Source organism: Streptomyces guryensis (assembly GCF_021261325.1).
GTDB classification, from domain to species: Bacteria; Actinomycetota; Actinomycetes; order Streptomycetales; family Streptomycetaceae; genus Streptomyces; species Streptomyces guryensis.
Window position 1 is genome coordinate 1 of the sequence record NZ_JAJSBI010000010.1, and the last position, 56,603, is coordinate 56,603.

A 56,603-nucleotide genomic window follows, 5' to 3' on the forward strand; every position below is an offset into this window, starting at 1 on the left:
TGGGGTAAGGCTCCCAGTAGACGACTGGGTTGATAGGCCGGATCTGGAAGCACCGCAAGGTGTGGAGGTGACCGGTACTAATAGGCCGAGGGCTTGTCCTCAGTTGCTCGCGTCCACTGTGTTGGTTCTGAAACCACGAACGGCCCCGCGTCCGGTCACGGCGTGGTGCGGCAGGAGTTCGACAGTTTCATAGTGTTTCGGTGGTTATAGCGTGAGGGAAACGCCCGGTTACATTCCGAACCCGGAAGCTAAGCCTTACAGCGCCGATGGTACTGCAGGGGGGACCCTGTGGGAGAGTAGGACGCCGCCGAACAAAAATTGAGAAAACCCCCGTGCCATTCGGCACGGGGGTTTTCTGCGTTTAGGCTCATAGTTATGCGCTATGACCTCGTGATCTTCGACAATGACGGTGTCCTCGTCGACAGCGAACCCATCTCCAACCGGCTCCTGGCCGCCTATCTCACCGAGTTGGGGCACCCGACCTCCTACGAGGACTCCCTTCGCGACTACATGGGTTCTGCCATGCACCGGATCCACGACCTGATCCAGGAGAGGACCGGCCAGAAGCTTCCGGATGACTTCGATGACGTCTTCCATGCGCGTGTCTTCGCGGCGTTCGAGCGGGAGTTGGAGCCGGTTGCCGGAGCCGCCGGTGTGGTGGAGAAGCTGGCTGCTGACGGGGTGCCGTACTGTGTCGCGTCCTCCGGGAGTCATGAGCGGATTCGGGTGGGGCATCGGAAGACCGGGCTGGACCGCTGGTTCGATGACGGGCGGATCTTCAGTTCGCGGGATGTGGGGCGGGGGAAGCCGGCACCGGACCTGTTCCTTTACGCGGCCGAGCGGATGGGAGTCACGCCGGAGCGTTGTGTGGTCGTCGAGGACAGTCCGTTGGGGGTGCAGGCGGCTGTGGCGGCCAGGATGGATGTGTACGGGTTCACCGCGATGACGCCAGCCGGGCGGCTTGCCGGGGCAACGCAACTCTTCAGGGACCTCGGTGAGTTGGCTGACCTGCTCGTATGACGTCGGCATCGGTGGGCGGCTGACAATTGTCATGCAGAGCTCCGGACGATCGTTTCTACTGGAGACCGGGTGCCGGACGCGAAGCTGAGGGCATGACGACGAACACGGTGTCCCAGGGCCAGAGCAGCAACCAGACTCCCAGCGCGCTCGACAACCTCCGCCCGCTGATCGTGGATGTGGCGGTCCCCCTCGGTTCGTACTACCTCTTCAAGGACGCCTTCGGGATGGGCACCTTCGCGGCGCTCGCCTGGAGCAGCGTCGTCCCCGCGGTGCGGACCGTCTGGAGCGTGGTGAAGGAGCACAGGACGAACGGCCTGGCGGGGCTGATCCTCGTCGTCAACGTGGTCTCCCTGCTGCTGAGCTTCGTCTCAGGCGACCCGCGGCTGATGCTCGCCAAGGACGGCGCGGTCAGCAGCACCGTCGGCATCGGCATCCTGGTCTCGGTGGCTCTCGGCCGGCCGATGATGACCGCCGGGATGAAGCCCTTCCTGGTGAAGGGCGACCCCAAGAAGGAAGCCGCATGGCAGCGGCTGGCGTCGGGCCGGGCGGCGGCCTCGGCCGACTTCCTGCGCAAGGAGCGGACGTTCTCCTTGGTCTGGGGTGTGGCACTGCTCGCCGAGTGTGTGGCCCGGGTCGTAGGGGCGTACACCGTCCCGGTGGACACCATGGTCTGGCTCGGCGGGGTCGTCATGGCCGGCGTGATGGTGCTGACCTTCCTCGTCAGCGGTGGGCTGGCCGCCGGGCCGATGGAGGAGATGCTCCGTGCCGAGGCGGAGGCCGAGGAAGCGGCCACTCGGAACGCGGTCGCCGTCGCCGCCTGACCGAGAAAGTGAAGCTGAGGGAAATTCATCTTTGGCTTGATCTACCCACAGGTAGCCCGGGGCCCTACGCTCGCCGCCATGACAGATGTGCTGCGGCGCGGTAGGGCCTCTTTGGCGTTCAGCTTTCTCGCTCAGGGCGCCACCTTTGCCCTTCTGGTGACCCGCATCCCGGCCATTCAGGACCGGTACGGGGTCTCCGACGCGCTGTTGCCCCTCTTCCTGGCCGCCGTGCCGATCCTGGCCGGCGTGGGGAGTGTGACGACCGAGCAACTGGTGAAGCGGATACGCCCCGGTCTGCTGCTGCGGTGCCTGCAGCCCGTGGTGCTGCTGGCGCTCCTCGGCGTCGGGTCCGGGGAGAACCTGGCCGAGCTGGGGATCGCGCTGGGTGCCTTCGGGCTGGCGGTGGGCGGGCTCGACGCCTCGATGAACATGCTCGGGGTGAGCCTGCAGCGGGCGTACGGGCGCAGCATCATGCTCAGTTTCCATGCCGCGTTCAGCCTGGGCGGGATCGTGGGGGCCTCGCTGGCCTGGGTGGGGGCACACTGGCATCTGGCGCTGTGGGTGTCGTATCTGCCGGTCGTCGCGGTGCTGTTGCCGGCCACGCTGATCGGGAGTCGGTGGTACGTCGACGGGGGTGCCTCCGTCGACGTACCGGAAGAGGCGGACGGCCGAGCGCAGGGGCAGTCCGTCGTCTTCAAGCTGCTGTTGCCGCTGTGTCTCGTGATGACCTTCGCGTACATCGGGGACTCGACCGTCTCCAACTGGAGCGCGAAGTATCTGAAGGACGTGCTCGGGAGCTCGGAGCAGCTGTCGACCGTTCCCTACAACGTCTACATGGTGACCACGCTGCTGGGGCGGTCGCTCGGGGACCTCGGGGTGCGGCGCTTCGGGGCCGTGGCGGTGGTGCGGCTGGGGGCGCTGGTGGCGGCGCTGGGGTTCGCGGTGGTGGCCCTCGCGCCGGGGGCGTGGGTGGGGATGCTCGGGTTCACGCTGCTGGGGCTGGGGCTGTGTGTGCTGGTTCCGCAGACCTTTGCGGCGGCCGGACGGTTGTTCCCGCATGCGTCGGATGCGGCCGTCGCGCGGCTGAATGTGTTCAACTACGTCGGCTTTCTGATCGGCTCGCCGCTGGTGGGTGCGCTGGGGGATGCGTGGAGCTACCGCGGGGCCATGGTCGTCCCGATGGTGTTGGTGCTGGTGACCGTGGTCTACGCCAGGTCGTTCGCTCCTCAACCGGACCGATACGGTGGCGGGCATGAGCGGCCGCGCACAGCTGATGTGGGACGAGGCAGTAACGGGCTATGACTTCGGTCCGGACCATCCGATGGATCCGGTCCGGCTCGCCCTGACCAGGCGTCTTGTCGATGCCTTCGGGCTCGAGAAGCAGGTCGAGGTGGTGGCTGCGAAGCCTGCCGGGGAGTCGACCCTGCGGCTCGTCCACCGGGAGGACTACGTCGACGCGGTGAAGGCGGCTTCGGCGGATCCGGAGGCGGCGGACGGGGCGTACGGGCTGGGCACGATGGACGATCCCGCCTTCGCCGGGATGCACGAGGTGTCCGCGCTGATCGCGGGGCAGTCGGTGGGGGCCGCGGAGGCGGTGTGGCGCGGGGATGCGCTGCACGCGGTGAATTTCGCCGGGGGGCTGCATCATGCGATGCCGGGGAGTGCGTCGGGGTTCTGTATCTACAACGACGCCTCGCTGGCGATCGCCCGGCTGCTGGAGCTGGGCGCCGAGCGGGTCGCATACGTCGACGTGGACGTGCATCACGGAGACGGTGTGCAGGCTGCCTTCTGGGAGGACCCGCGGGTGCTGACGATCTCGCTGCACGAGCATCCCCGTACGTTGTTTCCGCAGACCGGGTGGCCGGAGGAGACGGGGGCCGACGCCGCTGAGGGGTCGGCCGTCAATGTGGCGCTGCCCGCCGGGACGGGGGACGCCGGGTGGCTGCGGGCCTTCCATGCCGTCGTACCGGAACTGATCGCCGATTTCCGGCCGCAGGTGCTGGTGACGCAGCACGGGGCCGATACGCACTTCGAGGATCCGCTGGCGCACCTGGCGGTGTCGCTGGATGCGCAGCGGGCTGTGCAGGTCGCCTGCCATTCGCTTGCGCACGAGTACGCCGGTGGGAAGTGGGTTGCGCTGGGTGGTGGCGGTTATGCGGTGGTCGAGGTCGTGCCGCGGTCGTGGACGCATCTCGTGGGGATCGCGGCGGGGCGGGAGATTGCGCCGGAGGCCGTGATCCCGGAGGGGTGGCGGCAGGAGGTGTTCGCGCGGACGCGGCAGTTGGCGCCGGCGCGGATGACTGATGGGCGGTGGCCGGTGTCGTACCCCTCCTGGGAGGCGGGGTACGACCCTGCGGACCGGTTGGATCAGGCTGTGCTGGCTACTCGGCGAGCTGTGTTTCCGCTGCGGGGGTTGCTGGCGTAGGGGTGCCGGGGGCGGGCGCAGAGGGCCGCCCCCGGGCGTCGTGTCAGCTGCAGTGGCCCGAGTCGCCGGCCGAGGCGGTGCCGATGGTGCCGCCCCATGCGACGCAGTAGCCACGGGCGTTGACGTAGACGGGGCCGGCGTAGCTCGTGTACTGGCCGGAGTCCACGGCGGTCCGCTCGCCACTGTCGATGGCCTTGAGGGTGACCTCCATGTGGGTTTTGGCGCCCGTGGTGTTGCGGATGGTCACGGCGCAGTTCTTGCCGGTCGACTCGTTCCAGGTCAGGAACACCTTGCCGGAGTTGCCGACCGGGGTGGAGTCGATGACCTTGTAGCCGGTGCCGCAGGCACCGTTGTACGAGGCGGCTGCCGCCTTGGTGGTGGTGGCCGCCGAGGCCGGAGCGGTGGCGGCGACCGTGCCGCCGAGCGCCAGCACGGTGAGTGCGGCGGCGGTCGTGGCGCGACGGGACAGGTTCATGGTGTTCCCCCTGGTGATGTGTTGGTCGATTTGGTTGGGACGGTTGGTCGTTGCCGTCCACGCATGGTGAGACCAGGGAGCCCCCACGACGGTTGTGGGCCGTTGTGTCGCTGTTCTGTCACCAGTGTCACGGGAGCTGTTACGCCAACTGTGCGGTGTTTGCGCGTTCGTATGCCCCTCCCCGTTCCCGTCCGACACCATCGAGGTGTGTTGAGCACCGGAGCCCTGCGGGCCCATCTCCTGGCCGCCCGTCTCGCCGGGCCCGTGGCCACCTCCCGGGAGGAGAGCCTGCGCAGCTATCGGTTGTTCGCCGCCCGTGACCCGCGCGTGCTGATCGGACTCGATCCAGAATGGACGTGGCGGCAGCGGGATTTGATCGAGCTGATGGCGGACAAATGCGGTGTTTCGGCCGATCCGCAGTATGTCTCCGGCCATGATGTGATCGATCCGGAGCGGACTCTGACCGCTCTGGATGCCTTCGCGGACCGTCTCGCCGCGGCCGCCGAGCGCAGCGCCCCGGTGCTCCTCGGTACCGGTCACCCGCACCGGCTGCTCGGCTTCTACGCTGCCTTGGCGGACGCGCTGTCGGCGGCGGGATGTACCGTCCTCACACCTGCGCATGGTCACTGTGTCGACATAACGACCCGGTTCGGTCTACGCACGTACAACCTTGGCTACGTACAAGGAGTCGCGCTGGTGCGGGAACCCGGCGCGGCTCGCCCCGGTTGTGCGACCGGCGTACACACGCATTCACCGCTCCCGGTTCGTACCGCGCTGGCTGCGGCGGCCGAGGCCGGCGGGCCGCTTCCCGAGCTGGTCGTCGGGGACCACGGTTGGGTCTGCGGGGCAGGTCAGCTGGGGTTCGAGGCCATTGGGCTCGCCGATACGGACGACCCCGCGCTCTTCGTGGGGGAGGCTGAGGGGTCCGTGTCCGTCGTCGTTCCACTTGATGACGCTGTGCGGTCTGATTACTACCGGCCGCTTACCCGCTACGTACTCAATCGAGCGTGTCTGTCACAGTAGGCCAGTGATGGGCATGCGATGGGTGCACCTCTTCCCCACTCGCATCACCCGCCCCTACATTGGGGAGTGAGCACGCAGCGACGAAGAGTCACCGGAAGGGGAAGCCGGTGGCCGTCGAGTGCGGAAGGTTCAGGTGTGTCATGGCTGCTGAGCAGAGGCCTCTGAGCGAGGTTCAGTTCCTTACCGTGGCGGAGGTCGCCTCGGTGATGCGAGTGTCGAAGATGACCGTGTACCGCTTGGTGCACAGCGGTCATCTGCCCGCGATCAGGGTGGGGCGGTCCTTCCGCGTCCCCGAGAACGCGGTTCACGAGTACCTCCGCGAGAGCTACGTGGGGGTGGAAACCGCCTGACGGCGACCGCTCCGGGGGGATCCTCAGGGCACTTCGGGATCTCCCCCGGCACCTCGATTACGACCTCAGCGCTCGGGCGGGTAGGCTGGCCCCTTGTAGGTCGTATGGGCCCATGGCGCCCAGCACCGAGTGATGAGAAGTGAGCGAGGGTAGTCGTGGGCTCTGTTATCAAGAAGCGGCGCAAGCGGATGGCCAAGAAGAAGCACCGCAAGCTGCTCAAGCGCACGCGCGTTCAGCGTCGCAACAAGAAGTAGGCGACGCTCCAGGAGCGTGTTCTGTGGCCCCCCACCGCAACCGGTGGGGGGTCACATGCGTTTGGAGTTCACAGAAGATCCCAGAAGCGCACGGGACCTCGCACAAGGCCCGTGCGTACGCACGTGTTTCACATGGCCTGGTCTGTTCGTATGCCTGTGGATGCCGTCACTTCGTGCATTGGGTGGTCATCACAGCGCAACATCGACCCGCTAGGTTGGCCGCACACGGGGAACGCGGCAGGCTACGAGTACCGGATGGGCTGGAAGGAAGGCGCAGATCTTGGGCAAGGTCGTGCTCGTGACCGGAGTGGCCCGCAGGCTTGGGGGCCGGTTCGTACGACGGATCCAGCGTGACCCGCAGGTGGACCGGGTCGTCGCCGTGGACGCGGTCCCACCCGAGCACCACCTGGGCGGTGCCGACTTCATCCAGGCCGACATCCGGCAGCCCACCATCGCGCGCGTACTCGCCGAGACGGGCGCCGACACGGTCGTGCACATGGATGTGAGCGCGACCGGGCTCGGCAGTGGCAGCCGGACCGCGATCAAGGAAACCAACGTCATCGGCACGATGCAGCTGCTCGGCGCCTGCCAGAAGTCGCCGACCGTGAAGCGGCTCGTCGTGAAGTCCAGCACGAACGTGTACGGGTCCGCGCCCCGCGATCCCGCGGTGTTCACCGAGACGACCCCTCCCAAGTCGCTGCCCAGCGGCGGCTTCGCCAAGGACACCGTCGAGGTCGAGGGGTATGTACGGGGCTTCGCGCGGCGGCGGCCGGATGTGGCCGTGTGTGTGCTGCGGTTCGCGAACATCCTGGGGCCCACGGCCGACACGCCGCTCGCGTCCTACTTCGCACTGCCGGTCCTGCCGACCGTGTTCGGGTACGACCCGCGGCTTCAGTTCGTCCACGAGGACGACGTGATCGAGGTCCTGCGGATCGCCTCGCACGAGCCGGAGCGGGGCACGCTCAACAGCGGCACCTTCAACATCGCCGGCGACGGAGTCCTGCTGCTGTCGCAGTGCTCGCGGCGGCTGGGGCGGCCGACCGTGCCCCTGCTGCTGCCTGCCGTCACCTGGGCGGGCTCCCTGGTGCGTACGCTGGGCATGACGGACTTCTCGCCCGAACAGATCCGGCTGCTGACCCACGGGCGGGTCGTGGCGACGGACCAGATGCGCGAGACGCTCGGATTCAAGCCGAAGTACACGACAGCGGAGACGTTCGCGGACTTCGCGCGCAGCCGGGGACCCGGACTCCTGCCCCCGGAGGCCCTTTCAGGGGCCGTCGACCGGATCGCCGCGCTGCCCGTCCTGGGCGGCGGCCACCCCCCGACGCAGAGCGCGAACTGAGGAGCGCATCAACGATGGCGGATGCCAAGGTCATTCCGTTCGACGACGACCGGTCCCGCGGAAGTGCCGTCCAGCGGCCGCCGCGGCGCCGGAGCGCGGGGAGCCGACGCAAGACCACGGAACCCGCGCTGGTCGGAGAGGTCCAGCCCCTGCCCAGCAGGGCGCGCACGCAGGATGATGTTCCTGTGACGCATGAGGAACAGCCGCCCCAGCGGCCGCAGAACGACGGGGGCCTGGAGCGGCGCGTCGCGAGCGGCCTGAACTTCCTGCGCCGCCGCCTCACCGGCGACTACGAGGTCGACGACTTCGGCTACGACGAGGAGTTGACCGACCAGGTCCTGATGTCCCTGCTGCGGCCGGTGTACGAGAAGTACTTCCGGGTCGAGGTGAAGGGCATCGAGAACATCCCGTCGGACGGCGGCGCGCTGATCGTCGCCAACCACTCCGGGACGCTTCCGCTGGACGGCCTGATGATGCAGGTCGCCGTGCATGACAACCACCCCGCGGGCCGCCATCTGCGGCTGCTCGCGGCGGACCTGGTCTTCATGCTGCCCGTGGTCAACGAGCTGGCCCGCAAACTCGGTCACACCCTGGCCTGCGCGGAGGACGCGGAACGGCTGCTGGGTCAGGGCGAGCTGGTCGGGGTCATGCCGGAGGGCTTCAAAGGCATCGGCAAGCCCTTCGGCGAGCGCTACAAGCTCCAGCGCTTCGGCCGCGGGGGCTTCGTCTCCACGGCGCTGCGCCACGGCACCCCGATCATCCCGTGCTCGATCGTCGGGGCCGAGGAGATCTACCCGATGATCGGCAACGCGAAGACGCTGGCCCGCCTGCTCGGGTTCCCGTACTTTCCGCTGACGCCGACGTTCCCGTGGCTCGGTCCGCTGGGGGCGGTGCCGTTGCCGACGAAGTGGACGATTCAGTTCGGCGAGCCGATTCCGACGGAGGGCTATCCGCCGGAGGCCGCTGAGGACCCGATGCTGATGTTCAACCTGACGGACCAGGTGCGGGAGCAGATCCAGCACACGCTGTACAAGCTGTTGGTGCAGCGGCGGTCCGTGTTCTTCTGACGCGGTGCCCTCCTGCCCGATTCCGGGGTGTGGAGCCGTCGGGCGGAGTCCTGTGCGGCTGTCGGAAGCCTGCGAAGCAGCGCGAGGGCAGCGGATAGGAGGGGCCAAGCTGCTGGTGCAGCGGCGGTCCGTGTTCTTCTGAGGCGGCTTCGGGGCTGGGAGCCGTGAGTCCCTTCGTACGACGACGGGGGCGCCCCTCGGGAGAAGGGCGCCCCCACTGCCGTACGGGCGGACTACTGGTTTGTTTCGCCGCCTTCGATGCCGAGGCCGGGGAGCAGGCCCGGGAGGAGTGGCGGGATCGTCACGTCCGGTTCGGTGGTCGGGGACTTGCTGGTGGACGGGGAAGCGCTGCCGCTGTCCTTGGGCGGGTCGAGCAGGCCGCCGGTGCTGCCGCCGAGCAGGCCCTCGCCGGTGGAGCCGGTCGACTGGCTGGGGCTGCTGGAGTGGCTCTTGCCGGAGGAGCCGCTGCCTGTGCCTGACCCTTTGGATCCCCGGCCGGAGCCGGAGGCGCCCTTGGACGCCGCGCCCGAGCCGTGGTGCTTGCCGTTGCCGCCCCCGTGGGCCGGGGACGGGGGCAGCAGGGACTGCAGCGGGGCGACCTCTTCGTCTATGGCGGCGAACACCGACGACACCTGGCTGCTGACGTCCCCGAGCTGGACCGGGAGCCTCTGGCGGAGGGCGCCCCAGACCTCGCGGTGCGAGCGGGAGAACGCGGACAGGGCCTGGATGGGGCCCAGGGACCCGGGGTCGCGCTCATACGCCTCGTGCAGCAGCCGGTGGCCCTCGGACGCGTCGCGCGTCATGCCCGACAGGGTGCGACGGATCTCGCCGACGGACTCGTGGTCGAGGTGGCCACCGTTGCGGCCGCGCTCCATCAGGCGGCGGGCCTCGGCCAGCCGGGTGGAGGCCTGATCGAGGTAGGCCACTCCGCGCTCGTCGTCCCCGTCGGACAGGTAGTTGAGCTTGAAGTCCTCGATGCCGCGTTTGAGTCCGTAGAGCGAGTCGCCGGGCAGGGCGTCCGAGCTGGCGGCGGCGACTCCGCCGAAGGCGCCCGCCGCGACGCCGACGCTGAGCCCGCCCGCGGCCAGGCCCTTGGTCAGCCGTGACCGTGGTCGCAGCTTGCCCAGTGGGCTCGCCCGGTGTCCGCCGCGGGAGCGCTGCTCGGGCAGCGCGGTGTCCGCCGCCCCGCCCCCGGCGCCCTGCTGCACCATGGCCTCGAACGCGGCCACCAGCTGTGCCCGTTGGACGACCTTGACCTCAGGGTCCAGCTTCGGTCTGGGCAGTTCGCCGAGACCATCCGCGAGGGCCAACAGACGGCCCTGCTCGGTCTGTTCCGCAGCAGCCGGGGCCGGGGTCGGTCCTTCGGACTGCTCGGCCGCCGTGCCCTGGTCCGGCTGCTCCTCCAGGGCCTGGGCGAAGGCGTTCGCCCGCCGGTGTGCCGATACGTTCGCGATCACTGGCGGCACCTCCTCTCGTGATGACGGTCGACTCCCCAGGGGGTCCTGAGGGTTGCACGCTCTGACCACATCCACACGATCGAGTGATCGGAGACGGCCAGGGAGTGACCACAGGGAGCCTGCATCCCGCACAACGAGTGTCTCGGCACTTGGGTTACGGACGACGGATGATCGGATCGGGAAGTCAACGGACTTTCACTGACAGCTAGTTGGGCATCACTGAGCGTGTACCGGGTGTGTTCTGTCCGGGCCCGGTGGGTGCCGGGTGTGTTCAGTGCGGTCCGTGCTCCCGGGCTCTCCGCGCTTTCAGGGGTGTCCGGGGTGCCCGGGGTTTCGTGGGTTGCGCGCCTTCGGTGCGTTCCGTCAGCGGGCGTCGTCCGGGAGGAGGCGGGCCAGGGTGCGTACCGCTCGGTACTGGAGGGTCTTGATGGCGCCCTCGTTCTTGCCCATCACGCGGGCGGTCTCGGCGACGGAGAGGCCCTGGAGGAAGCGGAGCGTGACGCACTCCTGCTGCTGGGGGTTGAGGCGTCGTACGGCGTCGAGCAGGGCGGCGTTGGAGAGGGACTCCAGGACGGAGTCCTCGGGGGAGCGCTCGACCTCGTTGGCGTCGAGCATCTCGCCGGTGGTCACCTCGAGGCGGAAGCGGCTCGACTTGAAGTGGTCGGCCACGAGGTTGCGCGCGATCGTGACCAGCCAGGCGCCGAAGTCGCGGCCCTGCCAGGTGAAGGTGCCGATGCGGCGCAGGGCGCGCAGGAACGTCTCGCTGGTGAGGTCCTCGGCGGTGGCTTTGCCGCCGACGCGGTAGTAGATGTACCGGTACACGGTGTCGCTGTACTGGTCGTAGAGACGGCCGAAGGCGTCGGCCTCGCCGGCCTGGGCGCGTTCGACGAGGTCCATCATCCGGGCGCTGTCGCTGTCCGCGGCAGGGCGGCGGGTGGTGGTGGTGCCGGCGGCGCGGCTGCGTCTGCCGACGGCGGCGGTGCTGCCGTCGGCGAGGGCGTAGCACGGGCCGACGGGGGTGCTGGTTACGGCTAGGGCGGGGACGGCGTACGCGGTGGGGACGAAGCCGCGCAACAGGTCTTGGACCGTTGCGCGCAGCGTAGCCAGGCCCGAGGCGTCAACCCCGACGTGTGGGTACACGGGACTCCCAGAGGCAGAGCTTCCATCACGTGCAGTGCGGGACCTTTCACCCGTCGTAGCGACGGAGGGGTACCGGTTTGCGTCTGAGGAGAATAACGCTTCGTGCAGGCGCTGCTACACCCAGTTGCTCAAATCATCGATTACGTCGCTTCTGTAACCGATTGGCGGCCTATCAAGTGTCCTAGCCTGACTGGTTGTTGATCGGAATGGGTCGGGTTTCGAGTGGGAACGGGGCGTGTTGTGGCCGTGTGCAGCCAATGCGACTGGACAGGGGGTGTGGGGGTAGGTCCGTGGGGATTGGCGTGTTCGGGGCGAGGTTGGTTGCGGTGTGATCAGAGGTGGTGCGGATGTTGGTGTTTTCTCGCCCCCGCCGCCCCTACCCGTCCCGTCCCCAGGGGCTGCCGCCCCTTCGACCCCGGCGGGGACCGCGTCCCCTGCACCCCTCGTGGGGCTCCGCCCCTGCGCTCCGGTTGGGCCCCGCACCCCGTCGGGGCCCCGCACCCCGTCGGGGCCCCGCACCCCGTCGGGGCTCCGCCCCGGGCCCCGTTCGGCCTGAACGGCCTCGTCCTCGAACGCCGGACGGGCCGGAGTGTGCGCACCCGCGCTCAGGGGCCGGTCGCGTGGGTGGGCGGGGGATTGAGATGGCGGCGTCGGCCTCGGACGCCGGACGGGCTGGAAGATACGTGCCGGAGCCCAAGGGGCCTGCCTCCGCGGGTGGGTGGGGTATCGGGGTGGCGGCGTCGGCTTGAGCGCCGGACGGGCTGGAGACGACGGTCAGCGATCAGGGGCTGTGGTCCGGCGGGTGGGTGGGGTATCGGGGTGGCGGCGTCGGGCTTGAGCGCCCGATGGGCTCGGAGGCTACGGTCAGTGATCAGGGGCTGTGGTCCGGTGGGTGATTGGGGGAGCGGGTAGCGGCGTCGGGCTTCGAGGCCAGACGGGCTGGGGAGGGGGCGCGAGCGCCGGAGGGGTGGGGGGGCGTTCGGCGGTGGCGGGGTGCGGTTTCTGCGCCTCCGGCCCACGACGCAGCGGTGTTTGGCCCCGGGGCGGCCCGCAACGCGCCCTTGTTCGGGGCCGACTTGCTTGCAGGCAGGGTTATTTGCTGGCGGGCCGGCTCGGGCGCACGGTTCCTCGCTCGCGGAGCGGGATGCGGCTCACGGGCGTTGGCTCGCGGAGCGGCTTGGGGCGGGCCGGTGTTGGCTCGCGGACCGGCTTGGGGCGGCCGGGACTGGCTCGCGGAGCGGGATGCGGCTCACGGGTGTTGGCTCGCGGAGTGGCTTGGGGCGGGCCGGTGTTGGCTCGCGGAGCGGCTTGGGGCGGGCCGGTGTTCTCTTCCCTCGGACTGACTTGCGGCGCAGGGTGTTTGGTGCCGGATCGGCTTGCGGGGTGCCGGTGGTTGTTCTCGGGGCTGCTCGCGGTGTGCTGGTGATTCGCGGTGGGTCGGCTTGGGGTGCGCCGGTGGTTGTCCTCGGGGCTGCTCGCGGTACGTCCTTGATTCGCCCTCGGGGCTGCTCGCGGTACGTCCTTGATTCGCCCTCGGGGTGGCTTGGGAGTGTCCGGGGCTGCTCTCGGGGCGGATCGCGGCGTGTCCGTAGTTGCTCTCGGGGCGGATCGCGGCGTGCCGGTGGTTGTTCTTTGGCGGCTTGGCGGTGCTAGCGGCGGCGTTTGTGGAGAGCGATTGCTGCTGCAGTGCCGCCTGCCACCGCGCCTACGCCTGCTGCTGCGGGGATGCCCACCTTGGCTGCCTTGCGGCCCGTGCGGTAGTCGCGTAGGCGCCAGTCCAGGTGGCGGGCGTGTTTGCGGAGCTTGGTGTCGGGGTTGATCGCGTAGGGGTGGCCCACCAGGGAGAGCATGGGGATGTCGTTGTGGGAGTCGCTGTACGCGGCGCAGCGGGAGAGGTCGAGGCCCTCGGCGGAGGCGAGCGCGCGGACCGCTTCCGCCTTGGCGGGGCCGTGGAGGGGTTCACCGACGAGTTTGCCGGTGTAGACGCCGTCGACGGACTCGGCCACCGTGCCCAGGGCGCCGGTGAGGCCGAGGCGGCGGGCGATCACCGTGGCGATCTCGACCGGGGCCGCCGTGACCAGCCACACCTTCTGGCCCGCGTCCAGGTGGGCCTGCGCGAGTGCGCGAGTGCCCGGCCAGATGCGCTCGGCCATGTACTCGTCGTAGATCTCCTCGCCGATGGACTGGAGTTCCGCGACGCGATGGCCCTTCACGATGGAGAGGGCCGAGTCGCGGGCCTCCTGCATGTGTTCCGGGTCCTCGACGCCGGCCAGCCGGAACCACGCCTGCTGCCAGGCGAACTTGGCGAGGTCGCGGGTCTCGAAGAACTTCCGCTTGTACAGGCCCCGCCCGAAGTGGAAGAGGGCGGCACCTTGCATCACGGTGTTGTCGAGGTCGAAGAAGGCTGCTGCCTTGTCGTCGCCGAGCACCGGGAACTCCGGTTCCTCCGGGGGGACGTCCTGCGAGGACTTGCGCGCTGCCTCTGCCGAGGCCTCGCCTGCCAACACGCTCCGCGCCGTGGCGGAGCGCCTACGGGGAGTGAGCCATCCGAGAGCGGCCATGTCCGTGAGCATAGCCAGTTTGTTCGGTGCCTCCAGACGCCAGAGGTTGGAAGGCTGTGAACTCTCCGCGACCGTGTCGTTAAAGAACTGATCCGATCCGCCCGCGCATTGCTGTTTGCACGGGTGTGCCGCCGCCGTGCGGGCGCGCGAGAATGGCTGACATGAGTCCCCTCTTCCGACGCAAGGCCCAGCAGGCACCTCAGGCTCCTCAGGACACTCAGGGTCGGAGCGTCACTCTCATTCGTAAGCCGGGGTGCCATCTGTGTGATGACGCACAGCTTGTGGTGGAGAAGGTGTGCGAAGAGGTGGGGGTGGAGTGGGAGGCGAAGGACATCTCCCTGGATCAGCAGCTCCATGACCAGTATTGGGAGCAGATTCCCGTCGTTCTCGTCGACGGCCGGCAGCACACCTTCTGGCGCGTGGACGAGCAGCGGTTGCGCAAGGCGCTGACCGAGTAGTCCAAGTCGTCCGGAACCTCGCCTAGGATCGACGGCGACTGGTCTCGGGGGCGGGGATCGTAAGAGGAGAGTGTGCGGTTTTGCCCCCACGAGATGAGAAGCGGTGGTGCTTGTGCGCCCCTTCCGCACCAGTGCGCCGGGGGCGCGTGACCCCGGTCACGTTGGCCGGGCAAATCGGACACCATCTTTGTGCACGCGTTCACAAAGACATAGCCTGCTGTCGACGGGGCGGTCTGGGTACGTGTGACCGCCTACAGCCCCGCTCTACCCGCAGGAGCACCGTGGCAACTGGCCGATCTCACCGACCGGCGACCCGTAGCCGAGGGATTCCCGAGGCCACCGTCGCCAGGCTTCCGCTGTACCTCCGCGCGCTGACCGGACTGTCGGAGCGCTCGGTACCCACGGTCTCGTCCGAGGAACTGGCGGCCGCCGCAGGGGTCAACTCCGCCAAGCTGCGCAAGGATTTCTCGTACCTGGGTTCGTACGGGACCCGCGGTGTCGGCTACGACGTCGAGTATCTCGTCTATCAGATCTCGCGTGAGCTGGGGCTCACCCAGGACTGGCCGGTTGTGATCGTCGGTATCGGTAACCTCGGCGCCGCTCTCGCCAACTACGGCGGGTTCGCCTCCCGCGGTTTCCGGGTGGCGGCCCTCATAGACGCCGATCCGGCGATGGCCGGGAAGCCCGTGGCCGGGATTCCCGTGCAGCACAGCGATGAGCTGGAGAAGATCATCGAGGACAACGGGGTGAGCATCGGCGTCATCGCCACCCCCGCCGGAGCCGCCCAGCAGGTCTGTGACCGGCTCGTGGCCGCCGGGGTCACCTCCATTCTGAACTTCGCGCCGACCGTGCTGTCCGTCCCGGACGGCGTCGACGTACGCAAGGTGGATCTCTCCATCGAGCTGCAGATCCTCGCCTTCCACGAGCAGCGCAAGGCCGGCGAGGAGGCCGAGGCCGCGGCGCACGACGGCTCGGGGCCCGTCGCCGCCACCCGCCGCGAGGCAGCCGAGCAGGGGCCCGACGGGGACGTACCCGCCGTGATGCCGGCATGAGTCTCCTCGTCGTCGGGCTGAGTCACCGCAGCGCCCCGGTCAGCGTCCTGGAGCGGGCCGCGCTGAACGCGGACGCCCAGATCAAGCTGCTGCAGGACACGGTCGCCGCGGAGCCCGCCGGCGAGGCCGCGGTGCTCGCGACCTGCAACCGCATCGAGCTGTACGCCGACGTCGACAAGTTCCACGCCGGTGTCGCAGAGCTGTCCACGCTGCTCGCCCAGCACAGCGGGGTGGGGCTGGACGAGCTCACGCCCTATCTGTACGTCCACTACGAGGACCGGGCCGTTCACCATCTGTTCTCGGTGGCCTGCGGGCTCGACTCCATGGTCGTGGGGGAAGGGCAGATCCTCGGACAGATCAAGGACTCGCTGGCCAAGGCGCAGGAGCTGCACAGCGCCGGACGGCTGCTGAACGATCTGTTCCAGCAGGCGCTGCGGGTCGGCAAGCGCGCCCACTCCGAGACCGGGATCGACCGGGCCGGGCAGTCGCTGGTCACCTTCGGGCTGGAGGAGCTGGCGTCCGGGGCGGATGTTCAGGGGTGGGCCCGGGGGAAGAAGGCTCTGGTCATCGGGGCCGGGTCGATGTCCTCGCTGGCCGCTGCCACGCTGGCGCGGGCCGGGGTCGACGAGATCGTGATCGCCAACCGTACGGACGAGCGTGCCGAGCGGCTCGCCGAGATCTTGAACGAGGGCGACGAGCTGGGCGTGCCGGCCCGCGCGGTGCCGATGGATGCAGTGTCGGGTGAGCTGACACGTGCCGATGTTGTGGTGTCTTGTACCGGAGCGACGGGGTTGGTCCTGTCGGCCGGCGTGGTTGCTGCGGCGGTGCAGGACCGTGTGCTTGATCGGCGGCCGGACGCTGGTGCCGGCCCGGCGGTGGCCGCGCAACCCGGCGCTGACGGGGTGCCGCCCGTCTTTGGGCCCGGTGCCGCCCTGGGCGGCAAGAATGCCCGCGGACTCACGGCGGAAGCCGATGCCCGCGCAGTGGCGGAGCCCGAGGAAGGGTGTCCGCTCGACCTGCCTGCCGTGCAGCAAGGCTTCTCCGTGATGGGGGAGGCTGCCGTTGCCGGGATGGATGCGGCGACCCTGGAGCAGCATGCCGTCTGGGTGGACAACGGGACCGTCGACCGGCGTGAGGGGGCCCGGCGGGCGCCCGAGGCCGATGCCGAGCTGATCACGGCGCTTGCCGCCACCGTCGCCACGGTCGGGCGGATTCCGGAGCGCCGTAAGCCCGAGCCGGTCGTCGAGGCTCCGCGTCCCGCGCCCGTCCTGTTCCTTCTCGACCTGGCGATGCCCCGCGACATCGACGCGGCCGTGCACCGGCTGGCCGGGGTGCGGCTCGTCGACATCGAGTCGCTCGCCGAGGTCTCCGCGGACGCTCCGATGGCGGCCGACGTCGACCAGGTGCGGCGGATCGTCGCGGACGAGGTCGCGGCCTTCGGGGCGGCGCTCAGAGCCGCGCACATCACCCCCACCGTCGTGGCCCTGCGGACCATGGCCGCCGATGTCGTCGCGAACGAGATCGCGCGGCTGGAGGGGCGGCTGCCCGGACTCGACGACAAGCACCGCAGCGAGATCACACAGACCGTCAAGCGCGTCGTCGACAAGCTGCTGCACGCGCCGACCGTACGGGTCAAGCAGCTCGCGGCCGAGCCCGGCGGCGCCGGGTACGCGGACGCGTTGCGCACCCTGTTCGACCTCGACCAGGAGGCGGTCGCCGCCGTCTCCCGGGCCGACGGCGCGGACGATGAACCTGAGAACAGCAAGAACCGAGGGCCGGCATGAGTAGCAAGGCATTGAGACTGGGGACGAGGCGAAGCAGACTCGCCATGGCCCAGTCCGGGCAGGTGGCGGACGCCGTGAGCCAGGTGACCGGACGGCCCGTCGAGCTCGTCGAGATCACCACGTACGGTGACAACTCCCGCGAGCAGCTCGCGCAGATCGGCGGCACGGGCGTGTTCGTCACGGCGCTGCGCGACGCGCTGCTGCGGGGTGAGGTCGACTTCGCGGTTCATTCGCTCAAGGACCTGCCCACCGCGCAGCCCGAGGAGCTGGCGCTCGCCGCCGTCCCGCTGCGCGAGGACCCGCGCGACGTGATCGTCGCCCGGGACGCGCTGAAGTTCACCGACCTGCCGCGCGGGGCGCGCATCGGTACGGGTTCACCGCGTCGCATGGCGCAGCTGAACGCGTACGCGCGCAGCCACGGGCTGGACATCGAGACGGTCCCGATACGGGGGAACGTGGATACCCGGATCGGGTACGTACGGGACGGTGAGCTGGACGCCGTCGTCCTCGCCGCCGCCGGCCTCAACCGGATAGGCCGTAGCGATGAAGTGACCGACTTCCTGTCGGTCGACACGGTTCTGCCCGCCCCCGGCCAGGGGGCACTGGCGATCGAGTGTGCCGCGGACAACGCGGAGCTGATCGCCGCGCTCGGAGAGCTCGACGACCCGTTCACACGGGTCGCCGTGACCGCCGAGCGGTCACTGCTCGCCGCCCTGGAGGCCGGCTGCAGCGCCCCTGTGGGCGCGCTGGCCGACCTGCTGGCCGACGGGCAGATTGTCAAGGAAATGCGCCTGCGGGGAGTGGTCGGTACCACCGACGGCTCCCGCACGGTGCAGTTGTCCACCACCGGTCCCGTGCCCGAGACGTACGACCAAGCAATGGCGCTCGGCCGTGAACTCGCTGCCGAGATGCTTGCCCAGGGCGCGGCCGGTCTGATGGGGGAGCGAGCACATTGAGCCCCACCACTCTTCCCGCCGGCCTTGAACACGGGCACGTCACCTTCCTCGGTGCCGGACCCGGGGATCCGGGACTGCTGACTCTGCGCGCCGTGGAGGCGCTGGCGAACGCGGACGTCCTCGTCGCCGAGCACGACGTGCTCGACGTGGTACGTCAGCACGCCAGACAAGGTGTCGCCGAAGTGCACACGGACGGGGGTCCTTCGTCGGACCCGCTTCCGGGCACGGGCACACCTCAGCTCGCGGTTGTTGACAGCTCGTCAACAACCGCTGGGGTCCCCGCGGTACGGGATGCCGCACATCTTGTCATGGAGGCCGCGCGGGGCGGCAGGCGGGTCGTCCGTGCGGTGTCCGGGGACCCTGGCCTGGACGCTTACGCCGCCGAGGAGATGCTCGCCTGCGCCGCCGCGGGTGTGCCCTTCGAGGTCGTGCCCGGTGTCGCCGCGGCCGTCGGCGTGCCCGCGTACGCCGGTGTTCCGCTGCGCGACGCCGAGGGCGCGGACGTCCGGTTCGTGGACGCCCGTACCGCCTCGGACCGGTGCTGGACGGAGGTGGGTGTCTCCGACGGGACGGTGGTCGTGTCGACGACGCTCGACTCGGTGGGCGCGGCCGCGGGCGAGCTGGTGTCGGCCGGCCGTAAGCCGGACACGCCGATCACCGTGACGGTCGCCGGTACGACCACCCGGCAGCGGACCTGGACGGCGACGCTGGGGAGCATCGCCCAGACGCTGAAGCAGGCCAAGGTGCTGCCCTCGCCCGAGGGCGGGCGGCCGGTGATAGCCGTGGTCGGTGAGCGTTCCGCCGCCGCCCAGCGCGACCGGCTGTCGTGGTTCGAGTCCAAGCCGCTGTTCGGCTGGAAGGTTCTCGTGCCGCGTACGAAGGAGCAGGCGGCGTCGCTCTCCGACCAACTGCGGTCCTACGGGGCCGTACCGCACGAGGTGCCGACCATCGCCGTCGAGCCGCCGCGGACGCCCCAGCAGATGGAGCGGGCCGTGAAGGGGCTCGTCACCGGGCGGTACGAGTGGATCGCGTTCACCTCGGTCAACGCGGTGAAGGCGGTCCGGGAGAAGTTCGAGGAGTACGGGCTCGATGCCCGGGCGTTCGCGGGGATCAAGGTTGCCGCGGTGGGGGAGCAGACCGCGAAGGCGCTCGTCGCCTTCGGTGTGAAGCCGGATCTGGTGCCGAGCGGGGAGCAGTCCGCTGCGGGGCTGCTCGAGGACTGGCCGCCGTACGACCCGGTGTTCGACCCGATCGACCGGGTGTTCCTGCCGCGTGCGGACATCGCCACGGAGACCCTTGTCGCCGGGCTGATCGAGCTCGGGTGGGAGGTCGACGACGTCACGGCCTATCGGACCGTTCGGGCCTCGCCGCCGCCGGCCGAGACGCGGGAGGCGATCAAGGGGGGTGGCTTCGATGCGGTGCTGTTCACTTCGTCGTCCACCGTGCGGAACCTGGTGGGTATTGCCGGGAAGCCGCACAACGTGACGGTGATCGCGTGTATCGGGCCGGCCACCGCGAAGACTGCCGAGGAGCATGGGCTGCGGGTGGATGTGATGGCTCCGGAGCCGTCCGTGCACAAGCTGACCGAGGCGCTTGCCGATTTCGGGCTGCGGCGTAGGGCTGCCGCCCTGGATGCCGGGGATCCTGTTACTCGGCCCAGTGAGCGGCGGCCGGGGGCTCGGCGGAGGCGGACGACGTAGTTGCGTGACCGGTGACCGGTGACCGGTGGCCGGGGTGGGGGTGGTTTCGCTCGCCCGCGCTTGCGGGGTGCCGCTGCGCCCACCCGTGCCGCCGGCCCCTGGCGGCACGACTGCCCGCAGCCACGTCTGAACGACTGCCCGCAGGCTACGCGGAAGTGGTGCTCACCGTGTGGCCGAAGCGCAGCAGGTTGTCCGGGTCGTAGTGGGACTTCGTTCTGCTCAGGCGGGTGTAGACCTCGTCCGTCCAGGCGCGCGCCCGGTCCTTCTCGTCGCCCGGGCTGCCGTGGAGGTTGACCAGGGTGTGGCCGGTGCTCCACGGGGACATGGTGTCGTGGAGGGCCGTGGTGGCTGTCTCCACGGCTGCCGCGGTGTCGGGGTCGGGGAGGACGCCGACCGTTTCCAGGAGGTAGCTGGCGTCGCGGGCGCAGATGGCGTCCTCGACGGGGGCGGGGCGGGAGAGTTCGCCGCCCATGTGGCGGAGTTCGATCAGCAGGAGCGGGAAGTCGGGGACGGCCGGGCCCGCCCGGTCCAGGAAGGCCGTCCGGGCGTCCGGGGGCAGGGACCTGAGCAGGGTGCAGGCCTCGCGCGCGGGCAGCGGGTCCTCCGGGTCCAGGTAGATGCGGTCCATGGCGGCGTACGGCATGTCCTCCACCGTGTCGATGGCGACCGGTGCGGCCTCGCGGATGGGGGCCAGGAGGTTCTCGCCCTCCTCGACGTCTCCGGTCCAGGCGAGGGCGACACGGGCCCAGAAGCCGCCGCGCAGGGGCTCGGGGATCTGCGGGATCGGCGGCAGGCGCAGGAGCGTGTAGGCGCTGCACATCTCGGTGGGCAGGGTCGTCGTCCAGTCGGTCCAGGTGTGCAGGACCGTCTCCGCGTGTTCGCCGCGGAAGTAGATGCCGCCGCCGAGGACGCTGGCGAGGGGGACCAGGTCGAAGGTCAGCTCGGTCACGACACCCAGGTTGCCCTTGCCGCCGCGCAGGGCCCAGAAGAGGTCCGGTTCGGTGTCGGCGGTCACCGTGCGCAGGGTGGCGTCGGGGGTGACGACCTGGACGGAGCGGACCCGGTCGGCCGCGTAGCCGTAGGTCCGGCCGAGGACGGGGAGGCCGCCGCCCAGGGTGTAGCCGACGACGCCGGCGTCAGAGGACGACCCGTTGAGCGGGGCGAGGCCGTGCGGGGCGGCCGCCTCCAGGACATGGCGCCACCTCGCGCCGGCGGCGACCGTCGCGGTGCGTTCGGCGGGGTCGATCGTCACGTCGGTCATGCGCGTGGTGCTGATGAGCATGCCGCCGTCGATGGGGAAGTTCGCGCCGTGGCCGGTGGCCTGGACCGCCACCGGGGTCCCGGTCGCCGCGGCCCAGCGCATCGCCGTCACGACGTCGTCCACGCCGGCCGCCCCGACCACGACGTCCGGATGGTGGAAGGCCGACAGATTGAAGCCGGTGACCTCGGCGACGTAGGCGTCGTCGCCGGGGCGGAGGACGGGGCCGTGGATCTCGGACAGGGCGAACCGGTCCGGGGTCTGGTGCGGGGTGTGGTGGGTGGCGGTCATGTCGTCCTCCTCCTTCGCGCGGACAGGCCTGCGCGGCGAGGGGACGGGGGCCCGGTCCTTGCGCCTTGCTGTCTTCAGGATGGCCCCGGGGGCTGCGGGCCGCATCGGGAGTGACGGCCGGCCGCGCAGGCCCGACATACCGTCGGCAAAGGTGCGCGTGAGCCGGGCGTAGCGTAGGGGGCATGACGAAGTACGGATCCTTCCCCGGCACGCGGCCGCGGCGGCTGCGGACCACCCCCGTCATGCGGCGCATGGTCGCCGAGACCCGGCTGCATCCGGCGGACTTCATCCTCCCGGCCTTCGTGCGCGAGGGCATCAGCGAGCCGGTGCCGATCGCCGCCATGCCCGGCGTCGTCCAGCACACGCGCGACAGCCTGAAGAAGGCGGCCGCCGAGGCGGTGGCCGCCGGGATCTCCGGCATCATGCTGTTCGGCGTGCCCGAGGAGGAGAAGAAGGACGCCCTCGGGACGCCGGGGACCGACCCGGACGGGATCCTGCAGGTCGCGATCCGTGATGTGCGGGCCGAGGTCGGGGACGATCTCCTCGTCATGTCCGACGTCTGTCTCGACGAGACCATCGATCACGGGCACTGCGGGGTGCTCGACGCGGAAGGGCGCGTCGACAACGACGCCACCCTTGAGCGGTACGCCGAGATGGCGCAGGTCCAGGCCGATGCGGGGGCCCATGTGCTGGGACCCAGCGGGATGATGGACGGGCAGATCGGGGTCATCCGTGACGCGCTCGACCAGATCGGGCGGGAGGACGTCGCGATCCTCGCCTATACGGCGAAGTACGCGTCCGCGTTCTACGGGCCGTTCCGGGAGGCCGTCGGCTCCTCCCTGAAGGGGGACCGGAAGACCTATCAGCAGGATCCCGCCAATGCGCGGGAGTCGCTGCGGGAGCTGGCGCTCGACCTCGAAGAGGGCGCCGACATGGTGATGGTGAAGCCGGCCGGACCGTATCTGGACATCCTCGCGCGGGTCGCCGACGCGGTCGACGTGCCGGTCGCCGCCTACCAGATCTCCGGCGAGTACTCGATGGTCGAGGCCGCCGCCGAGAAGGGCTGGATCGACCGCGACCGGGCGATCCTGGAGACGCTGACCGGCATCAAGCGGGCGGGCGCGCAGAACATCCTCACGTACTGGGCGACCGAAGTGGCGGAAAAGTTGCGCTGATTCGGGCTACGGATGGGGATACGTCAGGCCTCGAATCGGCCACCGACCTGCATCGGAATGCACTCGGTTCGGCAACGGAAGCAACTCGGATCCGTGAACTGATGCCTCCTGTCCTGGGGTTGCCCGCCGTTCCCCGTGATCAGCGGCGGGTCCGGGACCGATTCGCGGTGGATCTGTCCGAAAAGCGCTCAACCCTTGCGTCATACACACCGAATTGACGAGTTCTCGTCAGTGTCCTTACCTTCTCGCCTGGCCTGATCCGTTCCGGATGGTCCGAACGTCGATCCCTGGGGGACACACATGAGCTGGTTCATCGAGGCGCTGAAGAAGTACGCGGTGTTCAGCGGGCGCGCGCGCCGCAAGGAGTACTGGATGTTCGTGCTGTTCACGGCGATCATCTACGCGGTGCTGCTCGGCATCGGCCTCGCGATCAAGGCGCCGTTCATCGCCATCGTCTTCTACGTCGCGATCCTGCTGCCCAGCCTGGCCGTCGGCATTCGCCGTCTGCACGACACCGGCCGCTCCGGCTGGTGGCTCCTGTTCGGGATCGTCCCGCTCGTCGGCGGTATCACCCTGCTGGTCTTCACCTGCTCCGACAGCCAGCCGGGTGAGAACAAGTACGGCCCGAACCCGAAGGAAGCGGCTCCCGCCTTCGCCGGCTGATCACCGTGCACACGCCGGCTGATCACCGTGCACACGCCCGCTGATCACCGCGCATCGAGGCCGTCCGGTTGTTCCCGACCGGGCGGCCTCTTCGTGTGCAGGGAGTGGGTCGTTGCCGGGCCCTCGTCCTTGAGGCCCTTCCCGTCCCTGCATCCCGTCAGCGCGAACACGGCGAGGACCAGGGCGGTGGCGGCGAGGAGGCGGGTGCGAGGGGGTCGGGCGGGCATGGTGGTACGTGCCTTCCGTGGGCGGCGGGCTGGGGATTCCAGCCTGAGCGGTGATCGGCTCCGCGCGCCACAGTCTGCGGACGATTCGGGACGCCGAACCCAGGAGATGCCCTCTGACCTGCGGGGATGCCACGTCCCAAGGGGGCGGTACGGGACGCGCCCGGGGGCCCGGGACCTGTGAGATCACGGTGCGGGTCACGGCAAGTGCTGCCGACGGCTAGGTTGTTGGCGTCTGGTACTTGTCTCTTGAACGATCGCTCCGACTCTCCAGGGAGACGCCCATGCCCGGTGACGCCCTCAGTCAGGACCCCGCCGAGCTGAGAAGGAGGATCGACACCACCAAGGCCCACCCGGCCCGCGTCTACGACGTCTTCCTGGGCGGCAAGGACAACTACCCCGTGGACCGGGCGGCCGCCGCCGCCGCGCTCGCCGCCAACCCGCGCGGCTACCTCGACGTACGGCACAACCGCGACTTCCTGCGCCGCGCGGTGAGCACACTGGCCGGACAGGACGGCATCAGCCAGTTCCTCGACATCGGCACCGGCCTGCCCACCGCGGAGAACGTCCACCAGATCGCCCAGCGGATCATCCCGGACGCGCGGGTCGTCTACGTCGACAACGACCCCGTGGTGCTGGCACATGCGCGGGCCCTGCTCACCAGCGGGCCCGACGGCCGTACCGACTACCTCGACGCCGACTTCAGGAACCCGGCGCAGATCCTCGAACAGGCTGCGAAGACCGTCGACTTCGGGCGGCCGGTCGCGCTCTTCCTCGTCGCCCTCCTGCACTTCGTCGAGGACGACGAGGCCTACCCGATCGTGCGCGAGCTCGTCGACGCACTGCCGTCCGGCAGCCGACTCGTGCTCAGCCATCTCACCGAGGACCTCAATCCCGAGAACATCCGCGCGGTCCAACGGACATACACCGAACGCGGCTTCACCTTCGTGCTGCGTTCCCGGGCGGAGGTCGAGCGCTTCTTCACCGAGAACGCACTGCAGCCGACCGCACCTGGGGTGGTCCCGGTGCATCACTGGCGCGCCGACCACGCCGCTCCCGTCCCGGAGCAGCCGGACGCCTCCTACCTGGCGGCGCTCGACGACATCGAGAAGGTGCGGTACGCCGACATCAACGACGTCACGGACGCGGACATCAACGTGTACGCGGCGATCGGCAACAAGGCCTGAGGGAGAAGTCCACGGCATGCCGAGCGGCCCGTCCGTATCGCGGAAACCTGCTTGTAGACAGCACCTACATCCCTAGGCTGCGGTCACGAGCCGCCGTCACCGCAGCCGAAGGAGCCGTGCCATGACCGTCGCACCCGCCTTTGCCCCCGTCCCGCCACTGGCCGCGCGGGCCCGGTCGATCGGCGGTTCGCCGGTACGGGACATCCTTGCCGTCACCGCCCGGCCCGAGGTGGTCAACTTCGCGGGCGGGCTGCCGGCGCCGGAGCTGTTCGACGCTCAGGGGGTCGCGGAGGCCTTCGGTGCGGTGCTCGCCGGGGCGTCCGCGCAGGCCCTGCAGTACTCCACGACGGAGGGTGAGCCGACCCTGCGCGGCGCGCTGGCCGCGCGGACCTCGGCCCGCGGGCTGTCCACGGACGCCGACGACATCCTCGTCACCACCGGCTCGCAGCAGGCGCTGTCCCTGCTGGCGACGGCCCTGCTGGAGCCCGGGGACGTCGTCCTCGTCGAGCGTCCCTGTTATCTGGCGGCACTTCAGGTCTTCGCGTTCGCGGGTGCGCGGGTGGTGGCCGTGCCCGGAGACGGGGACGGGGTCGACCCCGAGGCCCTGGAGGAACTGGTGTCGCGGGAGCGGCCCAAGCTGCTGTACACCGTGCCGACGTTCCAGAACCCCACCGGCCGCACCATGCCCGCCGACCGCCGGGTCGCCGTCGCGGCAGTGGCCGCCCGCCGGGGGCTGTGGATCGTAGAGGACGACCCTTACGGCGAACTCCGCTTCGAGGGCGAGCGGGTGCCGTGGATCGCCTCGTACGAGGAAGCGGCGGACCGTACCGTGCTGCTCGGCTCCCTCTCCAAGGTCATGGCGCCGGGCCTGCGGCTCGGCTGGCTGCGGGCGCCGGGTGAGCTGCGGCGCGCCTGTGTCGTCGCCAAGCAGGCCGCCGACCTGCACACCCCGACCCTCAACCAACTGGCGGCGGCACGGTATGTGGCCGACCACGACCTGGACGCCCATGTGGCGCGGGTCGCGGACGTGTACCGCGAGCGCCGGGACGCCATGCTCGCCGGGCTGCCCGGGGCGCTTCCCGAGGGCTCGACCTGGACCCGGCCCGAGGGCGGCATGTTCCTCTGGGCCCGCCTCCCGGAGCCGTACGACACCACGGCGCTGCTGCCGCAGGTGGTGCGGCACGACGTGGCGTACGTCCCCGGCGCACCCTTCTACGCGGGCGACCCCGAACGCTCCACCCTGCGGCTGTGCTTCGTGACGCAGACGCCGGAGGAGATCGGGGAGGGGCTCAGGAGGCTGGGGGAGGGGCTGCGGGGCTAGGGCCTGTTTGGATCAGGCCCGTAACGCGGGTGGGAATGTGACGTTATTGAGAACGGAAGAAACGTCACATTTCGTACACGGAGGTCTCAAATGGTTCTCGCTGCTCTGCTCACCGGTGTGGCTCTCCTCCTGCACCACGCTCTCGGCGTCTGAAGACAGCCCCTACGCCGCGGCCGAGACCGGTGCGCCCACCACCGGACCGGCCGCGGCGGACCGTCAGTCCCACCAGAAGTGCCAGGCCGGCTGGTTGAGGAGCTGGTGCTCGGCGTACGCGGCCAGGGTGGTGTCCGCGCCCTGCAGGAGGTTGTCCGGGCAGAACGCGAAGTGCTCGGCGGCGACGGCCTCCGCCTCGGCGAGGGTGGTGGGCGGGGCGGCGACGGACAACGTCAGCTGGTCGAAGCCGAGCGCCACGACCCGTATGCCGAACCGCTCCTCCCAGGAGCGGAGTACGGAGCACAGGCGCGCGGTGTCGCCCTCGTGGTTCGCCGGGCCCGTCCAGCCGATCGCCGCGGGGATGTCGGCGCTGCGGCGGGCGGGGACGAGCGCGAGGCGGGGGTCCTTGAGGGGGCCGCCGCCGTCGAGGAGGGAGTCCACGACGGCGGAGGCGACGGATTCGGGGTCCGCGTCGGCGTCAACGGGCCGGCCGGCGGCCGGGCCGGGCCACTCGTCGCCGTCCGCCGCGCACTCCTCCCAGTACTCCGCCAGCACCTCCTCCGGGTCGTGATCCCCGGGGTACGACATCTCGCCGGGTGCCAGCTCCCAGCCGTCCGGCCCCCCGAAGCCACCGCCGACCTCGACGAGCACGGGAAGCAGACCGGCCCCCGGCGCGGTGCGCTGCAGCGCGTCCCAGGCGCCGGGCGCGGGCTGCTCGTCCGTGACCCAGAGAAGGGGTTCGTGCCAGGGCCCCTCGTCGGTCTCGTCGACCAGCCGACCGGGCGGGAGGCCCAGGTCGAGGGCGGACAGACGGGGGAGCGGGTTGGGGAGAGTCGCCATGCCAGTGACTGTAGGCGCAGCCACTGACAATGCCTCCGGGGAGCCCGGGGAGCCCGGGGACGAGGAGCAGCAGGATCCCCGGGAGGCCGCCTGAGCGCGAGTCAGAACTGCTCGGGCCTTCAGCGGGACACTTGTCATAGAACGACGTGCACAGGACGCCAGGTGGTACAGGGCCCGATCTCACCGTCACCCTCACCGTCACCGCGAAACGGAGTTGAAGCACTCCTCCCCACGGCCCTTCGCCGGCCGGAAGCAGACGCGGAGGACGGTTCCGGGGCCGGTCACCGTCATCGGGGTGTAGACGAAGTTGTCCGCGTCGACGGCGTTCCCGACCTCGGCGCCGCGGACCCGGCCGTCCGCCGTCAGCTCGATCCGGTCGCCGACCCGGGTGCCCCACATCCGCGCCCAACTCGTCCCGCACACCTTGCTGTAGCGCAGTTCCAGCCAGGCCCCGGTGGCAGTGTGACGTGTGGCGAGGGTGTCCGGTGTGGCGGCGCAGAACATGGCCATCGGGTTCCTGCCCTCGCAGGACGAGGCCCGGCAGTGCGGCCCGGGAGTGGAAGCGGCCGCGGCGGCCGGCCGGGGTTCGGCGCTTTGACGGGGCAGCAGGAGCAGCGCGACCGCCACGCCGCCGACGGCCACGGCACACACCGACGCGATCACCGCCACGGTTGCCGCACCCCGGTGACCACCGCCCTGAGAGGTCTCCGCCGGATCCGGAGGGGGCACGGGATCCGCGGCCGCGGACGCGACCGGCGACGACGTCCGCACCGCCTGCGTCGCCCGCCCGCTCCACTGAGACTCCGCCATCTCCCACAGCGCCAGACACCGGCCGTCCGGCTCGCCGGCCAGCCGGCACAGCTCCTGCACCGCCGTGCGCGGCGGCAGCGTCCTGCCGTTGAGATAGCGCTCCCAGGACGACTTGCTGAACGCCGTCTTCGCCGCGAGCGCCGCCAGGCTCAGACCGGTACGGGCTCTCAACTCCCTTAGCGCGGCGGCCAGTCGGGCCTGTTCGGGGGTCATCCCCGCAGGGCCTTCCAGGTGTGCGGGCCGACGACACCGTCCACGTCCAGCCGCGCCTGCCTCTGGAAGGCCTTGACCGCCCCCTGCGTCAGCGGGCCGAACATGCCGTCGATACCGCCCGGCGAGATGCCCGCCCGGCGCAGCAGACACTGCACCTCGGCCACCGCCGGCCCGGAGTCGCCGTACCCCACCGTGGCGTTCCGGGTACGGCTGTTGCCCGCGTACCAGCCGCCGTCGACCTGCTTCACACGGCAGGTGTACGACGGTGCCGACGTCCCGGCGGACAAGGTGACCGTCGTCGTCTTCTCCTGTGCCGTACCGCCGCCGTGGTCCATCAGCCGCATGGCCACCAGCACCGCCGACGACACGGCCAGCACCAGGGCCACCGCCCCGGCGACGAGCGCGACCCGCAACGACAACGACCGCGTGCCCCCGCCGCCCGGCTCCGCCGACAGGATCTCCGGCTCCGGCAGGGCGGTTCCATCGACGGCCGTCTCCGGTACGGCAGTTCCGCCGCGCGGGTTCCCCCAGGCCTCGACCGCGACCTCATGCAGCGCGAGCAGACGGGTCGGGTCGTCGCCGCCGATCCGGGCCAGCGCCTCCACGGCCTCCCGCGGCGGCAGCGAACGGCCGCCCAGATACCGCTCCCACGACTTCGGGCTGTACCCCGTCCGCGCCGCCAGCCGGCGCACGCTCAGCCCGCTGTGGTCCTTCAGCCGACGCATGCGCACCAGTAACTGCCGTACACGCGGGTCGAGTTCTGCGGGCAGCGCTTTCCAACGCGACATGGTGTGGTCCCCCCACGCGTTCATGAACAGCGGCCGTGGTCAGTGGCCCCCGTACCCCGTGCCGCATTCTGCACCAGCATCCACAGGACCGCACCGGAACCTGCGCCCTGCACCCATACGCAATCGGCCACCACCCGCCGACAGCCGTCCCTCCGCACCGTCGCCGCGGACCGAGTACCCGCAGGTCGGCGGGTGGGACGTCCCGCTAGGACGTCACTTCCGCGGCAACCGTGGCGGCCCTCGCCGCCCGCCCCGCAATCTCGTCCCGTCACCGCACACCACGACCCGAGAGGGACTCGAATGCGATCGAACGCCTTGGCCAGGACACTCGTCAGCGCCGCCGCCGTGGTCGGACTCGCCGCCGGCGGCCTGGCCACCGCGGGCACCAGCTTCGCCGCGCCCGCGTCGGCCACCAGCGCCCGGACCGTCACCATCAAGGCGACGAACAACTTCGGCCTGACCTCCGCGGAGGCCAAGAACGTCCAGAACTGGCTGCACACCTACTGGGGCTACAACGACGGCATCGACGGACAGCTCGGCACCAACAGCTGGAAGGCGTTCCAGCGCTGCCTGCAGACGTACTGGGGCTACAACGACACGATCGACGGCGACCCGGGCCCCAACACCATCAAGGCACTGCAGCGCCTGCTGAAGGACTCCTGGGGCTACACCGGCGCGATCGACGGCGACGCCGGATCGGGCACCAGGGCCGCGTTCAAGCGGTTCGCCAACGGCAGCTGACATCCCGGCCGTCCTGGCCCGAACGACCGCGGCCCGCCCTCCCGATGGAGAGGACGGGCCGCGGTACGTGGGCCGGTACGGGCCTCAGAGCCGCTCGGGCGTCCGGATCCCCAGCAGCGCCATGCCCTGGTGCAGGGTGCGGGCCGTCACGTCGCACAGCAGCAGACGGTTCTCCGCAACGTCCTGCGGCGGAGCCGGCTTGATCACAGGGCACTTGTCGTAGAACGACGTGTACAGCGACGCCAGCTGGTACAGATACGCGGCCAGCTTGTGCGGCGCGTACTCCGCGGCCGCCTCGAAGACCGTGTCGCCGAACGCGTCCAGGTGCAGGCCGAGCGCCCGCTCCGCCGGGGCGAGTTCCAGCTCCGGGTGCGCGGCCGGCTTGATCTCCCCGGCCTTGCGCACGATCGACTGGATACGGGCGTACGCGTACTGCAGGTACACGCTCGTGTCGCCGTTCAGCGACACCATCTGGTCCAGGTCGAACTTGTAGTCCCGGTTCGGCGACGTCGACAGGTCCGCGTACTTCACCGCACCGATGCCGACCTGCGCGGCCCGCTCCTGGATCTCGTCCTCGGTGAGGTCCTGCGCCTTGTCCCGGACCACCTCGGCGGCCCGCTGCACCGCCTCGTCCAGCAGGTCCTCCAGCCGTACGGTCTCGCCCTCACGCGTCTTGAACGGCTTACCGTCCGCGCCCAGCACCGTGCCGTAGCCCATGTTGTGCGCGGTGACGCCGTCCTTCAGCCAGCCCGCCCGCCGAGCCGTCTCGAAGACCATCTTGAAGTGCAGCGACTGGCGTACGTCCACCACGTACAGCAGCGTCGACGCATGCAGGTCCAGGACACGGTTGCGGATCGCGGTCAGGTCGGAGGCCGCGTAGCCGAAGCCGCCGTCGGCCTTCTGCACGATCAGCGGGACCGGCTTGTCGTCCTTGCCCCGGATCTCGTCGAAGAAGACGACGAGCGCACCCTCGGAACGCTCCGCGACGCCCATCTCCTCCAGGAGGCGGGCGGTCTCGGGCATGCCGTCGTTGTACGCGGACTCGCCGACGATCTCCTCGTCGCGGATCTCCATGTCCAGCTTCTCGAAGACCGAGTAGAAGTAGACCTTCGACTCGTCCACGAACTGCTGCCAGAGTTCCAGGGTCTCCTTGTCGCCGGACTGAAGGGCCACGACCCTCTTCCGGGCGCGCTCCTTGAACTCCTCGTCCGAGTCGAAGACCGCCCGCGACGCCTTGTACACCCGGTTCAGGTTCGACATGGCCTGCTCGCCGTCGACGTCATCGGCCGGGGCCAGCTCGCCGGGGTGCTCGAACAGGTACTGGATGAGCATGCCGAACTGGGTGCCCCAGTCGCCGATGTGGTGCCGGCCGATCGTCTGCTCGCCGGTGAAGTCGAGCATGCCGCGCAGCGCGTCGCCGATGACCGCCGAGCGCAGATGGCCGACGTGCATCTCCTTCGCCACGTTCGGCTGGGCGTAGTCGACGACCGTGATGCCCGCGTTCTCCTTCAGCGGCACACCGAGCCGGTCGCCGTCGGCGGCACGCGCCGCGAGCGTCTCGGTGATCGCCCGGTCCGCGATCGTGATGTTCAGGAAGCCGGGGCCGGAGACCTCGACGTCCTTGATCAGCCCCTCACCGGTGACGATGTGGGAGACGACCTCCGTCGCCAGCTCCCGCGGGTTCGCCTTCGCCTTCTTGGCCAGCGCGAGGATGCCGTTGGCCTGGAAGTCGGCCCGGTCGCTACGTCGGAGCAGCGGGTCGACTCCGTCGGCTTCCGGACGGGCGGAGGCGATGGCGTCGGCGAGTTGCCTGTTGACGGAGCCGCTGAGGGACTTGACCGGGGCCATGGGAGTGGGTGCCGTTCTCCTCGTGGATTGATAGACGTGGTCAGTATCCCATGGGGGGTGAAGCGGTTTTTTTGGCCGCGGGTCGGTGGGGGCCGGTCGTGCCCCGCGGCGGAGCCGCATCTGGGCAGAGCCCCGCGCCCCTAAAAGTGGCGGCTGCGCCGCCTAGACTGGGGGCGCAGTCGATTGACCGTACTGGCTGCCCGGAGAAAGAAGGACGTGCCGATCGTGGCTCAGAGCACCGAGACCGCCGACTGGGTCTCCCGTTTCGCGGATGACGTCATCGAGGAGTCGGAGCGCCGGGCCCCCGGCAAACCGGTCGTCGTCGCGTCCGGTCTGTCGCCCTCCGGCCCGATCCACCTCGGCAACCTCCGCGAGGTCATGACCCCGCACCTCGTCGCCGACGAGATCCGGCGCCGCGGACACCAGGTGCGCCACCTCATCTCCTGGGACGACTACGACCGCTACCGCAAGGTGCCGGCCGGTGTCGCCGGGGTCGACGAGACCTGGGCCGAGCACATCGGCAAGCCCCTGACGTCCGTGCCCGCCCCGAAGGGGTCCGCGCACCCCAACTGGGCCGAGCACTTCAAGGCCGCCATGATCGAGTCGCTGGCCGAACTGGGCGTCGAGTTCGACGGCATCAGCCAGACCGCGCAGTACACCTCCGGCGTGTACCGCGAGCAGGTCCTGCACGCGATCGCGCACCGCGCCGACATCGACGCGATCCTCGACCAGTACCGCACCAAGAAGGCCCCGGCCAAGCAGAAGCAGCAGCAGAAGCCCGTCGACGAGGCCGAACTGGAGGCCGAGGAGGGATCCGGCGCCGCGAGCGAGGACGACGGCTCCTCCGGCACCGTCGGCTACTTCCCGTACAAGCCCTACTGCGGCAACTGCGAGAAGGACCTGACGACGGTCACCTCGTACGACGACGAGACGACCGAGCTGACCTACGCCTGCACCGCCTGCGGCTTCTCCGAGACCGTCCGGCTCAACGAGTTCAACCGCGGCAAGCTGGTCTGGAAGGTCGACTGGCCCATGCGCTGGGCCTACGAGGGCGTGATCTTCGAGCCGAGCGGCGTCGACCACTCCTCCCCCGGGTCGAGCTTCCAGGTCGGCGGGCAGATCGTCGGGATCTTCGGCGGCAAGCAGCCGATCGGGCCGATGTACGCCTTCGTGGGCATCAGCGGCATGGCCAAGATGTCGTCCTCGCGCGGCGGCGTGCCGACCCCCGGCGACGCCCTGAAGATCATGGAGCCGCAGCTCCTGCGCTGGCTGTACGCCAGGCGCCGCCCCAACCAGTCCTTCAAGATCGCCTTTGACCAGGAGATTCAGCGCCTCTACGACGAGTGGGACAAGCTCGACGGCAAGGTCACCGACGGCTCGGCCCTCCCGGCCGACGTCGCCGCCCACTCCCGTGCGGTGCGCACCGCCGGCGGTGAGCTGCCGAAGACCTCGCGCCCGCTGCCGTACCGGACGCTGGCGTCCGTCGCCGACATCACCGCCGGACACGAGGACCAGGCGCTGCGGATCCTGAGCGAGCTGGACCCCGCGCACCCGCTCGGCTCGCTCGACGAGGCCCGCCCGCGCTACGACAAGGCCGAGGCCTGGATCAACACGCACGTCCCCGCCGACCAGCGGACCATCGTGCGCGACGAACCCGACGCCGACCTGCTCAAGTCCCTCGACGAGGCCTCCCAGCAGTCCCTGCGGCTGCTGGCCGACGGACTCGCCGACCACTGGTCGCTCGACGGGCTGACGCATCTCGTGTACGGCGTGCCGAAGGTGCAGGCCGGATTCCCCGCGGACGCCACGCCCAAGGAACTCCCCGCGGAGATCAAGACCGCCCAGCGGACGTTCTTCGCGCTGCTGTACCACCTGCTGGTGGGCCGCGACACCGGTCCGCGACTGCCCACCCTGCTGCTGGCGGTCGGGCAGGAGCGGGTACGCGCCCTGCTCGGAGAGTGACGCCGTGAGCAAAGCGCCCGGTGCCATGCGGCACCGGGCGCTTTCTCATGCTCCGTGAAGGGCGAATGCCCTGTGAAGGGCGAAGTGCCTATGCGATGTGCTCTTCCGCCAGCTCCGCGTTGAGCCGGTTGGAGAAGCGGTTCACCATCTGCTCGGCCTCGCGCTGCGGAAGCGCGACGTTGTACGTCGCCTCGACGTCCGCGATGAACCCGCGAGGGGTGGGCGCCCCGTTCCCGCTCTTTATCGACTCACGGAAGACCTGGTAGTACGCGTCCTCGTCCGGCTCCGGCGGGCCACCGCCCTCCCCGAGCTCACGAGTGCGACCCGGGCCTGCCGGGATCGGGAAGCTGCCGGTCTCCTCCGGGGACGGCTCCTCGTGCACCGGCTGTTCCGGGAACTGCTCCGGCGGGTACTGCTCCCGCTGGTACTGCTCGGCCTGCTGCTGCTCCGCGAACCACTGGGCGTACTGCTCCGGGTCGTACGAGGGGTCGTAGCCGCCGTGGTACTCGACCTGCTGGGGGTGCCGGGCGTGCAGCCACTGACTCTCCTCCGGCAGCTGCGCCTCGGGAGCACGGTCGAGCCGCTCCACCGGCCGCGCGACCGGCGCCGGCACCGCGGCACGGCTCTCCACCGGTGCGGCGATCTCGGGCGCCGGAGGCAGCAGTGCCGGCTCGATGCCCGCCGCCGCCAGCCCCGCCGGAGCCGTCTGCGCCAGCGGAACGCCGTACCGCGCCAGCCGCAGCGGCATCAGGGACTCCACCGGAGCCTTCCGCCGCCACGCCCGGCCGAAGCGCGAATGCAACCGGGCCCGGTAGACCAGCCGCTCCTGCTCCAGCTTGATCACCTGCTCGTAGGAGCGCAGCTCCCACAGCTTCATCCGACGCCACAGCAGGAAGGTCGGGATCGGGGAGAGCAGCCAGCGCGTCAGGCGCACGCCCTCCATGTGCTTGTCGGCCGTGATGTCCGCGATCCGGCCGATGGCGTGGCGGGCGGCCTCGACCGACACCACGAACAGGACCGGGATGACGGCGTGCATACCCACACCCAGCGGGTCCGGCCAGGCCGCCGCACCGTTGAACGCGATCGTCGCCGCCGTCAGCAGCCACGCCGTCTGACGCAGCAGCGGGAAGGGTATGCGGATCCACGTCAGGAGAAGATCCAGGGCCAGCAGGACACAGATACCCGCGTCGATGCCTATCGGGAAGACATACGCGAAGTTCCCGAAACCCTTCTTGATGGCCAACTCACGGACCGCCGCATACGAACCGGCGAAGCCGATGCCGGCGATGATCATGGCGCCGGTCACGACCACGCCGATGAGAATCCGGTGCATCCGAGTCAGCTGCAGTGGCGCGGCCACCCGTACTCCCCTCCCATTGCGTGCTGTTGCGCGCAACAGAGTGGCACATGTGTACGCCGAACGAGGTAACGGAACGGGTGGAGCCCGGTCCCCCCAGAGGGCCGGGCTCCCTCAAAAAGCGGTGCTGAGCTGCGAGTTGACGTCCAGGCGTGGCCCAGATGTGACAGTCAGCTCTTCTTGGACGCTGAGGAGGACGGAGAGGCCGAAGCGGACTTCGAAGCGGACGGCGACGCCGACTTCGACGCCGACTCGGAGGGGGAGGGCTTCGCCGTGCCCGCACCACTGCCCGCGCCCGAGCCACCGCCGTTCGCCGCCGTCACCGAGGCCACCGCCTCCTTGGCCGCCGCCTCCGCGACCTTCACCAGCGCGTCCGCGTCCGGGGTCTTCTCACCGGCCAGGCCCGCACCGTTGTAGTCCAGCGTGATCACGACGTTCTCCACGCGCGTCACCACCGTCTGCTGCTTGAAGGCGCCTTCCTTCTTCTTCAGGTCGTAGCGCACCAGCGTCGCCTCGGCGCCCGTCCCGGCAACCGGCTCCGACTTCAGGTTCTGCGCGCCCTGAACCCCCTGGGCGTCCTTCACCTGCTTCTCGTAGTAGGCGTGCGCCAACTGATCGCCCTCACCACGCGTGGCATCCGACTCGAAGCGCAGCAGCGACACATTGAGCCAGCGGAACTGCGAGCCCTTCACGCCGTTGTTGTCCAGACTGCTCCAGGAGCAGCTCGCCCGCGTCGCCGTATCACCCGACGTGCCCGCCTTGCCGGACTTGGCGCCCTTCGGTACCAGCGAGGTCAGCGTCTTCTGCGACAGCACCCCACACGAGTCCGGCAACTTCTTGTAAGCCGCCGCCTGCACCGTCGGTGCCGTACTCGCGGTCGCCGCCGCCGTGTCACCGGCGCTCGCGCCCTTGCTCCCCCCGCCACCGGAGCCGGAGTCCGAGGAGCAGCCGGCGGCGAACACCATCACGGGGACTGCGACCGCGCCCGCAAGCAGACGGACTGGCCGCTTCGCTCGCTTCTCCCGCTGGTTCCGCTGGTCTCGCTCTGCTGGTCGCTGCATGGTTCCTTCACTCATGACGCTGTGGTTCCTGAGGTCGGCGGATCGGGTCCGAGGAGCCACCGTACGCGGTGAGGAAACTGTGTGCTTCCGCTTCTTCAGCTTTACGAAGAGGTGCCCGGGGCGCCCGAACGGCCGCTAACCGCCCAGCGTGCCCGCCAGCTGCGCAGCCAGTTTCCGGGCCCTGTCCTGCATTTCCTTGCTGTCAGGGACCGCGCCGACCGTCGCCGGCTGCTCCTCGTACTCGATGGTCACAATGACGTTGGACGTGCGGAACACCACAGTCACCGTCCGCTGCCGGGCCGTCGAGGCCGAGCCGCTCAGAGCGTCGTCCAGGAACGCCTCGTCACCGAGGTCGTCGAGGGTGCGGGGCTGAAGAGTGGACGGGGTCGCGGACGAGGAAGGGGACTCGGAGCCGGAAGGGGAGGCCGAGGCCGAGGAGCTCGGGTCGGCGCTGCTGCCGGCACTCGGGCTGGAGCCGGCACTCGGGCTGGAAGCGGAGCCGGAACCGCTGTCCGAACTCGTCGGCTCGGGCAGGTCGGCCGCCGTCTCCTTCCCCGCGAACAACTCCTGCGCCTGGGTGTCGTCGCTCACCGAGTTGTCATAGGAGACGACACGCTCGAAGTCGACCAGCAGCCGGTCGGTCGCCGTCGCCGAGTCGACCTTCCAACGGCAGCCGGCCTTGCGGTCGTTGTCGTAAGCGAGCGTGGCCTCGCCCTCGTAGGCCTTCTCCTGCTGGTCCGCGTCGGCGATCTGCTGGATGCCGGGCAGCAGCGAGTCCAGCGTGTCATGGCTCACCGCTGTGCACGGCCCCGGCAGCGTGCGGTACTTGCCCGGCTGGGCCACCACACTCGCCGTACCGGCGCCACCGGGGTTCGCGTCATCCGCCGCGCCCCCACCGCCCGAACCGCTTGTGCAGCCTGCCAGCAGCGCCACGAGGAGCGCGGCGACGCCGGATACGTACGCCTTCCGCTGCACGGTCGGGCTCCTCTCGACGGTGGCTCTGTGGCCGTTGCTTCAGTGTCCCCGCCGGTTAATCGCTTGCCGCGCGGGGGCGTCCCCTGGAGACAATGTCTATCGCACGCACTGCCGTGGACGCCGGTCCGTTGTCCTTTTTCAACGACCTTGGCGCCGGTTTTGCGATCTAAGACTTCTGTCATGTTTTCGGGGGAATGGGGACGATATGTCATATGTGGAAATGCCGGGCGCGAAGGTCCCGATCCGTATGTGGACCGACCCGGCGACGGTCGAGGACGTGGCCCTGCAGCAGCTGCGCAATGTCGCGACGCTGCCGTGGATCAAGGGCCTGGCCGTGATGCCGGACGTGCACTACGGGAAGGGCGCGACGGTCGGGTCCGTCATCGCCATGCAGGGGGCTGTGTGTCCTGCGGCGGTGGGGGTGGACATCGGGTGCGGGATGTCTGCCGTCAAGACGTCGCTCACCGCCAATGACCTGCCGGGGGATCTTTCTCGGCTTCGGTCGAAGATCGAGCAGGCTATTCCGGTGGGGCGGGGGATGCATGACAGTCCCGTTGAGCCGGGGCGGTTCCATGGGCTGGCGACGGCCGGGTGGGATGACTTTTGGGGGAGGTTCGACGGGGTTGCGGAGGCGGTGAAGTTCCGGGAGGAGAGGGCGCTGAAGCAGATGGGTACGCTTGGATCCGGAAATCACTTTTGCGAAGTTTGTGTAGATGTGTCCGGTTCAATATGGCTCATGCTCCATTCCGGTTCCCGGAATATCGGCAAGGAGCTCGCCGAGCATCACATCGGCGTGGCCCAGCAGCTCCCGCACAACCAGGGTTTGGTCGACCGTGACCTCGCGGTCTTCGTCGCGGACACCCCGCAGATGAAGGCGTATGAACATGATCTCTACTGGGCTCAGGAGTACGCCAGGAACAACCGGTCGATCATGATGGCGCTCCTGAAGGACGTGATCCGCAAGGAGTTCAAGAAGGCCAAGGTGACCTTCGAGCCCGAGGTGAGCTGTCACCACAACTACGTGAGCCGTGAGCGCTACGAGGGCATGGACCTGCTCGTCACCCGCAAGGGAGCGATTCGCGCGGGCTCTGGCGAGTACGGGATCATCCCCGGCTCCATGGGCACGGGTTCGTACATCGTGAAGGGTCTGGGGAACGAGAAGTCCTTCAACTCGGCCTCGCACGGCGCCGGTCGCCGCATGAGCCGCAACGCGGCCAAGCGCCGCTTCTCGACGAAGGACCTGGAGGAGCAGACGCGGGGTGTGGAGTGCCGTAAGGACTCCGGTGTCGTGGACGAGATCCCGGGCGCCTACAAGCCGATCGAGCAGGTCATCGATCAGCAGCGGGACCTTGTGGAGGTTGTGGCGCAGCTGAAGCAGGTTGTCTGCGTGAAGGGCTGAGCTGCGGACTTGTGGCAGAGGGGCCTGGCCGTGGCCAGGCCCCTCTGATCACTGTTCTCCTCGTGCCCTGGTGCTACGTCGCGGAGGCTTCGGGTGGCATGCGCCACCGCGGAATGACCGTAGAGGGGTCGAAGCGATGCGACCCCTTGGTGCCTGGCAGGATGGTCACGGAATCCAGCAGGCGGAAGAGGATTTCGCGCTTGTCGGCCATGCTCAGCTCGTCCCAATGGACCCTTGCGGCCGTGTCCTGGTGCTGGTCTGGGCGATGCCTGATCATTCGCGTCTGCTGCTCATTCACGAGCCGTTTGATCTCCGTCTCCTCATGCCGCAGTTGCGAGAAGTAATCGGAGTCGCTGATGTCCCCGGTGTGCCACTGTTCCTGAAGAACTGCCTTGCGGTGTTTGGCGATCTCCAACTCGTACCTGTCCGGCCCCGGGCAGGGGGCCGCAGGCCATGAACCGGACATGCCCTGCCGGTTCAGCGCGGTGAGGACGTACTGGGTGATCAGTTCGTCCACGGCGGGGCCCTGGCGGCTGACCCGGCCGCAGCCTCCGTCCAGTGCAGCTCGACAGCGATATTCGTACGATGCCTCGGTCGGATGGCCGTGTAGGGAAGCCCCGCAGGGTTGCCCATTGCCGAGGGGGCGCCCACACCGCACCAATCCCGTGAGCAGGTACGTTGCGCCTCCCACCGAGGATGCACCGCTCCTGTGCCAGCCTCCTGGATGGCGTTTCCTCTCCAGCGACTCTGTGACCAGTCCCCACTCCTCGGGTGACACGATGGGCTCCCATTGGCCGACTACGGGATTTCCGTCGCTGCCGAGGACAAGCGCGCCGTTCAGCTTGCGGTAGCCGCAGATTCGCGGGTTGCGGAGGATTTGTTTGACCGTCTGGCGTTGCCAGGGGTTTCCGAGGGTGCTCGGGTAGCCGGAGGTGACGAAATCCTGGGTGACGGCGGTCAGGGTCTTTCCCTCCAGCAGGCTCTGAACTCCCTGCCGAACCACCTCTGATTCGCCGAGATGCAGTGTGAGCAGGTCAGCATTCCAGCCGAACGGACGGCGTACAGCCACTGGTTCGCCCCGTTCTGCGCGGGCTCGATGGTTGAGCATCGCCCGCTGCTGTTGCTTCTTGCTCTCGGCGCGTGCCGCGGCTGCCCTGAGAAGGCCGCGCTGTGCGGCCTCTTCGCTGTAGAGGTCGTACGAGCCGAGCCCGTCGGCGTATACCCGAGCGGGGTGGGCGGTGAAGCAGGTGAGGAACTGCTGATAGGTATGTACGTCGCGGTACAGCCGGTCATCGGAGACGCACACCACCCCGTCGATCGGGAATCCAGCCGGAGTGGTCCCGCACTTGAGGGCGTCCAGCATCGCGTCGAAGTCGGGACGTTTGACGCCGACCTTGGACGCGGACTTGTCGTTGTCGAGGTAGCGATGAACGACGATCATGCGGTGCTGTGCTGCGATGCGCGCGCAATGGCTTGCCTGGTCTTCGATGCCGTGTCCATCTTGCCTGTGCCTGTCATTGGAGATGCGGCAGTAGGCAACGACCAGGCGCCACCCGGAGTCTCGGAGGGCCAATGACTCCATGAATGAGGGTGCGTTGCGGGGGATTTCCCGGAGCTCATTGAGCAGGAGTTCCACTTCGTGGGCCGGGGGTTTCGTCTTTGCCCGTCGATCGAGTTGTACGTACGAGCGCACGCTAGTGTCGTGGTCAGCCACAGGGAAGCCTCTACTTCCGTGCTGGTCAGGCTCTCGCCGGGACTGGCATCCCGGCGAGAGCCGTCGAGTTGATGTTGTGGCGTGAGCCTAGATCGCGAGTTCGGGCGACGTGCGGGTGATCGAGACGGTTCACCCCTGTGGGTTATGTGAGCCGTTTCTCCAGCAGCGTCACCGCGTACGGGCTGCCCGACCCGCCGTCCTTTGCCAGCTGTTCGCCCACGACCCGGTAGCCCGCCGACTCGTAGTACGCGCGCAGGCGGGGGTTGGAGGCCAGGCAGTCCAGGCGGGCGTATGGGCGGCCTGTGGCGGTGATGCGGGACTCCGCCTCCGCCAGCATGCGGCGCCCGGCGCCCGGTGGGGCCGTGTGCGGGGTGGTCATCAGGCGGTGGATGTAGCCCGCGTCCGCGGGGCGGGGGCCCCAGGCTGCCGGGTCGTCCCACCAGAGTTCCCAGGCGCCGGCGAGGTGGGGGCCCGCGTGGGCCAGCCAGACCTCGCCCTGCTCCATGCGGGTGCGGAAGTGGGTCTCGTCCTTCTCGCCCGGCTTCCACTGGTCGATTCCCCGGGCCAGTTGCCAGAGGGCGGCCGAGTCACGGAGGCGGACGAGGGTGCGGGCGTCGGGCGGGGTGGCCCTGCGGTAGGTCAGAGGCGGCCACTCCGTGGGCTGGGGTTCCAGGAGGGCCGTGCGGAGGGTTGTCGCCAACGCCGCTGCGTCCAGGGACAGTTCCCGCGTGATGTAGTCCTCCAGCGAGCCGTAGCGCGTCTTCATGGAGGAGAGGAAGGTGCGCATCACCGTCTGCGGGGCCCGGCCGAAGCCCGGCCAGGTCGGCTCGCGGCCGTCGTTTCTCGACTTCCAGCTGGCCAGGATGCCGGGTGTGGCCAGTTCGGTGAGGCTGTAGTCCTCGATGATGGCCGTTTCCGGGATGCCCAGCAACGTCAGGATCAGCGCGGCCAGTTGGCCCGTGCGGTCCTTGCCCGAGGCGCAGTGGAAGACGAGGGGTTCCGCCGACTCCGCCGCCTCCGCCACCAGTTCCAGGGCCCGGCGGATCTCCTTCACCCCGTCCTCCGCCACCTCCATGTAGCGCTCCGCCAGGTACGGGCCGGGGTCGACGCCGGGGGCCTGGACCGCCTGCTCGTAGGCGCGGTGCTCGATGCTGAGGTTGTGGTACGCGAAGGAGGGGTGGAACGGGATCCTCCCGCGCGCCTCGGCCTCCCAGGGGTGGCGCAGGTCGATGACCGTGCGGATGCCCAGGGAGAGGAAGTGGTCCCAGTCCTGTGTGCCCTCGGTCAGCTTGCCCGGGGAGTCCGCGCGGTACAGCCGGCCGGGGCGGATGCGGTGGCCGTCCGGCGTCGTGTAGCCGCCCAGGTCGCGGAAGTTGTGCAGCGCGTCGAAAGCTATGTGTCGGTCCACGGACTGTGACCCTATGCCTACTTCGCGTGCAGCACCGCGTAGATCATCACGAAGGCGACGATGTGGATGCCGAAGAGGAAGTACGCGAGGTAGTACCAGACGTAGCGCTCGCGTTTCTTCTCCAGTTGCAGGCGCTGCTGCTCGGCCTCCAGTCGCAGGCGCTGCTGCTCGGCCTCCAGTCGCAGGCGCTGCTGTTCGGGCTCCCGTCCGGCGTCCTGTGTCATCACAGTTCCCGGTGGACCTTCGTGTTCGACGCCTGCGCGCGCGGGCGGAGGACCAGGAGGTCGACGTTGACGTGGTGGGGGCGGGTGACCGCCCAGGTGATGGTGTCCGCGACGTCGTCGGCGGTGAGGGGTTCGGCCACGCCCTCGTAGACCTTGGTGGCCTTCTCCTGGTCGCCGCCGAAGCGGGTGAGGGCGAACTCGTCGGTCTTGACCATGCCGGGGGCGATCTCGATGACGCGGACCGGCTGGCCCACGATCTCCAGGCGGAGGGTCTCGGCGAGGACGTGCTCGCCGTGCTTGGCGGCGACATAGCCCGCACCGCCCTCGTAGGTGCCGAGTCCGGCGGTGGAGGAGAGGATGACCACGGTGCCGTCGCCGCTCGCCACCAGCTTGGGCAGGAGGGCCTGGGTGACGTTCAGGGTGCCGATGACGTTCGTCTCGTACATCGCGCGCCAGTCGGCCGGGTCGCCGGTGGCGACCGGGTCGGCGCCGAGTGCGCCGCCCGCGTTGTTGACCAGGACGCCGATCGTCTTGAAGGCGGAGGCGAACTCGTCGACCGCCGCGCGGTCCGTCACGTCCAGCTGGTACGCCGCCGCCGAGTGGCCCGCCGCGTTGATCTCCTCGGCCAGCGCCTCGATACGGTCCTTGCGGCGGGCGGTGAGGACGACCCGGTAGCCGGCTGCGGCGAGCTGCCGGGCGGTGGCGGCGCCGATTCCGCTGCTCGCACCCGTCACGACGGCGATGCGGGAGGCGGCGGACGGTGCGGGTGCCATGCGGTGCTCCTGGTGTTCGGTCGGCGGACGGCTCCGTCCAGCGTAGGTGAGGCTCAGCCGCCGTTCCTCGGCGCCCACATGATGAGAGCCATGCCGGCCAGGCACACCAGGGCGCCCGTCACGTCCCAGCGGTCGGGGCGGTAGCCGTCGGCGACCATGCCCCACAGGATCGAGCCGGCGACGAAGATGCCGCCGTAGGCGGCGAGGATGCGGCCGAAGTGGGCGTCGGGCTGGAAGGTGGCGACGAAGCCGTAGGCGCCGAGGGCGAGGATGCCTCCGGTGATCCACAGCCAGCCACGGTGTTCCCGTACGCCCTGCCAGACCAGCCAGGCGCCGCCGATCTCGAAGAGGGCGGCGACGACGAAGAGGGCGGCGGAGCGGGCGACGAGCATGCTCGCAGCTTGGCATGTCTGCTGTCGCCTGCGTGCGCGCGGTCACCTGGCCCGTGAGCCGGGCCCGCGTGGATCTGCGGCTCACGCGTGACTACGGGCCGTCCGCCGTGGCGGACGCGAGGGTGCGGCGGTGCTGGTCGGTGCCGACGGCGATCGGGCGGGTGCTGTCGGCCGGGTGTGTGCGGTCCGGGGCGCGGGTGAGGCCGAGCGTGCATGGGCGGTGCCGCGACGCTCTGTGCCGCGACCAAGAGGAGTTCGTCCCACGTCGAGGCCCTGGGGCTCCTCGCAGGAATCGGCTGAAGTCGCTGGATCAGCGGGGCGGGGAAGCCGCCGGATGGGCGGCGTAGGCGGTCGGCGGCACCCCGACCGTCGCCGTGAAGTCCCGTACCAGATGGGCCTGGTCGGCGTAACCGAGATCGGCCGCCAGGGCCGCCCAGTCGACCTCGCGGTCCGTCTCGGCGTGCTCCAGGGCCTCGTGGATGCGGTAGCGCAGGATGACCCATTTCGGGCCCACGCCGACGTACCCGGCGAACAGCCGCTGCAGCAGTCGTACGGACATCCCCTCGGCGCGGGCGAAGTCGGCGACGCGGCGGATCGTTCTGTCGGTGCGGATGCGGTCGACCAGGGTCATCGCGAGGTCGGCCTGGGGGTCGGGGCCGGAGGAGAGTGAGAGCAGGAAGGTGTCGAGGGCGGCGATCCGGGCGTCCTCGTCGGCCGGGGTGAGGACGGCCGCGGGATCCGCCGTCGGGAAGGTCCCGGGGGAGCGGACCCGCCGGCCCGTCCACTCGCTCACCGCCTGCCCGGGGGCGAAGGGGCGGAAGCCGCCGGGCCGGAACTTGATGCCGCAGACCCGGCCGCGTCCCTCCAGCTTCTGGACGAAGAGCCCCTGCTGGACGCCGGTGACCTCGACGAACGGCTCCTGGTCCGCGAACTGCTGGAAGACGATGTGGACGGCGGGGTGCGGGACCACGTGCGAGATGTACGGCTCGTCGAGGTCCCAGTCGATCAGCCAGTAGTGCTCGACATGGTGGCGCAGCGGCTCGGCGGGGTCGGGGCGGCGGAAGTCCACGCGCGCGAGGAAGTCCGCGGCGCCGACGATGCCTCGGGTGTCACGGCGTGGGGCGGCCATGTGGGGATCGTAGGACGGGGCACTGACATTGATGCTGATACTCAGGTTCCGGTGGCCGTGGAGTTCGCGGCCCGGGGCCCGGCAAGGGGTGCCGGAGGCGCCGACCCACGCGTCCCGGGCCGGCGTCGCGGGGACGATCCCGGCCCGTCAGGTGTTCCAGGAGGCCCCGCCCTTCAGTGAGAAGAGGGTAGGAGGGTGTTGCGGGTTGCTCGTGTGACGGTGAGAGGCGGGTAAAAAGGCAGATCGTACGGCCGCCGTCCTCCGCTGAACCGCCACATGCCTTGGCAGTATGGGTACGTGCCCCAAACTGTGCTGCTCGCCGAAGACGACCGCGCCATCCGTCATGCCCTGGAACGCGCCCTGAGCCTGGAGGGCTACCAGGTCACGGCGGTCGCCGACGGTGTGGAGGCGCTGGCTCAGGCCCACAAGACCCCGCCGGACGTGCTTCTGCTCGACGTGATGATGCCCGGCATCGACGGGTTGCAGGTCTGCCGGGTGCTGCGTGCCGAGGGCGACCGCACGCCGATCCTCATGCTCACCGCGCTCGTCGAGACCGCCGACCGTATCGCGGGCCTGGACGCGGGCGCCGACGACTACGTGGTCAAGCCGTTCGACGTCGAGGAGGTCTTCGCGCGGCTGCGTGCGCTGCTGCGTCGGACCAGCCCGGACAGCGGGGCCGCGGCCGACGTGCCGAAGGAGCTGCCCGCGGCCTCCGACCGGCAGATCGAGGCCGCCGGACTGCGCATGGACGTACAGGCAAGGCGGGCCTGGCGCGGCGAGCGGGAGCTGGAGCTGACGCGGACCGAGTTCGAGCTGCTGGAGCTGCTCGTGCGCAACGCCGGGATCGTCCTCGACCACTCCACCATCTACGACCGCATCTGGGGCTACGACTTCGGGCCCGGTTCCAAGAACCTCGCCGTGTACGTCGGCTACCTGCGCCGCAAGCTCGACGAGCCGGGCGCACCGGCGCTGATCCACACGGTGCGCGGTGTGGGTTACGTGCTGCGGGAAGACTAGTGGGCCGGATCAGGCGGCTGCTGGCCAGACGGCGGCCCGGGCTGGTCTCCCTGCGCACCACGTTCGCGGTCTCGTTCGCGGCGGTCACCGCCGCCGTCACGGTGCTGGTCGGTGTGCTGTCGTACAGTGCGGCGGCCCGGCTGGTCCGGGTGGACCAGGAGTCCGTGTTCGACCAGGTCGTGCAGGATCTGCGGGACGAGGTGCGGCAGCACAGGATGACGACGGAGGACTTCTCCTCCTCGGCGCCGGGCCATGACATCGTGCGGCCCGCCCGTACGGATGTGCAGGTGCTGGGGCCGGACGGCAAGGTCGTCGACCCGGGCAGCCCCGGGCTGCCGGTGGTCTCCGCCGACCGGTCGATCGCGGCTGACCGGACGGCCGGGAAGCTGGTCGAGCACAAGGATGTCGACGTCGACACGGACGTCTACCGCATCGCGACGGTCTCGCTCGGCGCCGGGCGTGGCGCGGTGCAGGTCGCTCAGGAGTTCAGCGACACCGAGGACCTGCTGCGGGCGCTGCAGCAGCGCACGTTGATCCTGATGTGCGCGGTGGTGATCGCGGCGGGCCTGTTCGGCTGGTGGCTGGCGCGACGCATCACCCACCGTCTGATCCTGCTGACCTCGGCCGCGGAGGACGTCGCCCGCACCCGGCGGCTCGGCATCGAGGTGCCCGTCACCGGCTACGACGAGGTGGGCCGCCTCGGCCGCGCCTTCGACCGGATGCTGGGCCGCCTCGCCCAGTCCGAGGAGGACCAGCGGCGCCTGGTCCAGGACGCGGGCCACGAACTCCGTACGCCGCTCACCTCGCTCCGTACGAACATCTCGCTGCTGCGGCGGATCGACGAACTGCCTCCGGCCACCCGCGAGGAACTGGTCGCGGACCTGGGCCAGGAGGCGCGCGAACTGACCGACCTGGTCAACGAGCTGGTGGACCTGGCGGCCGGGCAGTCCGACAGCGAGCCGCTGCAGCGGGTCGACCTCGCGGACATCGCGGAGGACGTGGCCGGGCTCGCGCGGCGGCGCAGCGGGCGGCAGATCACGGTCCGGGCGAGCGGTGACACGACGACCGACGGCCGGCCCGGGATGCTGCAGCGCGCGATCTCCAATCTGGTGGAGAACGCGGCCAAGTTCGACCGCGACGGCACCGGGTCCATCGAGATCGCCGTGTCCGGGCCCGCCCGTGCGGGCACGGTCCGCGTGGAGATCCTCGACCGCGGGCCCGGTATCGCCGACGGTGACCTGATCCGCATCTTCGACCGCTTCTACCGTGCGGCCGACGCTCGTTCCCTGCCCGGTTCCGGGCTCGGTCTGTCGATCGTGCGGGAGGTCGCCATGGCGCACGGCGGGGCGCCGTTCGCGGTGCAGCGGGCGGGGGGCGGGGCGGTGATCGGGTTCACCGTCGGCGGGGTGCCGGGGAGCGGGACGGGCGCCGGGGGGTGACGCGGCGGTTCCTGTGGCCCTGCCCGAGGCTCTGCCGACCGGTCCGCCGGGGTCTGGAATCGGCCATTCCGCTCAACCCCATTTAACTCTCAAGCTGTCATGACATACTCGCGATCCGGCGTGTGATCGTCCCCCGACGGTTGGGAAAGCGATTGCCAGTGAACGTGAGAAGCCATGTGCTGGAGCATCCGTGAGCCGGCAGCGGGGACGTCCCGAGCGGCCGCTCGATCCCGACGCGGGGCCGGTCCAGCGCTTCGCACATGAGCTGCGGTCCTTACGGGCCCGGACCGGCTCCCCGTCGTACCGGACCATGTCCGGCCAGGCCCGCGTCTCGGTGGCCGCGCTGTCCCGGGCGGCCTCCGGCGAACGGCTGCCGTCGGTGGCGGTGGTGCGCGCGTACGCGCAGGCCTGCGGGGCGGATCCGGACGTCTGGCAGGACCGATTAAGGGCGGCGGCGGACGAGGTCGCGGCCTGCGGAGCCGTGGAGGGGGAGTCGCCCTACCAGGGCCTGGCGAGGTTCGAACCGGGCGACCAGGAGCTGTTCTTCGGCCGGGACGCGCTCGCCGAGGACGCCGTGCGGCTGATGACGGAGCACCGGTTCGTGGTGCTGCTCGGCGCGTCCGGCAGCGGCAAGTCCTCGCTGCTGCGGGCCGGGGTCATGCCCCGCCTGGAGCGGGTGGTGGACGAAGCGGGCTGCGCCGCGCAGCTCCGGCTGATCACACCCGGCGCCCGGCCCGCCGCCGGCCACGGCCGGCTGCTGGCACCGGGGCCGGACGGGCCCCACCGCGTGGTCGTGGTCGACCAGTTCGAGGAGATCTTCACGCTCTGCCGGGACCGGGCCGAACGGTGGCGGTTCGTCGACCAGTTGCTGGCCGCCAAGGACGCGGACGGCCGGCTGCGCGTGGTCGTCGCTATCGGGGCCGGTTTCCACGGCCGGTGCGTGGAGCACCCGGACCTCGCCGAGGCGCTGCGGCACACCACACTGCAGGTCGGGCCGATGACCCGGGAGGAACTGCGGGACGCGGTGGTCAGACCGGCCACGGCAGCGGGCCTGCGGGTCGAGCGGGAACTCACCGCCCGCATCGTCGAGGAGGTCCACGACCAGCCCGGCGCGCTCCCGATGCTCTCGCACGCCCTGCGGGAGACCTGGCGCAGACGGCGCAGCGGAGTGCTGACGCTGGCCGCGTACGAGGAGGCGGGCGGCGTCCACGGGGCGATCGCCGCGGCGGCCGAGGAGGTCTACGGCGGGCTCTCCGCCGACCAGTCCGGCACCGCTCGGCGGCTCCTGCTGGCACTCATCGCCCCCGGTGACGGCACTCCCGACAGCCCCCGCCCGGTCAGACGCGCCGATCTGCGCGAATGGCCGGACCCCGAGGTGCCCGTCGTCCTCGAACGGCTCTCCCGCGCGCGGCTGATCACCGTGGACGAGGAGAACGTGGAACTCGCGCACGCGGCCCTGATCACCCGCTGGCCCCGGCTGCAGCAGTGGATCGAGGAGAACCGCGAACGGCTGCGGATGCACCGCCACCTCGCCGAGGCCGCCCGCAACTGGCAGGAGCACGGCAGCGATCCCGGCACCCTGTACCGAGGGGTCCATCTCGCCCTGGCCGACGTGCTGTTCACCCGCGAGCGGCACGAGGACGACCTCACCGCGCGGGAGCGGGCCTTCCTGTGCGCCTCCCGGGTGGCCCAGCGCATGGAGCGCTGGACGGCCGCCCGTATGCAGCGCCGCATACGAAGACTCGTCGTCGCCCTCACCTGCGTGCTGGGCGGGGCCCTGGTCGCCGGTCAGCTCGCCTGGCACGAGAGCGACGTGGCCGAGGCCGAGCGCACCCTCGCCGGCGCCCGCCAGGCCGCCGCCCTGGCCGTCCGGGACCGGGTGCCAGACCCCCGCACCCGCACGCTGCTCAGCATCGCCGCCTGGCGCCTCGCCCCGCTCCCGGAGAGCCGCGCGGCCCTCTTCCACGCCCTGACCGACCCCGAGCGCGACACCTTCACAGCCCCGGACCAGAACGCCACCACCCGCGTCTTCCTCACCGACTCCGGCCGCACCCTGCTCGCCACCGGCGGCGGCCACTGGTCGACCTGGGATGTCACCACCCACCACCACACCGCCTCCGGCCGCCTGCCGAACCTCCCGGTGACGGCGGCCGGCCCTGACGGCCGGACCCTCGCCCTGTCCGGATCCGACGGCGAGCGGCGGTTGTGGCGTCTGCCGGCGGGGGCGGGGGCCTTGGCCGGGTATCACGTTGCGGTCGGCGCAGGCCCCGGTGTCGGTGGTTACGTCGTGGGCGGGCCGGAGCCGGCGGCGCAGTTGCGTGGGTTCATGGATGATCCGGTGGTGCTGGAGCGGGCCGTCGGCGGTGTCGTGGTGCCGAGTGGGGATGCGCGGCTGGCGGTCGTCTGCGGGCGGGGCGGGGTGCTCTTGGTGCGGGACACCGTCCGGCACCGGACCGTCACGGGTGGCTGGCAGGAACGGCCGGCGGTGGACTGTTCCGCCGCCTCGCTCGTCTTCGACCGGGCCGGGGCGCGGCTCGCCGCGGTCTCGGGTACCGGGATACGCGTGTGGGACACGGGCTCGGGCCGGCAACTCGCGGAGATCGCCGAACCGGGCGCCACGCACCCGGCGTTCACCGCGGACGGGCGGTTCCTGGCGGCGGCCGGGCAGGACGGGATCACGGTCTGGCGCGTATCGGCGGCGCAAACACCGGTGTTCCGCCACGCCCTGGCCGACGGCCCCGTCACCGCCCTCGTCTGGGACCCCGCCGCCCCCACTCTGCGCTACCTGACCGGCACCACCGTCCACTCCCTCGACCTCTCGGCGCCCGCCACCTCCCCGTGGCGCGCCCGGCCGCCGGACCACGAGACGCTCAGCCCGGACGGGCGCCTGCTGGCCACCGCCGAACGGCACGGCGACAGTTACCGCTTCCGCCTGCGCTCCACCCGGACCGGCCGCGTCCTCGCCGGACTGCCCGCCCCCGGGGCACCAGGACACACCGAAGCCGGGGACGCCGTACCCCTCATGGCCTTCAGCCCCGACAGCCGGACCTTCGGCTACGGCGTCGGGGCCGCGGAAGCGTCCGGCGCCGGGATCGTCGTATGGAATGCGACAACTCGCCGAGTCCAGGCGGAAGTTCGGCCGCGTGGGTCCTCCGCCGTCCGCTCGATCGCGCTCACCCAGGGCGGCCGGAAACTGCTGCTCACCCGGGCGTCCGCCACCGGCTCGCGCACCGGGGAGGTGTGGGACACCGCCCGGGGGACGCGGACCGATCGGCCCGAGGCCCTTGCCGGAACCCTTGAGTCCGTCCTGGCCTCCGGCTTCGCCGGGCCGGTCACCGCCCTGCCCTTCGGCCTGCACACCGACGTACCCCTCGGTCCGGACGGCGAGGCGGACGTCCTCGCCCTCAGCCCCGACGGCCTGCACCTGGCCACCGGCGGTTCCTTCGGCAGCGTCACCGTCTGGCGGGGCCGTACGGAACGCCACCGGCAGTCGGTCGTGCCGGGCTCCGGCGCGCGGGTCACCGCCCTCGCCTTCAGCCCCGACGGCCGCACCCTCGCGGTGGGGTACGGCTCCGGCGCGCTGCGCCTGTGGGACACGGCCACCCGCCAGCCCCTGGGTGCCGGCCTCAACACCCCCGGCGACGCGATCCGTTCACTGGCCTTCGACGCGCACGGGGACTCCGTCTACGCCGCCGGCCCGCACGTCCCCGTCCAGCGGTACGCCGTCGGCCCCGCCCGGGTCGTCACCCTGCTCTGCGCACGCGTCGGCCGTGACCTCACCGGAAACGAATGGCGGACGTACCTCCCCGGTGTGCCCTACCGGCGCGTGTGCGACGTGCCTGGCACCGGCGAATCGACTGCGACTGCGACTGCGACTGTGACTCCGACACCGACACCGACCGCGAGTCCGACGCCGACGCGTACCACCTCGCCACCCCCCGCCGCTCGCCGGCCCGGCGCGGGTGCACGGCGTGCGGACGGACGGCCGGCTGTCCGGTTTCCGTCCCCGGTTGGGTTGTTTACGTCTCTGACCTGCATTGATCAACAAATCGGCGCCCCGAAGAGTGGGCCACCAGGAAAGCACCCCCCACTCACTGGAGGAAACCGATGCCATTCGCGCGCCGCAAGTCCGCCTCTCCCAAGCGCGTCCTCCGTACCGGCGGGGCTGTCGCGGCCCTGGCCCTGGGCGCCTCGCTGATGGCGGCCCCGCAGGCCTCCGCCGCCGACAGCCCCACCACCAAGGAGCTCCTGGACGCCTGCAGCTGGGCCGACCTGTGCGAGTTCCACGCGACGGACTACTGGACGTACACCGGCCCCAAGCACCAGGTCGGCAGCACCGCGTACAACTGCGCGAGCCAGACCAACCAGCACCGCATCGACTGGGCGGACACCACCGGCTCCACCAACACCTTCGGCATTTCGATCAGCGCGGAATACAAGTGGTTCGAGGTGTTCACGGTCGGCGTCAGCACCACGTACTCGCACAGCTGGGAGGCGTCGCACACCGACACCGAGAGCAACACGGTCAACATCCCGGCCGGCTACAAGGGCTGGATAGAGCGCGGCACGTCCAAGCAGCAGGCCAAGGGCTGGTACGAGATCCACTTCGGCAAGCGCTTCTACGGCCACTACATCTGGTACGTCAACAACTACCAGTCGTCCGGCTTCAACAAGGACAACCCCAACTCGGGCTACGTCAACTTCAAGGACGCGAAGATGACGGCCGGCGAGCGCGCCGCCCACTGCAACTGAGACCGGACGACGACCGCATGTGGTGCTCCGTGACTTCCGGAACCCGCCCCGGCCCTCGCCTCCGGCTCCGTCTCGCGGCGGTCGCCGTGTGCTCCCTGGTCCTGCTGACCGGCTGTGCGGCAGGCGCGAAGAGCGAGCCCGACACCGCCCACGCGGACCGTCAGGGGCCGACGGTGATCGGCAGCGACGCCTCGGCGGAGGGCCGGGTGACGGCGGCGCTCTACCGCGAACTCCTCACCGGCGCCGGACAGCCGGTGCGGATGGCGACCACGAGCTACACGTCGCCCGCGGCCACCGCCAGGGCCGTGGTGGCGGGCCGGATCGGTCTGGCTCCCGCGTACGAGAGCACCCTGCTGCGCACGTTCCCGGACGGGGGCACCCTGCCCGGGAACATGCCGGCGACGCTGAGCATGGCCCTGCCGATGGGGATCGACGCCCTGCCTCCGGCCGCGGCCGAGCACGGCGTCGTCCTCGCGGTCACCCGGGCCACCGCCCGCCGCCACGGCCTGCACAGCCTCGCCGACCTCGCCGGAGCCGGCCGCCGGCTCACCCTCGGCGGCTCCGCCTCGGGCGATCCGGACGCCCCGACGCCAGCGTCGCTGAAGAAGGCGTACGGCGTCAGCGTCACCGGCGCCGGCACCTCGGCCACCGCCGATGTGCTGGCTCTGCGCGGCACCGACCCCGTCATCACCCGTGACCGGCTGGTCGTGCTGACCGACCCCGTGGGCGTCATCCCGCCCGAGCACGTCTTCCCGCTCATCCAGGCCCCCTACGCGGGACCGGCCGCGAGAAAGGCCCTGGCCCGGCTCAACCCGGCACTCACCACGGACCAACTGGCCGCGCTCGCCTCCTCCGTCGACGCGGGCCGGTCGCCCGCCGCGACGGCGCGGACCTGGCTGCGGTCCAGGGGCCTGCTCGGCTGACCCCCTCACTCGTACCTGTCCCGTACCTCACTCGTACAGAAAGGTGACAGCGAAATGCGTGACCTCAGAAGGAAGTTCGCCATGGTGGCACTCGCCACGACAGCCGCCCTCGGCGGTCTCGCCGTCCCGACGACGGCCAGCGCGGAGTCGGTCTCCGCCGTACAGATCACGGTCTGCAACGACGCCGGCGTGACGCAGGTGTTCTGGGTCAGGGGCTACAACCAGCACGACGACTGGGTGGGCTCGCCGATCTGGACGGTCAACGCGGGGACGTGCGCCACCGGTTGGGACTACTGGTGGAAGCAGAACTCGTCGGTCGAACTCCACCACAAGCCCGGCAACGGCGCCTGGACCTGGAAGCAGGCGTACGTCCCCCGGACCGACGGCAGCACGACGACACTCCGGATGTCGTAGTCGCACGGTGTCGGTTCCGGCGTCGGTTCCGGTGTCAGTTCCCGTGTCGGTTCTGCTGTCGGCTCCGGTGTCTGCGCCGCAGCAGACGCCGGCCGACGAACGCCGCGGCCAGGACGCCGAGGGCGATGAGCAGGTAGAGCTGGTAGCGGGTGATCTCGCCGTAGAGGGTGGTGATGTGGGTGCCGGCGGCGTAGGCCAGCGTCGCCCACAGGCCCACCCACAGCGCGGCCCCGAGCATGTTGAAGGCGAGGAAGCGGCGCCAGCGCATGCCGCTCGTCCCGGCGATGATGCCGTTGGCCTGCCGCAGCCCCTCGACGAAGCGGGCCACGGTGACGATCTCGCCGCCGTGGCGCGTGAAGAACTCCTCGGCCCTGTGGAAGCGCTCGGGGGTGAGCAGGACGTAGCGGCCCCAGCGGTGGACGAGCGCCCGTCCGCCGGTACGGCCGATGAGGTAGCCGACGTTGTCCCCCGCGACGGCCGCGACGAAGGCGATCACCGCGACGGCCACGATGTTCAGCCGGCCGGCCCCGGCATAGATCCCCGCGGCGATCAGGATCGTCTCGCCCGGGGCGGGCACGCCGAAGTCCTCCACGAAGACCACGGCGCCGACGGCCCAGTAGCCGTAGTGGCCGAGCAACGGGGCGAGGTGGGCCAGCGGGCCAGGCAGGGGCGGCGCCATACCTGCACCGTACGCCGCGCCCCCGAACCGGCGCGTCGCTCAGCAGGGCAGGTCGAGGGTGATGGCGCTGCCGTGTCCGCTGTTCTCGGCGCGTGCGGTGCCGCCGTGGGCGACGGCCACCGCGTGGACGAAGGCGAGCCCCAGGCCGGAGCCCTCGCTGGTGCGGCTGGCTTCGGCGCGGGCGAAGCGGTCGAAGGCGCGGGGCAGGAACTCGTCCGGGAAGCCGGGGCCCTCGTCGGTGACGCGCAGCCGCAGCCCGCTCCCGGGGAGGGTGGCCGTGAGGTGGACGGCCCCTCGGCCGTGGCGCAGGGCGTTGTCGAGCAGGTTGCCGATGGCGGGCACCAGCCAGCGGGCGTCGGCTTCGACGCTCGTGTCGGCCGTCTCGACCGTCAGGACGCGGCCGGTGCGTTCGGCGGTGCGCAGATGCGGGGCGACGGCGGCCTCGACGAGGTCGGCCAGGCGTACCCGGGACCGGGTGATGTGCCCGCTGCTGCCGAGCTCCTCCAGGTCGAGGAGCGCGTTGGAGAGATCGATCAGGCGCTGGACCTCGGTGTCCACGGAGCGCAGGGTCTCGGTGAGCTCCCCGGCCGGGCGGGGGCGGTGCAGCTCCTGTACTTCGCCAGCCGGCCGCAGCCGGGCGCCGCCCGGATCGCGGGAGCGGGATCCCGCGGGCGCCCGCCCCGCGAGCAGCGCGTGCAGCGTCGGCGAGCCGGGTCTTGCCGGCGCCGGCCGGCCCGGTCAGCAGCACCAGTGCGCCGCGCCCGGCCCGCGCGGCCGCCGGCGCGTCGTCCAGCTCCGCCGGCAGCGGGCCACGTCCGACGAAAGTGAAGACCTGCACAGCACGAGATCAGCGGCGCGCGCAGGCGTAGCGTGGTGACGGTGACGAGCCGCGCGCAGAGCGATGCGGGGGTGCGTCTGGCGGAGCTGGTGGCCGCGCTCTCCCTGGGCGTGGACCTCGGCTTCGGCCAGCCCATGGAGCACGTGCTGCGGCAGTGCCTGATCGCGTTGCGACTGGCCGAGCGGCTCGGCCTGGACGACGACACCCGGATGGTCGTCTACTACACCGCGTTGCTGGTCAACGTCGGCTGCCACTCGGACGCGCACGAGCAGGCGAAGTGGTTCGGCGACGACATCATGATGAAGGCAGGCAAGTATGCCCACGAGCAGCGCAGTCTGGCGGGTGCGGCGGCGACGCTGCGGTTGATCGGATCGGGCAATCCGCCGCTGCACCGGTTCCGAGTCGGCCTGGAGTTCACGCTCGGCGGGTTCCGCGATATGAACGGGATGATCAGCTCGCACTCGGCGCTGGCCCGCGAGCTCGCCCTGCGGCTCGGTCTGCCGGACGCCGTGCAGGAGGCGGTGGCCTGTTCGTACGAGCAGTGGGACGGACGCGGCTGGCCGGGAGAGCTCAAGGGCGAGGACGTGCCGCTGCCCTCCCGGCTCGCTCAGCTGTCCGAGTACGTCGAGGTGGCGCACCGGATCGGCGGGACCGGCGCGGCCACGGCGCTGGCCAGGCGTCGGGCGGGGACGCAGTTCGATCCCGGACTCGCGGCCGAGTTCTGCCGGGAGCCCGAGGAGATCGTGGGCGGACTGGACACGGCCCGTACCTGGGAGGCGGTGATCGGGGCCGAGCCCGCGCTCGGCGTGCGGCTCGGCGAGGAGGAGTTCGACGCGGCGCTGCTCGCGGTCGCCGACTTCGTGGATCTGAAGTCCCCGTACACGCTGGGCCATGGCCGTGCCGTGGCGGCGCTGGCCGAGGCGGCGGCGCTCGGGCTGCGGATGGATCCGGCCGAGGTGACGACGCTGCGCCGGGCCGGCCTGGTGCACGGCCTGGGCCGCCTCGGCGTCTCCAATGCGATCTGGGACAAACCGGGACCGCTGGGCGCCGGGGAGTGGGAACGGGTGCGGCTGCAGCCCTATCTGACGGAGCGGATGCTCCGGCAGTCCCCGGCGCTCGCCCCCCTGGGCGAGGTCGCCGTGCAGTACCGCGAACGGCTGGACGGCTCCGGCTACCCGCGCGGGCTCGCGGGCGGCGCGATCTCCTGGCCGAGCCGGATCCTGGGCGTCGCGGACGCGTACCAGTCGATGATCGAGCCGCGCCCCCACCGGGCGGCGCTCCAGGCGGCGGAGGCCGCCGCGCAGCTGCACGCCGAGGTCGCCGCCGGACGCCTGGACGGCGAGGCGGTCGCCGCGGTCCTCGCGGCCGCGGGGCACCGCACGGCGCGGCGCGGCGCGGGGCCCGCGGGCCTGACCACCCGCGAGATCGACGTACTGCGGCTGCTGGCCCGCGGCTGCTCCAGCAAGGAGATCGCCACACGGCTGGTGATCTCGCCCAAGACCGCGCGCAACCACATCGAGCACATCTACGCCAAGATCGGGACCTCGACCCGCGCCTCGGCCTGCCTCTTCGCGGTGCAGAACGGTCTGCTCTGAGAACGACGGCCCGCACCGGGAACAACGGCGCCGAAGATGAGGCATCCGCCCCATGTGCCGGGCACTGCACGGACCTAGCGTCGAGGCAGAACGTCGGACCGTGAATCGAGGCAGTCATGGGCATCAGAAGCACACTGTTCGCGGTGACCTACGACCGGATGATGGCCAAGGCCGAGCGGCAGGGCCTGGACGACCTGCGTCGGCGGGTGATCGCCGAGGCCGACGGCCGGGTGCTGGAGATCGGCGGCGGCACCGGGGCCAACCTCGCGCTCTACGGGGAGCGCGTCGAGTCGCTGACGGTCACCGAGCCCGAGCCGGCCATGGTGCGCCGGCTGGAACGGCACGTCGAGGAGCGGGCTCCGCGCACCACGGTGCTGCGGGCGCCCGCCGAGGACCTGCCCTTCGAGGACGACAGCTTCGACGTCGTCGTGTCGACGCTGGTGCTGTGCGGGGTGAGCGACCAGCAGCGGGCGCTGCGACAGCTTCGCCGGGTGCTGCGCCCCGGCGGGCGGCTGCTCTTCCTGGAGCACATGCGCTCGGACGACCCGAAGGCGGCGCGCCACCAGGACCGGATGAACTGGCTGAACCGGCTGGTGGTCTGCTGCGAGTGCAACCGTCCGACGCTCGACTCGATCCGGGCGGCCGGATTCGTCGTCGACCACGTCGAGCGGCAGGTCTTCCCCGCGGCTCCGTCCTTCGTGGGCCAGGCCGTGCTGGGCAGCGCCAGGCTCCCGGCCGCGACCCCGTCCGGTCCCGGCGCGGCCGGCGCCGTGCCGGAGACGGCTGCGGGCGGCTGAACGGGTCGTGCGGCTCAGGAGCGGCGGCGCGGCTTGCCGCGCTTCCGGGCGGCCTTCTTGGCGGTCGGCTTGCTCCGGCCGCCGCCCTGCCTTTGCCCGCCCTGCTGCGGGGCGGGCTTGCGGCCGGCCGGCTTCTTCACGGCGGTGTTCGCCGCCGCGGCCGCGGTGTTGCCGCGGGAGCTGTTGACGGTGCGGCCGCGGACCACACCGATGAACTCCTCCACCAGGTCGGTGGTCCGGTCCTCCAGCAAGGCCAGGGCGGCCTGGGACTGCGGTGCGTCGGCGAGCGGACGGTAGGTGAGGTCCATGCGGTGGTGCAGGGCACGGGTGTTTCAAACCCCCGCGTGGAGAACGGCCC

51 protein-coding genes, 2 rRNA genes and 1 pseudogene (1 of these 54 running past the window's edge) are annotated in these 56,603 nt (G+C 70.5%); 31 read left to right on the forward strand and 23 right to left on the reverse strand.

What is annotated here, in order from left to right; all coding sequences use genetic code 11:
* The 6 genes from LJ657_RS49355 to LJ657_RS20610 form a co-directional block, all read left to right on the forward strand.
* Positions 1-101, forward strand: a 23S ribosomal RNA gene (locus tag LJ657_RS49355); the annotation flags it as partial.
* A gap of 95 nt (positions 102-196) precedes the next feature.
* Positions 197-313 (forward strand): 5S ribosomal RNA (gene rrf / locus LJ657_RS20590).
* 62 nt (positions 314-375) lie between these two features.
* Positions 376-1,020: an HAD family hydrolase gene (locus LJ657_RS20595; protein ID WP_232650199.1), complete on the forward strand. Its 645-nt coding sequence runs from the start codon at positions 376-378 to the stop codon at positions 1,018-1,020.
* A 92-nt stretch (positions 1,021-1,112) separates the two neighbouring features.
* A complete protein-coding gene (locus LJ657_RS20600) occupies positions 1,113-1,841 on the forward strand; it encodes a VC0807 family protein (protein WP_232650201.1) in 729 nt (242 codons plus the stop codon).
* Positions 1,842-1,919: 78 nt separating this feature from the next.
* Complete coding sequence (locus LJ657_RS20605) at positions 1,920-3,143, forward strand: MFS transporter (protein WP_232650203.1); 1,224 nt, start codon at positions 1,920-1,922, stop codon at positions 3,141-3,143.
* Complete coding sequence (locus LJ657_RS20610; protein ID WP_232650204.1) at positions 3,094-4,266, forward strand: acetoin utilization protein AcuC; 1,173 nt, start codon at positions 3,094-3,096, stop codon at positions 4,264-4,266. Before LJ657_RS20605 ends, LJ657_RS20610 begins: the two co-directional genes overlap by 50 nt.
* Before the next feature lie 43 nt (positions 4,267-4,309).
* On the opposite strand, the gene LJ657_RS20615 is transcribed toward LJ657_RS20610, so the two are convergent.
* Positions 4,310-4,741 carry a spore-associated protein A gene (locus LJ657_RS20615; RefSeq protein ID WP_232650206.1) on the reverse strand — a complete coding sequence of 144 codons (432 nt, stop codon included), beginning with the start codon at positions 4,739-4,741 and terminating at the stop codon, positions 4,310-4,312.
* A 207-nt stretch (positions 4,742-4,948) separates the two neighbouring features.
* On the opposite strand from LJ657_RS20615, the gene LJ657_RS20620 reads away from it, so the two are divergent.
* The 5 genes from LJ657_RS20620 (at position 4,949) to LJ657_RS20640 (ending at position 8,777) form a co-directional block, all read left to right on the forward strand.
* On the forward strand, positions 4,949-5,764 hold the full coding sequence (locus tag LJ657_RS20620; RefSeq protein ID WP_232650208.1) for a phosphatase: 816 nt from the start codon (positions 4,949-4,951) through the stop codon (positions 5,762-5,764).
* A gap of 140 nt (positions 5,765-5,904) precedes the next feature.
* Positions 5,905-6,114 carry a helix-turn-helix domain-containing protein gene (locus LJ657_RS20625; RefSeq protein ID WP_016437488.1) on the forward strand — a complete coding sequence of 70 codons (210 nt, stop codon included), beginning with the start codon at positions 5,905-5,907 and terminating at the stop codon, positions 6,112-6,114.
* 155 nt (positions 6,115-6,269) lie between these two features.
* The gene (locus tag LJ657_RS20630) at positions 6,270-6,368 is read left to right on the forward strand and encodes a 30S ribosomal protein bS22 (protein WP_003948845.1); all 99 of its coding nucleotides are present in this window, start codon (positions 6,270-6,272) and stop codon (positions 6,366-6,368) included.
* Between the two features lie 280 nt (positions 6,369-6,648).
* Complete coding sequence (locus LJ657_RS20635) at positions 6,649-7,710, forward strand: NAD-dependent epimerase/dehydratase family protein (RefSeq protein WP_232650210.1); 1,062 nt, start codon at positions 6,649-6,651, stop codon at positions 7,708-7,710.
* Positions 7,711-7,724: 14 nt separating this feature from the next.
* A complete protein-coding gene (locus tag LJ657_RS20640; protein WP_232650212.1) occupies positions 7,725-8,777 on the forward strand; it encodes a lysophospholipid acyltransferase family protein in 1,053 nt (350 codons plus the stop codon).
* Between the two features lie 233 nt (positions 8,778-9,010).
* Here LJ657_RS20640 and LJ657_RS20645 read toward each other — a convergent pair whose 3' ends face one another.
* The 3 genes from LJ657_RS20645 to LJ657_RS20655 form a co-directional block, all read right to left on the reverse strand.
* Positions 9,011-10,234, reverse strand: a complete 1,224-nt coding sequence (locus LJ657_RS20645) for a DUF5667 domain-containing protein (protein ID WP_232650213.1) — start codon at positions 10,232-10,234, stop codon at positions 9,011-9,013.
* 363 nt (positions 10,235-10,597) lie between these two features.
* Positions 10,598-11,374 carry an ECF subfamily RNA polymerase sigma factor, BldN family gene (locus LJ657_RS20650; RefSeq protein WP_232650214.1) on the reverse strand — a complete coding sequence of 259 codons (777 nt, stop codon included), beginning with the start codon at positions 11,372-11,374 and terminating at the stop codon, positions 10,598-10,600.
* Between the two features lie 1,649 nt (positions 11,375-13,023).
* Complete coding sequence (locus LJ657_RS20655) at positions 13,024-13,935, reverse strand: HAD family hydrolase (RefSeq protein ID WP_232650216.1); 912 nt, start codon at positions 13,933-13,935, stop codon at positions 13,024-13,026.
* Positions 13,936-14,087: 152 nt separating this feature from the next.
* On the opposite strand from LJ657_RS20655, the gene LJ657_RS20660 reads away from it, so the two are divergent.
* The 5 genes from LJ657_RS20660 to LJ657_RS20680 all read left to right on the forward strand — a co-directional run bounded on the left by LJ657_RS20660 (position 14,088) and on the right by LJ657_RS20680 (position 19,885).
* Positions 14,088-14,393: a glutaredoxin family protein gene (locus tag LJ657_RS20660; RefSeq protein ID WP_232650218.1), complete on the forward strand. Its 306-nt coding sequence runs from the start codon at positions 14,088-14,090 to the stop codon at positions 14,391-14,393.
* Positions 14,394-14,674: 281 nt separating this feature from the next.
* The gene (locus LJ657_RS20665; protein WP_232650219.1) at positions 14,675-15,445 is read left to right on the forward strand and encodes a redox-sensing transcriptional repressor Rex; all 771 of its coding nucleotides are present in this window, start codon (positions 14,675-14,677) and stop codon (positions 15,443-15,445) included.
* On the forward strand, positions 15,442-17,229 hold the full coding sequence (locus LJ657_RS20670; protein ID WP_232650220.1) for a glutamyl-tRNA reductase: 1,788 nt from the start codon (positions 15,442-15,444) through the stop codon (positions 17,227-17,229). The genes LJ657_RS20665 and LJ657_RS20670 overlap by 4 nt, the downstream gene beginning before the upstream one ends.
* Positions 17,226-18,185, forward strand: coding sequence for a hydroxymethylbilane synthase (gene hemC / locus LJ657_RS20675; protein WP_232650221.1), 960 nt, complete (start codon positions 17,226-17,228; stop codon positions 18,183-18,185). Before LJ657_RS20670 ends, hemC begins: the two co-directional genes overlap by 4 nt.
* Positions 18,182-19,885 (forward strand): bifunctional uroporphyrinogen-III C-methyltransferase/uroporphyrinogen-III synthase, encoded by a 1,704-nt coding sequence (locus LJ657_RS20680; RefSeq protein WP_232650222.1) that lies wholly within the window; start codon positions 18,182-18,184, stop codon positions 19,883-19,885. Before hemC ends, LJ657_RS20680 begins: the two co-directional genes overlap by 4 nt.
* 145 nt (positions 19,886-20,030) lie before the next feature.
* On the opposite strand, the gene LJ657_RS20685 is transcribed toward LJ657_RS20680, so the two are convergent.
* Complete coding sequence (locus LJ657_RS20685) at positions 20,031-21,434, reverse strand: FAD-binding oxidoreductase (RefSeq protein WP_232650224.1); 1,404 nt, start codon at positions 21,432-21,434, stop codon at positions 20,031-20,033.
* Positions 21,435-21,616: 182 nt separating this feature from the next.
* Here LJ657_RS20685 and hemB point away from each other — a divergent pair, with 182 nt between their 5' ends.
* Together hemB and LJ657_RS20695 are read left to right on the forward strand one after the other, a co-directional pair.
* On the forward strand, positions 21,617-22,609 hold the full coding sequence (hemB, locus tag LJ657_RS20690; RefSeq protein ID WP_232650225.1) for a porphobilinogen synthase: 993 nt from the start codon (positions 21,617-21,619) through the stop codon (positions 22,607-22,609).
* A gap of 300 nt (positions 22,610-22,909) precedes the next feature.
* Positions 22,910-23,272 carry a DUF805 domain-containing protein gene (locus LJ657_RS20695; protein WP_232650227.1) on the forward strand — a complete coding sequence of 121 codons (363 nt, stop codon included), beginning with the start codon at positions 22,910-22,912 and terminating at the stop codon, positions 23,270-23,272.
* 44 nt (positions 23,273-23,316) lie between these two features.
* On the opposite strand, the gene LJ657_RS20700 is transcribed toward LJ657_RS20695, so the two are convergent.
* Complete coding sequence (locus tag LJ657_RS20700; RefSeq protein ID WP_232650228.1) at positions 23,317-23,499, reverse strand: hypothetical protein; 183 nt, start codon at positions 23,497-23,499, stop codon at positions 23,317-23,319.
* A gap of 281 nt (positions 23,500-23,780) precedes the next feature.
* On the opposite strand from LJ657_RS20700, the gene LJ657_RS20705 reads away from it, so the two are divergent.
* The gene (locus LJ657_RS20705; RefSeq protein WP_232650229.1) at positions 23,781-24,683 is read left to right on the forward strand and encodes an SAM-dependent methyltransferase; all 903 of its coding nucleotides are present in this window, start codon (positions 23,781-23,783) and stop codon (positions 24,681-24,683) included.
* Positions 24,684-24,804: 121 nt separating this feature from the next.
* Positions 24,805-26,004, forward strand: a complete 1,200-nt coding sequence (locus LJ657_RS20710; RefSeq protein WP_232650231.1) for an aminotransferase-like domain-containing protein — start codon at positions 24,805-24,807, stop codon at positions 26,002-26,004.
* Between the two features lie 216 nt (positions 26,005-26,220).
* Here the strand turns inward: LJ657_RS20710 and LJ657_RS20715 are convergent, their stop codons facing one another.
* From LJ657_RS20715 to LJ657_RS20725, 3 genes are all read right to left on the reverse strand, one after another.
* Entirely contained in the window at positions 26,221-26,997 is a 777-nt protein-coding gene (locus LJ657_RS20715) for a DUF4253 domain-containing protein (protein ID WP_232650232.1), read from the reverse strand.
* 198 nt (positions 26,998-27,195) lie between these two features.
* Positions 27,196-28,020: a helix-turn-helix domain-containing protein gene (locus LJ657_RS20720; protein WP_232650234.1), complete on the reverse strand. Its 825-nt coding sequence runs from the start codon at positions 28,018-28,020 to the stop codon at positions 27,196-27,198.
* Positions 28,017-28,808 (reverse strand): peptidoglycan-binding protein, encoded by a 792-nt coding sequence (locus LJ657_RS20725; protein WP_232650235.1) that lies wholly within the window; start codon positions 28,806-28,808, stop codon positions 28,017-28,019. The genes LJ657_RS20720 and LJ657_RS20725 overlap by 4 nt, the downstream gene beginning before the upstream one ends.
* A gap of 300 nt (positions 28,809-29,108) precedes the next feature.
* Between LJ657_RS20725 and LJ657_RS20730 the strand changes: the two genes are divergently transcribed.
* Complete coding sequence (locus tag LJ657_RS20730; RefSeq protein ID WP_232650237.1) at positions 29,109-29,549, forward strand: peptidoglycan-binding domain-containing protein; 441 nt, start codon at positions 29,109-29,111, stop codon at positions 29,547-29,549.
* An 84-nt stretch (positions 29,550-29,633) separates the two neighbouring features.
* Here the strand turns inward: LJ657_RS20730 and argS are convergent, their stop codons facing one another.
* Entirely contained in the window at positions 29,634-31,397 is a 1,764-nt protein-coding gene (gene argS, locus LJ657_RS20735) for an arginine--tRNA ligase (protein WP_232650238.1), read from the reverse strand.
* A 216-nt stretch (positions 31,398-31,613) separates the two neighbouring features.
* Here argS and lysS point away from each other — a divergent pair, with 216 nt between their 5' ends.
* Positions 31,614-33,359 (forward strand): lysine--tRNA ligase, encoded by a 1,746-nt coding sequence (gene lysS, locus LJ657_RS20740; RefSeq protein ID WP_232650240.1) that lies wholly within the window; start codon positions 31,614-31,616, stop codon positions 33,357-33,359.
* An 88-nt stretch (positions 33,360-33,447) separates the two neighbouring features.
* Here the strand turns inward: lysS and LJ657_RS20745 are convergent, their stop codons facing one another.
* From LJ657_RS20745 to LJ657_RS20755, 3 genes are all read right to left on the reverse strand, one after another.
* The gene (locus LJ657_RS20745) at positions 33,448-34,719 is read right to left on the reverse strand and encodes a DUF2637 domain-containing protein (protein ID WP_232650241.1); all 1,272 of its coding nucleotides are present in this window, start codon (positions 34,717-34,719) and stop codon (positions 33,448-33,450) included.
* 167 nt (positions 34,720-34,886) lie between these two features.
* Positions 34,887-35,777 (reverse strand): DUF3558 family protein, encoded by an 891-nt coding sequence (locus tag LJ657_RS20750; protein ID WP_232650242.1) that lies wholly within the window; start codon positions 35,775-35,777, stop codon positions 34,887-34,889.
* Between the two features lie 135 nt (positions 35,778-35,912).
* Entirely contained in the window at positions 35,913-36,752 is an 840-nt protein-coding gene (locus LJ657_RS20755) for a DUF3558 domain-containing protein (protein ID WP_232650244.1), read from the reverse strand.
* 205 nt (positions 36,753-36,957) lie between these two features.
* On the opposite strand from LJ657_RS20755, the gene LJ657_RS20760 reads away from it, so the two are divergent.
* Positions 36,958-38,151, forward strand: a complete 1,194-nt coding sequence (locus LJ657_RS20760; protein WP_232650478.1) for an RtcB family protein — start codon at positions 36,958-36,960, stop codon at positions 38,149-38,151.
* Between the two features lie 73 nt (positions 38,152-38,224).
* On the opposite strand, the gene LJ657_RS20765 is transcribed toward LJ657_RS20760, so the two are convergent.
* From LJ657_RS20765 to LJ657_RS20790, 6 genes are all read right to left on the reverse strand, one after another.
* Entirely contained in the window at positions 38,225-39,844 is a 1,620-nt protein-coding gene (locus tag LJ657_RS20765; RefSeq protein WP_232650245.1) for a recombinase family protein, read from the reverse strand.
* A gap of 163 nt (positions 39,845-40,007) precedes the next feature.
* Positions 40,008-41,273 (reverse strand): GNAT family N-acetyltransferase, encoded by a 1,266-nt coding sequence (locus LJ657_RS20770; protein ID WP_232650247.1) that lies wholly within the window; start codon positions 41,271-41,273, stop codon positions 40,008-40,010.
* Positions 41,274-41,290: 17 nt separating this feature from the next.
* Positions 41,291-41,497, reverse strand: a complete 207-nt coding sequence (locus LJ657_RS20775; RefSeq protein ID WP_232650248.1) for a hypothetical protein — start codon at positions 41,495-41,497, stop codon at positions 41,291-41,293.
* Complete coding sequence (locus LJ657_RS20780) at positions 41,497-42,270, reverse strand: SDR family NAD(P)-dependent oxidoreductase (RefSeq protein WP_232650250.1); 774 nt, start codon at positions 42,268-42,270, stop codon at positions 41,497-41,499. Before LJ657_RS20780 ends, LJ657_RS20775 begins: the two co-directional genes overlap by 1 nt.
* A 53-nt stretch (positions 42,271-42,323) precedes the next feature.
* Entirely contained in the window at positions 42,324-42,662 is a 339-nt protein-coding gene (locus LJ657_RS20785; protein ID WP_030945548.1) for a YnfA family protein, read from the reverse strand.
* A 310-nt stretch (positions 42,663-42,972) separates the two neighbouring features.
* Positions 42,973-43,791 carry a helix-turn-helix domain-containing protein gene (locus LJ657_RS20790; RefSeq protein WP_232650252.1) on the reverse strand — a complete coding sequence of 273 codons (819 nt, stop codon included), beginning with the start codon at positions 43,789-43,791 and terminating at the stop codon, positions 42,973-42,975.
* A gap of 309 nt (positions 43,792-44,100) precedes the next feature.
* On the opposite strand from LJ657_RS20790, the gene LJ657_RS20795 reads away from it, so the two are divergent.
* From LJ657_RS20795 to LJ657_RS20820, 6 genes are all read left to right on the forward strand, one after another.
* Positions 44,101-44,808 (forward strand): response regulator transcription factor, encoded by a 708-nt coding sequence (locus tag LJ657_RS20795; protein ID WP_308117068.1) that lies wholly within the window; start codon positions 44,101-44,103, stop codon positions 44,806-44,808.
* Positions 44,808-46,247 carry a sensor histidine kinase gene (locus LJ657_RS20800; RefSeq protein ID WP_232650256.1) on the forward strand — a complete coding sequence of 480 codons (1,440 nt, stop codon included), beginning with the start codon at positions 44,808-44,810 and terminating at the stop codon, positions 46,245-46,247. Before LJ657_RS20795 ends, LJ657_RS20800 begins: the two co-directional genes overlap by 1 nt.
* 190 nt (positions 46,248-46,437) lie before the next feature.
* A complete protein-coding gene (locus LJ657_RS48635; RefSeq protein ID WP_232650257.1) occupies positions 46,438-50,445 on the forward strand; it encodes an nSTAND1 domain-containing NTPase in 4,008 nt (1,335 codons plus the stop codon).
* Positions 50,355-50,999 (forward strand): hypothetical protein, encoded by a 645-nt coding sequence (locus LJ657_RS20810; RefSeq protein ID WP_232650259.1) that lies wholly within the window; start codon positions 50,355-50,357, stop codon positions 50,997-50,999. The genes LJ657_RS48635 and LJ657_RS20810 overlap by 91 nt, the downstream gene beginning before the upstream one ends.
* 29 nt (positions 51,000-51,028) lie before the next feature.
* Positions 51,029-51,922: a glycine betaine ABC transporter substrate-binding protein gene (locus LJ657_RS20815; RefSeq protein WP_232650260.1), complete on the forward strand. Its 894-nt coding sequence runs from the start codon at positions 51,029-51,031 to the stop codon at positions 51,920-51,922.
* 54 nt (positions 51,923-51,976) lie between these two features.
* Entirely contained in the window at positions 51,977-52,336 is a 360-nt protein-coding gene (locus LJ657_RS20820; RefSeq protein WP_232650261.1) for a hypothetical protein, read from the forward strand.
* Positions 52,337-52,370: 34 nt separating this feature from the next.
* On the opposite strand, the gene LJ657_RS20825 is transcribed toward LJ657_RS20820, so the two are convergent.
* Complete coding sequence (locus tag LJ657_RS20825) at positions 52,371-53,015, reverse strand: DedA family protein (protein ID WP_232650262.1); 645 nt, start codon at positions 53,013-53,015, stop codon at positions 52,371-52,373.
* 39 nt (positions 53,016-53,054) lie between these two features.
* A complete protein-coding gene (locus LJ657_RS48640; RefSeq protein ID WP_232650263.1) occupies positions 53,055-53,573 on the reverse strand; it encodes a sensor histidine kinase in 519 nt (172 codons plus the stop codon).
* A 321-nt stretch (positions 53,574-53,894) separates the two neighbouring features.
* Between LJ657_RS48640 and LJ657_RS48165 the strand changes: the two genes are divergently transcribed.
* Together LJ657_RS48165 and LJ657_RS20845 are read left to right on the forward strand one after the other, a co-directional pair.
* Positions 53,895-55,448, forward strand: coding sequence for an HD domain-containing phosphohydrolase (locus tag LJ657_RS48165; protein ID WP_308117065.1), 1,554 nt, complete (start codon positions 53,895-53,897; stop codon positions 55,446-55,448).
* A gap of 116 nt (positions 55,449-55,564) precedes the next feature.
* A complete protein-coding gene (locus LJ657_RS20845; RefSeq protein ID WP_232650264.1) occupies positions 55,565-56,245 on the forward strand; it encodes a class I SAM-dependent methyltransferase in 681 nt (226 codons plus the stop codon).
* A 14-nt stretch (positions 56,246-56,259) separates the two neighbouring features.
* Here the strand turns inward: LJ657_RS20845 and LJ657_RS20850 are convergent.
* Positions 56,260-56,565: pseudogene (locus tag LJ657_RS20850) on the reverse strand (LysR family transcriptional regulator); the annotation flags it as partial.
* Between the two features lie 12 nt (positions 56,566-56,577).
* A protein-coding gene (locus LJ657_RS20855; protein WP_232650265.1) for an ATP-binding protein crosses the window boundary here: on the reverse strand, positions 56,578-56,603 show its 3' portion. It continues 430 nt past the right edge of the window; only the last 26 of its 456 coding nucleotides appear in the window; the start codon falls outside the window, past its right edge; the stop codon is at positions 56,578-56,580.

Excerpts from the sequence above, each read along its gene's own strand:
- hemB (WP_232650225.1), top strand. The coding sequence starts at position 21,617 with ATGACGAAGTACGGATCCTTCCCCGGCACGCGGCCGCGGCGGCTGCGG.
- hemC (WP_232650221.1), top strand. The coding sequence starts at position 17,226 with ATGAGTAGCAAGGCATTGAGACTGGGGACGAGGCGAAGCAGACTCGCC.
- LJ657_RS20640 (WP_232650212.1), top strand. The coding sequence starts at position 7,725 with ATGGCGGATGCCAAGGTCATTCCGTTCGACGACGACCGGTCCCGCGGA.
- LJ657_RS20655 (WP_232650216.1), bottom strand. The coding sequence starts at position 13,935 with ATGGCCGCTCTCGGATGGCTCACTCCCCGTAGGCGCTCCGCCACGGCG.
- LJ657_RS20730 (WP_232650237.1), top strand. The coding sequence starts at position 29,109 with ATGCGATCGAACGCCTTGGCCAGGACACTCGTCAGCGCCGCCGCCGTG.
- LJ657_RS20715 (WP_232650232.1), bottom strand. The coding sequence starts at position 26,997 with ATGGCGACTCTCCCCAACCCGCTCCCCCGTCTGTCCGCCCTCGACCTG.
- LJ657_RS20810 (WP_232650259.1), top strand. The coding sequence starts at position 50,355 with ATGCCATTCGCGCGCCGCAAGTCCGCCTCTCCCAAGCGCGTCCTCCGT.
- LJ657_RS20615 (WP_232650206.1), bottom strand. The coding sequence starts at position 4,741 with ATGAACCTGTCCCGTCGCGCCACGACCGCCGCCGCACTCACCGTGCTG.
- LJ657_RS20670 (WP_232650220.1), top strand. The coding sequence starts at position 15,442 with ATGAGTCTCCTCGTCGTCGGGCTGAGTCACCGCAGCGCCCCGGTCAGC.
- LJ657_RS20785 (WP_030945548.1), bottom strand. The coding sequence starts at position 42,662 with ATGCTCGTCGCCCGCTCCGCCGCCCTCTTCGTCGTCGCCGCCCTCTTC.
- LJ657_RS20825 (WP_232650262.1), bottom strand. The coding sequence starts at position 53,015 with ATGGCGCCGCCCCTGCCTGGCCCGCTGGCCCACCTCGCCCCGTTGCTC.
- LJ657_RS20595 (WP_232650199.1), top strand. The coding sequence starts at position 376 with ATGCGCTATGACCTCGTGATCTTCGACAATGACGGTGTCCTCGTCGAC.
- LJ657_RS20600 (WP_232650201.1), top strand. The coding sequence starts at position 1,113 with ATGACGACGAACACGGTGTCCCAGGGCCAGAGCAGCAACCAGACTCCC.
- LJ657_RS20845 (WP_232650264.1), top strand. The coding sequence starts at position 55,565 with ATGGGCATCAGAAGCACACTGTTCGCGGTGACCTACGACCGGATGATG.
- LJ657_RS20725 (WP_232650235.1), bottom strand. The coding sequence starts at position 28,808 with ATGTCGCGTTGGAAAGCGCTGCCCGCAGAACTCGACCCGCGTGTACGG.
- LJ657_RS20760 (WP_232650478.1), top strand. The coding sequence starts at position 36,958 with ATGTCATATGTGGAAATGCCGGGCGCGAAGGTCCCGATCCGTATGTGG.
- LJ657_RS20610 (WP_232650204.1), top strand. The coding sequence starts at position 3,094 with ATGAGCGGCCGCGCACAGCTGATGTGGGACGAGGCAGTAACGGGCTAT.
- LJ657_RS20605 (WP_232650203.1), top strand. The coding sequence starts at position 1,920 with ATGACAGATGTGCTGCGGCGCGGTAGGGCCTCTTTGGCGTTCAGCTTT.
- LJ657_RS20710 (WP_232650231.1), top strand. The coding sequence starts at position 24,805 with ATGACCGTCGCACCCGCCTTTGCCCCCGTCCCGCCACTGGCCGCGCGG.
- LJ657_RS20625 (WP_016437488.1), top strand. The coding sequence starts at position 5,905 with ATGGCTGCTGAGCAGAGGCCTCTGAGCGAGGTTCAGTTCCTTACCGTG.
- LJ657_RS20660 (WP_232650218.1), top strand. The coding sequence starts at position 14,088 with ATGGCTGACATGAGTCCCCTCTTCCGACGCAAGGCCCAGCAGGCACCT.
- LJ657_RS20695 (WP_232650227.1), top strand. The coding sequence starts at position 22,910 with ATGAGCTGGTTCATCGAGGCGCTGAAGAAGTACGCGGTGTTCAGCGGG.
- LJ657_RS20780 (WP_232650250.1), bottom strand. The coding sequence starts at position 42,270 with ATGGCACCCGCACCGTCCGCCGCCTCCCGCATCGCCGTCGTGACGGGT.
- LJ657_RS20790 (WP_232650252.1), bottom strand. The coding sequence starts at position 43,791 with ATGGCCGCCCCACGCCGTGACACCCGAGGCATCGTCGGCGCCGCGGAC.
- LJ657_RS20700 (WP_232650228.1), bottom strand. The coding sequence starts at position 23,499 with ATGCCCGCCCGACCCCCTCGCACCCGCCTCCTCGCCGCCACCGCCCTG.
- LJ657_RS20705 (WP_232650229.1), top strand. The coding sequence starts at position 23,781 with ATGCCCGGTGACGCCCTCAGTCAGGACCCCGCCGAGCTGAGAAGGAGG.
- LJ657_RS20750 (WP_232650242.1), bottom strand. The coding sequence starts at position 35,777 with ATGCAGCGACCAGCAGAGCGAGACCAGCGGAACCAGCGGGAGAAGCGA.
- LJ657_RS20820 (WP_232650261.1), top strand. The coding sequence starts at position 51,977 with ATGCGTGACCTCAGAAGGAAGTTCGCCATGGTGGCACTCGCCACGACA.
- argS (WP_232650238.1), bottom strand. The coding sequence starts at position 31,397 with ATGGCCCCGGTCAAGTCCCTCAGCGGCTCCGTCAACAGGCAACTCGCC.
- LJ657_RS20775 (WP_232650248.1), bottom strand. The coding sequence starts at position 41,497 with ATGACACAGGACGCCGGACGGGAGCCCGAACAGCAGCGCCTGCGACTG.
- LJ657_RS20685 (WP_232650224.1), bottom strand. The coding sequence starts at position 21,434 with ATGACCGCCACCCACCACACCCCGCACCAGACCCCGGACCGGTTCGCC.
- LJ657_RS20720 (WP_232650234.1), bottom strand. The coding sequence starts at position 28,020 with ATGACCCCCGAACAGGCCCGACTGGCCGCCGCGCTAAGGGAGTTGAGA.